Raw genomic sequence first — 57,492 nt, 5'->3', positions numbered from 1 at the left:
AGGCCGCCGCCGTACCAGGCGGTGTTGCCCACCGCGACGAGCGTGACCTCGTGCTCGGCGGGCACGCCGTCCAGGGTCAGCCGCACCCGGCGGGACCGCAGCCGGGCCAGCTCCACGGCGATCGCCAGGTCGTACCGGCGGGGACCCCGCGGCCAGCGGAGCCGGTTCACCCGGTCGCTGACCACCGAGTCGAACCCGCAACACAGCACGGTGGCCCACCACCGCTCCCCCGCCGCGCTGGTGCTGCGCGCCAGGTCGATCCGCCGCCCGCCGCCGGTCAGCAGGTCGTGCGCCGCGGCGTCGGCGGCGGCCAGCGGGTCGGCCGGGATGCCGAGGGCGAGCGCCAGGTCGTTGCCGGTGCCCGCGGGCAGCACGGCCAGCGGGGTGCCGCTGCCGGCCAGCCCCTGGACCGCGGCGTGCGCCACCCCGTCACCGCCCAGGGCCACCACGGCGTCGACGTCCTCCCGCACCGTGCGGACGGCGTCCTCAGCCGCCGTCCGGTCCGGGGCGACCAGCGGGTGGACCTGGACGCCGGCCGATGCCAACCGGGCGGTGACGGCGGCCGCGGCGGACCGGGCCCGCCCACGGCCGGCGGCCTCGTTGACCAGCAGTGCGACCTGCACGGATCAGAGGTCCGGGTCGTCCAGCGCCGACGGGCGGTCGTCCAGCGCGGACGGCCGGGCGTCCAGCGGGGACGCCGCGTCGTCGTCGAGCCCGGCGTACCCGGCCGTGCCGTCGCGGCGGGCCCGTCGCCTGTCCACCACCCGGGCGATCTGGATGGCCACCTCGAACAGCACGCACATCGGCAGGGCCATCAGCAGCATCGTGAACGGGTCCTGGGTGGGCGTGATGAACGCCGCGAACACGATGGTCAGGAAATAGATCCACCGGCGGGCCTTGGCCAGCGCGGCGTAGGAGAGCACCCCGACCAGGTTGAGCGCCACCGCCACCAGCGGGACCTCGAAGGAGACCCCGAAGGCCAGCAGGATCGAGATGACGAACCCGATGTAGTCCTGGGCGGTGAGGGCGATCGTGACGTTGTCCCCGGCCAGGCCCAGGAGCAGCGTGAGGCCCGCCTTGAGCGAGATGTAGGCCAGGGCGGACCCGAGGGCGAACAACAGGCTGGCGGCGACCACGAAGGTGACGCCGTACCGCTTCTCGTTCGACTTCAGACCCGGCGTCAGGAAGGCCCACACCTGCCACAGCCAGAACGGAGCCGACAGCACGACGCCGGCGATGAAGGCGATCTTCAGCCTGATCAGCGCGCCGCCGAAGACGTCGGTCACCAGCAGCGTGCAATCCGAGCCGGAGCCGGACTCCAGCCGGTTGTCGGCCGGGATCGAGCAGTACGGGGCCCGGATGAACTGGCCCAGGCCGTGGTCGTACCACCAGAAGGCGATGGCCGTGCCGATCAGCACGAACAGCAGCGCGATGCCGATCCGGTTGCGCAGCTCCTTGAGGTGACCGATCAGGCTCATCGTCGCCGCGTCGTCGCGCGGCGGTCGCTTCCGCCGCCGGACGCGCGGCCGGTCCGCCTCGGCGGTGCTCACGGTCGGGCGCCGGCGAGGATCAGCGGGTGCCGTCGAGCGGGGTGGTCCCCGTGCGACCGGCGTCGGCCCGGGCCCGCGCCTCGGCGGCCCGTGCCTCGGCCGCGCGCGCCTCGGCCTCGTAGTCCGGGGTCACCGGCTGGGACAGCTCACCGCGCGGGGTGGTGGTGGCGGGGTCCTTGGCACGGACGTCGTCGTCCTTCATGCCCTTCATCTCACCCTTGAAGATGCGCATCGACCGGCCCAGCGAGCGGGAGGCGTCGGGCAGCTTCTTGTAGCCGAACAGCAGCAGGATGGCCAGGATGATCAGGCCGATCTCGAGCGGGCCGAGGCTCATCGGGGTCCTCCGGGAGGGTCGGGCGGATTCGGGGTCGAGGCTACGCGTCCGGGGACTTCTGCCGGCTGGCCGCGGCGGCGGCCAGCGACGCCCGCAGCTGGGCGGCCACCGGGGCCACGTCGCGCTGCAGCGCCGCCATCTCGCGGGTCAGCCGGCCGGCCGCGCCCAGGAGCCCGAAGCCCAGGGCACCCAGGACGACGAGGGCCAGCACGACGACGACCCCGAGCACGATGAGCAGCAGCACGGCACGACCCTAGCCGGGGACACCGACGGAACGGCTGGGTGCGCCCTGTTCAGTCGCTGTAACGGGCCAGCGCGGCCCGTGCCGCGGCCGCGATCTCCTCGGCCAGCTCGGGCGGGTCCTCCACCCGGGCGGCGCCGCCGAGCGAGGCCACTAGGCGACGGGCCCACGCGGGGTCGGCGGTGCGCACGGAGACGGCGAGCCCGCCGGGCGGGTCGTCGACCGGGACGACCTCCTCGACCGGGAAGTAGTCGGCCACCCACCGGGCGCTGCGGTCGAGCCGGAGCCGGACCAGCGGCTGGTCGGCACCGGGCTGGTAGATGCCGTCGTCCAGGTCGCGCGGCCGGGCCTGCTCCGGCGGCGCCGAGGGCTCGTCGAGCACCGCGACGTCGTCCACCCGGTCCAGGCGGAACAGCCGGGTGTCCACGGCCTCGCGGCACCAGGCCTCCAGGTACCAGTGCCCGGCGACCAGGAGCAGCCGCATCGGGTCGACGGTCCGTTCGGTGTGCTGGTCCCGGCTGGGCACGTAGTAGTGCAGGTGCAGCGCGCGGCCGGCCTGCAGGGCCTCCCGGACGACGGCGAGGGTCTGCTCGCGGGCGTCGATGCTGACGGTCACCGCACCGGCCAGGTCGGCGGGCTGCCCGGCCGCGGCGGACACCTTGGCCAGGGCGCGGCTGACCGCGTCGGTCTCGGCCAGCCCGGGCACCTCCAGCAGCGCCCGCAGCGCCACCACCAGCGCGACCGCCTCGTCGGTGGCCAACCGCAGCGGTCGGACCAGCCCGGCGGTGTCGGTCACCCGGACCCGGTCGCCCTCGAAGGACAGGTCGACCAGGTCGCCGGGGCCGTGCCCGGGCAGCCCGCAGACCCACAGCAGCTCCAGGTCCTTGCGCAGCTGCGCCTCCGTCACGCCGAAGTCGCGGGCCGCGTCGGCCAGCAGCACCCCGCCGGGTCGGGCCTCGAGGTAGGGCAGCAGGGCCAGCAGCCGGGTCATCCGGTCCGTCGTCGGGGCGCTCATGCGCCCGCCGCCAGCCGGGTCAGCCGCTCGACGACGGCCGAGCGCAGCTCGGGCGGGGACTCCACCAGGACGTCGGCGCCGTGCGCGGCGATCTCGTCGGCCAGGGCCCAGAGCTCCGTGGTGCGCAGCTCCAGGCGGTCGTCGCCGGCGGCGTCCGGGCCGAGCGCGGCGGCCCGGCGGCGCAGGCCGACGGCGGTGCCCGGCCGCGCGGTGAGGACGACGACGTGCTCGGGCCGGCCGACCTGTCGGGCCACGACCGCGGCCAGGTCCAGCTCGCCCGGCGGGGTGAACGCGTCGACCGGGCCGCTCGCGCGCGGCGTGCCGGTGACCCGGGACAAGCGGAACACCCGGGTGCCCTCGCGGTCCAGGTCGTGGCCGACCAGGTACCAGCGGCCGTGCCAGGAGACGACGCCCCACGGCTGCACCCGACGGCGGACGCCGGTGTCCTCGTCCGGGCGGGTGTAGGTGAAGGTCAGCAGCCGCCGGTCGCGGGCGGCGGTGTAGCAGGCGTCGAAGGCGGGCTCGCCGCCGTCCAGCCGTGGCTGCAGCGGCAGCGCACCGGCGCCGTCCACGTCGACCCCGGCCGCGCGCAGCTTGACCAGCGCACCCTGCGCCGCCCCGCCCAGCTGCGCTGACTGCCACAGCCGCAGGGCCAGCCCGACCGCGGCGGCCTCGTCGCCGGTCAGGGTGATCTCGGGGAGCTCGTAGGCCGAGCGGGCGATCCGGTAGCCGTCGTCCAGGTCGAACGCGCTGGTGCGGCCGGTCTCCAGCGGGACGCCGAGCTCGCGCAGGTCGGCCTTGTCGCGCTCGAACATGCGCTTGAACGCCTCGTCGGCCCGCTCGGAACCGTCGGCGGGCTCGTACCCGGGCACGGTGCTGCGGATCTTCTCGGCGGTGACGAACTGCCGCGTGCCCAGCAGGGCGAAGACCAGGTTGACCAGTCTCTCCGCACGCTTGGCCGACACGGCTCCCAGGCTAGTGCGTCCCCTAGGTTGGGACCGGTGAGCAGCCCTCAGGTGCCCGAGTCCCGGATCCGCTGGCGGCGCGGGACGGTGACCGCGCTGGGCCGCACCTGGCGGGACTCCCTGGAGCTGCAGGTCGAGGTCCTCGGCGACGGGGAGCTGCGGGCGCTGGCCCACCCCTCGGTGGTCGGCACCCCGCAGGTCGGCGATGCGGTGCTGCTGAACACCACGGCCTGGGCACAGCGGCTGGGCACCGGTGGCTACGCGCTGGTCGTGGCCTTCCCGGGCCGGCTGCCGGCCGACCCGACCGGGCCCGGGCACCTGGTCAAGGGCCGGTACACCGGGCTGCAGGTGACCGTGCAGGGCGTCGACGAGCAGGAGACCCCGCACCACGCCGTCATCGCCGAGGCCGAGGACGTCGGCGGGATGCCGGTGGTGGTGGCCGACCTGCACTCCGCGCTGCCCGCCGTCCTCGCCGGCGTCCGGGCGACCGCGCCGGAGCTGCGGGTGGCCTACGTGATGACCGACGGCGGCGCGCTGCCCGCGGCCTTCTCCCGGACGCTGGACGGACTGGGTGCCTCGCTGGCCGGCGTGGTCACCGCGGGCCAGGCGTTCGGCGGCGACCTGGAGGCGGTCACCGTGCACACCGCCCTGCTGGCCGCCCGGCACGTGCTGGCCGCGGACGTCGCGGTCGTGGCGCAGGGCCCGGGCAACCTGGGCACCGGGACGCCCTGGGGCTTCTCCGGCGTCGCCGCCGGGGAGGCCTGCAACGCCGCGCACGTGCTGGGCGGCCGGTCGGTCGGTGCGCTGCGGATCTCCGACGCCGACCCGCGCCCCCGGCACCGCGGGGTGTCCCACCACTCGCTGACCGCGTTCGGCCGGGTGGCCCTGGCCGGGGTGACGCTGCCGGTGCCGGCCTCGGGTCTGTCACCCGAGCTGGCCCGCCAGGTCACCGAGGACCTGGCCGGGCAGCCCGACCGCAACCCTGTGGTCGAGGTCGAGGTCGAGGGTCTGGACGACGCGCTGCGCGCCTCCCCGGTCGGGCTGTCGACCATGGGGCGTGGCCTGGACGCCGACCACGCCTACTTCCTCGCTGCGGCCTGCGCCGGCCGGTACGCCGCCGGGCTGGTCGAACGTCCTGACCGCCTGACCGGGTCGATCGGGTGACCCGACCGACCCGCGTCACATCGAGTTGATGAGCTTCTCGACCCGCTCGTCGACGGACTTGAACGGGTCCTTGCACAGCACGGTGCGCTGGGCCTGGTCGTTGAGCTTGAGGTGCACCCAGTCGACGGTGAAGTCGCGTCGCTTGTCCTGCGCCTTGCGGATGAACTCACCGCGCAGCTTGGCCCGGGTGGTCTGCGGCGGCACGTTCTTCGCCTCGAAGACGCGGGGGTCGTGGGTGACCCGGTCGACCTGCCCGGCCCGCTCGAGCAGGTAGTAGAGGCCCCGACCGCGGCGGATGTCGTGGTAGGCCAGGTCGAGCTGAGCGATCCGCGGGGCGGACAGCGACATGTCGTGCTTGGCCCGGTACCGCTCGATGAGCGACTGCTTGATCGCCCAGTCGACCTCGCGGTCGATCAGGGAGTGGTCCCCGGTGTCGACGGCCTTGAGGGTGCGGCCCCACAGCTCGAGCATCTGCCGGTGCACCGGGCCGAGGCCCTCGCGGTCCACGTACTCGGCGGCCCGGTCGTGGTACTCGGTCTGGATCTCCAGGGCCGACATCTCGCGGCCGCTGGACAGCCGGACCTTGCGCCGGCCGGTGAGGTCGTGGCTGATCTCGCGGATCGCCCGGATCGGGTTCTCCAACGTCATGTCCCGGATCGGGACGCCGTCCTCGATCATCCGCAGCACCAGGTCGGTGATGGCCACCTTGAGCAGCGTGGTCGTCTCGCTCATGTTCGAGTCGCCGACGATGACGTGCAGCCGGCGGTAGCGCTCGGCGTCGGCGTGCGGCTCGTCGCGGGTGTTGATGATCGGCCGGGACCGGGTGGTCGCCGAGGAGACGCCCTCCCAGATGTGCTCGGCCCGCTGGCTGACGCAGTAGACCGCCCCGCGCGGGGTCTGCAGCACCTTGCCGGCGCCGCAGACGATCTGCCGGGTGACCAGGAACGGGATGAGCACGTCGGCCAGCCGGGAGAACTCGCCCTGCCGGCCGACCAGGTAGTTCTCGTGGCAGCCGTAGCTGTTGCCGGCGGAGTCGGTGTTGTTCTTGAACAGGTAGATGTCGCCGTTGACGCCCTCGTCGGCCAGCCGCTGCTCGGCGTCGATCAGCAGGCCCTCGAGGATCCGCTCACCGGCCTTGTCGTGGACCACGAGCTCGGTGAGGTCGTCGCACTCGGCGGTGGCGTACTCGGGGTGGCTGCCCACGTCGAGGTACAGCCGGGCGCCGTTGCGCAGGAACACGTTGGAGCTCCGGCCCCAGGACACCACCCGGCGGAAGAGGTAGCGCGCGACCTCGTCGGGCGACAGCCGGCGCTGGCCCTCGAAGGTGCACGTGACGCCGTACTCGGTCTCGATGCCGAAGATCCTGCGGTCCACGATCCGAGCCTAGGCCGATGTTCCGGGCGCCGCGTCGGGATCGCCGGCCGTCCCGCCCGCGGTGTCCGGTACATCGGCCTAGGCTCGGATCGTGGACCGCAGGATCTTCGGCATCGAGACCNCCGTCGCCCTCGGCGGCATCGGGGGTTGTCTCGGCTGCGGGCGCTGCGTCGTCGGCCAGGAGGGCGCGCAGGGCCGCGCCCGTGACCCGGCGGAACGTCCGCTTGGGCCGCACGCGGTCGAGGACGGCGACCTCCAGCTGCTCCGCCGGCAGCGTCGTGTGCGCGCCGCCGTTGGCCTGGGTGGAGGCGCTGACCGCCGACAGGGCAGCGACACCGACCGCCAGGGCCTCGCGCAGCGGCAGGCCGGACCGGAAGTTCTCCCGCAGGTGGGTGGTGACCGCCTCGGCCTGGCCGCCCATCACCACGAAGTCCGGCTCGTCGACCACGGAGCCGTCGAAGGTTAGCCGGTAGAGCTGGTCGGCCTCGGCGGTCGTGCCGACCTCGGCCACGCACAGCTCGACCTCGAAGGGCTTCATCTGCTCGGTGAAGATGGAGCCGAGGGTCTGGGCATAGGCGTTGGCCACCACCCGGCCGGTCACGTCGCGCCGGTTGTAGGAGTAGCCGCGGACGTCGGCCAGCCGGACGCCGGCCACCCGCAGGCTCTCGAACTCCGAGTACCGGCCGACGGCGGCGAAGCCGATCCGGTCGTAGATCTCGCCGACCTTGTGCAGCGTGGAGCTGGGGTTCTCGGCGATGAGCAGGACGCCGTCCGCGCAGGTGAGCACGGCGACGCTGCGACCGCGGGAGATGCCCTTGCGGGCGTACTCCGAGCGGTCGCGCATGACCTGCTCGGCGGAGGCGTAGTAGGGCATGGTCATGGCTCAGGCCTCCCGGTTCGCGGCGCCGGCGGACCGGTCGGCGGTGATGGAGGCGGCGATCTCGGCGACCTCGTCGTCGGTCAGCCGGACCGCGCCCTCGGCGTCGATCCGGTACAGGATCGGGTAGAGGCGGCGGACGCTGTCCGGTCCCCCGGTGGCGGAGTCGTCGTCGGCGGCGTCGTAGAGCGCCTCGACGAGGCTGCGGGTGGCGGCGTCGGCGGACAGCCCGGGCCGCCAGGTCTTCTTCAGCGAGCTGCGGGCGAACAGCGAGCCGGAGCCCACGGAGGCGTACCCGCGCTCCTCGTAGTTCCCGCCGGTGACGTCGTAGCTGAAGATGCGGCCAGGGCTGACGCCCTCGGCGGCGTCCAGGTCGTAGCCGGCGAACAGCGGGACCACGGCGAGGCCCTGCATGGCCGCGCCAAGGTTGCCGCGGATCATCGCGGCCAGCCGGTTGGCCTTGCCGTCGAGGGACAGCACCATCCCCTCGATCTTCTCGTAGTGCTCGAGCTCGACCTGGTACAGCCGGACCATCTCGATCGCGATGCCGGCCGCGCCGGCGATGCCGATGACCGACCAGGAGTCGGCGGCGTAGACCTTCTCGATGTCCCGGCTGGAGATCAGGTTGCCCATCGTGGCCCGCCGGTCACCGCCCATCAGGACGCCGCCGTCGAAGGTGGCCGCGACGATCGTGGTGCCGTGCGGGGCCATGTCGCCCATCGGGACCGCGGGCACCGGCCGGCGGCCGGGAAGCAGGTCGGGGGCCACGGTCCCGAGGAAGTCGGTGAACGATGACCCCACGCGGTCCAGGTAGGCGGGGGTGAACCCGCTCCGTCCGGCGATCTGATCGCTCACCCGTGCGCCTCCTCCGCCGGCCCGTGCGGGCCGGACCGATGCTCTGCGGCCTGCCCCGGTGCGGGGCGGTCCGTCCGTCGCCGACCGGGTCGTGGACCCCGTCGGTCTCGTCGCTCCGACCCTAGTCGCGGCGTCGTGGTGCAGCCCGCCGCCGGGGGCTGCTCCCCCGCGCCCGGACCGACCGCGTGCTTCTTCAGGTAGTCGACGGCGGCCAGCAGCACGGCCGGGTCGTCGCGGAACTGGCCGAGTCCGCCGTTGCAGTTGAAGCACAGCAGCTCGCGGACCGCGTTCGTGGCGTGGTCGTGGTCCACGTGCGCCGCCGGGGCCACGCGGCAGATCGCGCACAGCCCGCCCTGGGCCGCGAGCATCGCGTCGGCCTCGACCGCGGTGATCCCGTACCTGCGCTTCAGGTGGTAGGTGCGGGATCCTCCGACCTTGTCCAGGCTTGCCTGACCGCGAACACCGTGGCACGGCTTGCAGTACGAGTACCGCCCGGTCGTGGTCCGTGCCGATCGTGGGAACTCATCGAGGGGCTTCACCTCGCTGCAGTCAGGGCACCACTTGTGCCCGGCCGGTACGTCGACGCCGACTGCGTGACGGCGCCGAGGAGGTCCTTCTCTTGCCCGGCGGGCGGCCAGGTGCCGTTCCTGTGCATGCCGTCTGCAGTAGAACGCCAGCCCGTCCATCTGCGCCCTGTTCCGGGTGAACTCCGACGTCGGCCGCAGCTCACCGCAGTCCGGGCAATGCTTGGCGTCTGCCACCTTGACCCGCCGAGATGCGGAACGAAACCGTCTACTCCCCCCCTTTTTGTACGTACGAGCGAACAAATTCCTCGGCGTTGGACTCGAGGACGCCGTCGATCTCGTCGAGGATCGAGTCGACGTCCTCGCTCATCTGCTCGCGGCGCTCGGTGCCCTCCGCGTCGACGGAGGCCTCGACCTCGTCGGTCTCCTCGCGCGACCGGGTCGCCTTCTGCTGCCCGCCGGTGTCCCTGGTGGCCATCTGATCCTCCAGCTCGAGTGCGTCGTCGTGCCCTGCTGCGCAAGCTACCCGGACGGTATGACAGGAACCGCTCAGGCTTCCCAGCCGCCGAGGTGACCGGCGTGCGCGTCGGCGAGGGCGTGCAGCCCGGCGATCCGGGCGTCGAAGGCAGGGGACATCGGCGGCTCGACCACCCGGACGGTCACCTGCCACTGCACGTCGCCCACCCACCGGTCGGCGTCCGCGGGGACCGGCCCCTCGACCTCGTCGCCGGCCCGGCGCGCGGCACCCGCGGCGAACGCGTCGGCCTGCTCGCGGGTCGTGAAGCCCACCAGGTGCCGGGTCTCCCCGGACACCTCGGGCTGCGTCCCGCCCGACCGCAGCCGGCCGGCCAGGTCGTCCAGGGCCAGCAGCAGCTCGGCGGGGGTGGCCCCGGGCGCCAGCAGGCCCGCGGTGGCCAGGTGCCGGGACAGCGAGGTGGTCAGCTGCACCGGCAGGTCCCCCGACAGCAGGTGCACCTGCAGGGCCGAGAGCACCCGCACCAGGGCGCCGACGTCCTCGGGGCGGACCGTCCGCGTGCTGGCGCGCCGGGGCCGTCGCGGGACCGGGGCCTCCGGCGACGCCACCGTCAGCTCCCCGTAATGGTGTCGACCAGCTCCTGGGCGCTGCCGACCCGGTCGAACAGGGCACCGACGTGCTCCCGGGTCCCCCGCAGCGGCTCCATCGTGGGCACCCGCACCAGGTTCTCCCGGCCGAGGTCGAACACCACCGAGTCCCACGACGCGGCGGCCACCTGCGCGGGGTACCGGCGCAGGCACTCCCCGCGGAAGTAGGCGCGGGTGTCCGACGGCGGGGTGGTCATCGCCGCGGTCACCTCGTCCTCGGTGACCAGGCGCTGCATCGAGCCGCGGGCGACCAGGCGCTGGTACAGGCCCTTGTCGGGCCGGATGTCGGAGTACTGCAGGTCGACCAGGGCCAGCCGCGCGTCGCCCCACTCGAGCCCGTCGCGCTTCCGGTAGCCCTGCAGCAGTCGGAGCTTGGCCGGCCAGTCCAGGCGGTCGGCGCAGCGCATCGGGTCGATCGCCAGGTCGTCGAGCACCTCGCCCCACTTGGCCAGCACGTCGTGGGTCTGCGGGTCCTGGTCGCCGGTCCGGGCGACGTAGGCCCGGGCCTGGGCCAGGAAGTCCTGCTGCATCTCCAGCGCGGTGAGCCGCCGGCCGTCCCGCAGGCGCAGCCGGTGGGTCAGGGTCGCGTCGTGGCTGACCGCCTGCAGCTCGGCGACCGGCTCCTCGACGGCGAGGTCCGACGTCAGGGCCTTGGCCTCGATCATGGCCAGGACCAGCGACGTCGTCCCCACCTTCAGGTAGGTCGACCACTCGGCGAGGTTCGCGTCGCCGATGATCACGTGCAGCCGGCGGTACTCCTCCGGGGTGGCGTGCGGCTCGTCGCGGGTGTTGATGATCGGCCGCTTCAGCGTGGTCTCCAGACCCACCTCGACCTCGAAGAAGTCCGCGCGCTGGGACAGCTGGAAGCCCTGCGTCCGCCCGTCGGTGCCGATGCCGACCCGACCGGCGCCGGCGAACACCTGGCGGGTCACGAAGAAGGGCACCAAGCCCCGGATGATGTCCAGGAACGGCGTCCGGCGGTCCATCAGGTAGTTCTCGTGCGCCCCGTAGGACTGGCCCTTGCCGTCGGTGTTGTTCTTGTAGAGCTGGATCGGCACGCTGCCGGGCACACGGGCGGCCCGGATGGACGCCTCGGCCATCACCCGCTCCCCTGCCTTGTCCCACAGCACGATGTCGCGCGGGCTGGTGACCTCGGGCGTCGAGTACTCCGGGTGCGCGTGGTCCACGTACAGCCGCGCCCCGTTGGTGAGGACGACGTTGGCCATCCCCGGGTCCTCGTCGGGGTCGTTGTGGTCCAGCGCCCGGGCCGGCGACAGGTCGAACCCTCGGGCGTCGCGCAGCGGGTTCTCCTCCTCGAAGTCCCAGCGCGGACGACGACGCGCCGCGGCCTCGGCCGGTGCCCAGGCGTTCACCACCTGGCTGGACAAGGTGGTGGGGTTCGCCCCCGGCTGCCCCGGCACCGAGATGCCGTACTCCAACTCGGTGCCCATGACCCGCCGCACGCTCATGCGGCAACCATATGAGGACGCATCAATCCCGGAAGCTGGTGTCGGTCGTGCCGCCGGCCGCGGGCACCAGGACGCAGGTGGCGAAGGGGTAGCCCTCCCAGTCGTCGGCGTCCTCGGTGGTGATGTCCACGGCCACGTCGGCCGGCAGCGGCCCGTCCAGGTAGTCGACCGCGTTCGGCAGGCACTGCGCCGCGATCGGGGCCCGCGCGGCCTGGTCGGCCGGGAACGGGGTGCCCTCGGGGACGTCGGGCGAGCCGGAGATCTGCTCGGCCCAGTGCGGTTCGGAGCAGGCGACCACGTCGTTGTCCTGGGCATCGCCGGTCAGGCAGGCGCGGTAGGGCGCGGTCTCGCCGGACCGCAGGGCCCCGGCCATCCGCCCGGGTGCCGGCTCGGGCTCCAGGTACCCGTAGGTGACGTCGCAGGCCACCCAGCGCGCACCGAGGGCCCACTGCTCCTCGGTCGGCAGCACCTTCGTGTAGCTGGCGTACGCCTGGTCCCCGATCCGTCCCTGCAGGTAGTCCTGCACGGTGTCGTAGCTGCAGACCTCGTCCCAGACGTCGCCGAGGTAGCCGTCGTCGATGCCGTCCTCGGTCGGGTACTCCGCCTCCAGCGGCAGGCCCGTGTCCTGCACCAGTGCGGTCTCCCCGGTGTGCTCCTCGTCGCACCCGACGACCGGCGGGATCTCCAGCGGTGAGTAGGAGTTCTCGATGTCGTGGCAGGTGCCGACCGCCGGGGCGTCGACCAGGGGGTCGTCCCCCGGCGTCGGCGCGGCCACCGACGCCGGGCTGGCGGTGCCGTCGACGACCGACGTGCACCCCGCCAGCAGGAGGGCGGCCCCGACCGCCAGCACCGCCCTCCGCACCGGACTACAGGTACTGACCGGTGTTGGTCGCCGTGTCGATCGCCCGGCCCGACTCGCTGCCCTTGCCGCTGATGAGCGTGCGGATGTAGACGATCCGCTCGCCCTTCTTGCCCGAGATCCGGGCCCAGTCGTCGGGGTTGGTCGTGTTCGGGAGGTCCTCGTTCTCCTTGAACTCGTCCACGCAGGCCGCCATGAGGTGCCCGACCCGCAGCCCGTGCCCACCGGTCTCCAGGTGGTCCTTGATGGCCATCTTCTTGGCGCGGTCGACGATGTTCTGCAGCATGGCGCCGGAGTTGAAGTCCTTGAAGTACAGGACCTCCTTGTCCCCGTTGGCGTAGGTCACCTCGAGGAAGCGGTTCTCCTCGGTCTCGGTGTACATCCGCTCGACGGTGGACTGGATCATCCCGGCGATGGTCGCCTCGCGGCTGCCGCCGTGCTCGGCCAGGTCGTCGCTGTGGATGGGCAGCGTCGTGGTCAGGTACTTGGTGAAGATGTCCCGCGCGGCCTCGGCGTCCGGCCGCTCGATCTTGATCTTCACGTCGAGCCGGCCCGGCCGCAGGATCGCCGGGTCGATCATGTCCTCGCGGTTGGAGGCGCCGATGACGATGACGTTCTCCAGGCCCTCGACGCCGTCGATCTCGCTGAGCAGCTGCGGGACGATCGTGGACTCCACGTCGGAGCTCACCCCGGTGCCGCGGGTGCGGAAGATCGAGTCCATCTCGTCGAAGAACACGATGACGGGAGCGCCCTCGCTGGCCTTCTCGCGGGCCCGCTGGAAGACCAGCCGGATGTGCCGCTCGGTCTCCCCCACGTACTTGTTCAGCAGCTCGGGGCCCTTGATGTTGAGGAAGTAGGACCGCGCGCGGGTCGCCTCCTCGGCACCGTGGGCGACGGCGATCTGCTTGGCCAGGGAGTTGGCGACCGCCTTGGCGATCAGCGTCTTGCCGCACCCGGGCGGGCCGTACAGCAGGATGCCCTTGGGGGGGCGCAGCTCGTAGGTCTTGAACAGGTCCTTGTGCAGGAACGGCATCTCGACGGCGTCCCGGATCTGCTCGATCTGCCGGGACAGGCCACCGATGTCGCCGTAGTCGATGTCGGGGACCTCCTCGAGGATGAGCTCCTCGACCTCGCTCTTCGGGATCCGCTCGTAGACGAAGCCCGACCGGGGCTCCAGCAGCAGCGAGTCACCGCTGCGCAGCTTCTGGTCGGTCAGGGAGTCCGCGAGCTGGACGATGCGCTCCTCGTCGGTGTGCCCGACGACCAGCGCGCGGTGCGGCTGGCCCTCGATCGGCTCCAGCAGCTCCTTCAGGGTCACCACGTCGCCGGACCGCTCGAAGCCGCGGGCCTCCACGACGTTCATCGCCTCGTTGAGCATGAGCTCCTGGCCGTACTGCAGCGACTCGCCGTCGACCGCCGGGGAGACCGACACCCGCAGCTTGCGGCCACCGGTGAACACGTCGACCGTGCCGTCCTCGAAGCGGCCGAGGAACACGCCGTAGCCCGACGGGGGCTGGCCGAGCCGGTCGATCTCCTCCTTGAGCTGGACGAGCTGGTCACGGGCACCCCGCAGGGTGTCGGTCAGCTTGTCGTTGCGCTCGGAGAGGAAGGCCACCCGGCCCTCGGCCTCCGCCACCCGCTCCTCCAGCGCCCGCACCTGGCGGGGGCTGTCGGACACCTTGCGCCGCAGGAGGCCGATCTCCTCCTCGAGGTAGCTGATCTGGCTCACCAGCGAGGCGACGTCACGCTCACGTCGCGCTCGGAACTCGTCAGGGCCGAGAGAACCCACCACGCACCTCCGCACACGTCAGGGGGCTTCCGTCGCGCCACTGTATCCACGCCGTACGACAGCGCGCCGCGCTCGCGGGGGCCGGGCGTGACGAGTGCGCGACGCCCCGCCCCACCCGTCCCGCCGGCCGCTCAGATGCGGCGGGCCTTCCGGGCCCGCAGCGGGGCGACCGTGCCCTCGGCCAGCCGCCGGCAGGTGACCAGGAACGCGGTGTGGGCGACCATGCGGTGCTCGGGGCGCACCGCCAGGCCGACGGCGTGCCACGGGCGCAGGAGCGACTCCCACGAGTACGGCTCGGTCCAGACCGCCTGCTCGCGGAGGGCCTCGACGTAGGTCGACAGCTGGGTGACCGTGGCCACGTAGCCCACCAGCACGCCGCCGGGGCGCAGCGCGGCGGCCACCGTGGGGAGCACCGCCCAGGGCTCCAGCATGTCCAGCACCACCCGGTCGACGGTCTCGGTGGCCGGGTGCTGGTCGAGGTCGCCCAGCCGCAGCGACCAGTTCTCCGGCACCTCCTTGAGGAAGGTCTGCACGTTGGCCCGGGCGACGTCGGCGAAGTCCTCGCGGCGCTCGTAGCTGGTGAGCGTGCCGGTGGTGCCGATCGCCCGGAGCAGCGAGCAGGACAGCGCGCCCGACCCGGCGCCGGCCTCGAGCACCCGCATCCCGGGGCCGATGTCGCCGAAGCCGACGATCTGCGCGGCGTCCTTGGGGTAGATGACCTGGGCACCGCGCGGCATCGACAGCACGAAGTCCGCCAGCAGCGGCCGGAACGCCAGGTAGCCGGTGTTGTTGGTCGAGTGCACGACCGACCCCTCGGGGGCCCCGATGAGGCTGTCGTGCTCGATGGCACCGCGGTGGGTGTGGAACTGCTTGCCCGGCTCCAGGACGACGGTGTGCATGTTGCCCTTGGGGTCGGTCAACTGGACCCGGTCGCCGACGACGAAGGCACCGTCGACCGGAGTGCCGACCGGAGTGCCGACCGGGGCGTCGGCAGGGGCCTCCGCAGGCGCGTCGACAGCAGCCTCGACAGGGCCGTCGACGGGGCCGTCCGGGGTGCCGGGGGTCGTCGGGTTCTCGGGGACGGCATCGCCGGGCTGGGGTTCCACGGGCGCCGAGCCTACGGAGACGGTTCTGTCGGACCCCGCACCTACCGTGGCGGGCATGACGACGACGGACCTCGCGCTGGACGTCACGGACCCGGCGGCCGACCCGGCCGACCAGCGGACGACGGCCGGCGACACCACGCCGCGCCGGCCCTCCCTGTCCCCCTCGCGCGCCGCGGACTTCAAGACCTGCCCGCTGCTCTACCGCTTCCGCACCATCGACCGGCTGCCGGAGAAGAAGTCCCGGGCCGCGGTGCGGGGCACCCTCGTGCACACCGTGCTGGAGAAGCTCTACGACCTGCCGCCGGCCGAGCGCACCGTGGCCGCCGCCCGCGACCTGGTCGACCCGGCCTGGGCCGAGCTGCGCGAGGAGCCGGGCGTGGCCGACCTGTTCGAGGCCGCCGAGGCGGGCGAGACCGAGCTGGCCGGCTGGCTGGACTCCGCCGGCGCACTGGTCGAGACGTACTTCCGGCTGGAGGACCCCACCCGGATCCAGCCCGAGGGCCGTGAGGAGCTGGTCGAGGTCACCCTGCCCGACGGCCTGCTGCTGCGCGGGTTCGTCGACCGGCTCGACGTCGCCCGCAACGGCGCCCTGCGGGTGGTGGACTACAAGACCGGCGGCATGCCGCGGGAGGCCTTCGAATCCAAGGCGCTGTTCCAGATGAAGTTCTACGCCCTGGTGCTGTGGCGCACCCGCGGCGTGGTGGCCGCCCAGCTCAAGCTGATCTACCTCAAGGACGGCGACGTCCTCACCTACGCCCCCGACGAGCCCGAGCTGCTGCGCTTCGAGCGCACCCTGCAGGCGATCTGGGCCGCCATCGCCAAGGCGGTCGAGACCGGCGACTTCCGGCCCAACCGCAGCCGGCTGTGCAGCTGGTGCGACCACCAGGCGTTCTGCCCGTCCTTCGGCGGCACCCCGCCGCGGTTCCCGGCCGAGGCCGCCGCTGCCGCCGGCTGGCGCACCACGGTCCCGGTGACGGCGGTCTGACCGGTCGGGTCAGGCCCGGACCGGGTACGGCAGCGCGGCGAGGGCGGCCGGGGTGATCCCCACCAGGGTCGAGCCGACGGTCAGGCCGGGCTCGGCCGGGAGCACCTGCCCCGCGGGCACCCCGAGCACCCGGCACCCGGCGTCCAGGCCGGCCCGGCTGCCGGTGAGCGAGTCCTCCACGACCACGCAGTCCGCCGGACCCAGGCCCAAGGCAGCCATGGCCTGCAGGTACGGCGCCGGGTCGGGCTTGCGGGCTGGCACCTCGTCGCCGCACACCACGACCTCGAACGGCTCGGTGCCCAGGTCGGGCCGCAGGTGCCCGAGCACGTGGGTGACCAGCGCCCGGGGCGTGGTGGTCACCAGCGCGGTCCGGACGCCCTCGGCCAGGCAGGCCAGCAGCAGCTCCCGCGCGCCCGGCTGCCAGCTCACCGACCCCGCCATCAGCTCCTCGACCCGGCCCACCACCCACGCGTGGTCGGCGGCGGACTGCTCCGGGGTGCGGGTGACCCCGACGGCGGCCCGGACGATGGCCATGGCGCCGTCCAGGTCCACCCCGGCGGTGGCGGCGAGCGCCTCGGGACCCACGGTCGTGCCCCAGCCGGCGCCCAGCTCGACGAGCGCCTCGTCCCAGTACTGCTCGGTCGCCAGCAGGGTCCCGTCCATGTCGAACAGGACGGCGGTCAGCTCACTCATCCTCGGTCCGGTACCCCAGGTTGGGCGAGAGCCACTTCTCGGCCTCGGCGACGGTCCAGCCCTTGCGGGCGGCGTAGTCGCTGACCTGGTCGCGGCCGACCCGGCCGAGCACGAAGTACTGCGACTGCGGGTGGGAGAAGTACAGCCCGCTCACCGCGGCGCCGGGCCACATCGCCATCGACTCGGTCAGCTCGATGCCGACCGTGGCTTCGACGTCCAGCAGCTGCCAGATCGTCTGCTTCTCGGTGTGCTCGGGGCAGGCGGGATAGCCCGGAGCCGGCCGGATGCCGCGGTACTTCTCGGCGAGCAGGGCGTCGCCGTCCAGGTCCTCGTCGGGGGCGTAGCCCCAGAACTCGGTGCGCACCCGCTCGTGCAGCCGCTCGGCGAAGGCCTCGGCCAGCCGGTCGGCCAGCGACTCCAGCATGATCGCGGAGTAGTCGTCCAGGTCGGCCTTGAACTGGGCCACCCTCTCCTGCGAGCCCAGCCCGGCGGTCACCGCGAAGGCGCCCACGTGGTCGCGCAGCCCGGTCGACGCCGGGGCGACGAAGTCGGCGAGGGACTTGCGGGCGGACCCGTCGCGGCCCTCGCCCTGCTGGCGCAGGTGGTGGAAGGTCGCGGCGACCTCGGTGCGGGCGTCGTCGGCGTAGACGGTGATGTCCTCGACGCCGTCCACCCGGGACGCCGGGAAGAGCCCGAACACCCCGGCGGCCCGCAGCCACTTCTCCTCGACGACCCGGTCGAGCATGGCGTTGGCGTCCTCGTAGAGCCGGCGGGCCGCCTCGCCGGTGGCCGGGTTGTTGAGGATGTCGGGGAACCGGCCGCGCATCTCCCAGGCGTTGAAGAAGGGCTGCCAGTCGATGTAGTCGCGCAGCTCGGCCAGCGGGTAGTCGGTGAACACCGAGGTGTTCTGGGTGACGTGCCCGGCGCGGTGGTCGCAGGAGGGACCGGCGCAGGCGTCGTGGGCCTGCCGGGCCAGCAGCCGCGGGCGGGGCGGGCGGTAGTCGGTCCAGTCCAGCGCCGGGGCGGCGGCCCGGGCGGCGGCCAGCGGCAGCAGCGAGCGGGTGTCCTCCCGGGCGGCGTGCCGCTCGCGCAGCGCGTCGTAGTCGGCCTCGGTGGTCTCCAGCAGCTTGGGCCGCTGCTCGTCGGACAGCAGGGCGGCGACCACCGGCACGGACCGGGATGCGTCCTTCACCCAGATGACCGGGCCGTGGTACCGCTGGTCCACCTTCACCGCGGTGTGCGCCCGGGAGGTGGTGGCGCCGCCGATCATCAGCGGGATGTCCAGGCCCTGCCGCTCCATCTCGGCGGCGAAGTTCACCATCTCGTCCAGCGACGGGGTGATCAGGCCGGACAGCCCGATCACGTCGGCACCGTGCTCCTTGGCGGCGTCCAGGATCTTCTGGGCCGGCACCATGACGCCGAGGTCGACGACGTCGTAGTTGTTGCACTGCAGGACGACGCCGACGATGTTCTTGCCGATGTCGTGCACGTCGCCCTTCACGGTGGCCATGACGACCGTGCCGTTGCTGCGCTCGACGTCCCCGGGCTGCTTCTCCGCCTCGATGTACGGGATGAGGTGGGCGACGGCCTTCTTCATGACCCGGGCGCTCTTGACCACCTGGGGCAGGAACATCTTGCCGGCGCCGAAGAGGTCGCCGACCACGTTCATGCCGGCCATCAGCGGACCCTCGATGACCTCGATCGGCCGACCGCCGCGGGCCGAGATCTCCTGGCGCAGCTCCTCGGTGTCGGACTCGGCGAACTCGTCGATGCCCTTGACCAGCGCGTGGGTGATCCGCTCCCCCACCGGCAGCGAGCGCCACTCCTCGGTGGCGACCTCGCGGACGCTGCCGTCGCCGGCGAAGTCCCCGGCGATCTCCAGCAGCCGCTCGGTGGAGTCCGGCCGCCGGTTGAGGACGACGTCCTCGATCCGCTCGCGCAGCAGCTCGGGCACCTCGTCGTAGACCTCCAGGGCCCCGGCGTTGACGATGCCCATGTCCATGCCGGCCCGGATGGCGTGGAAGAGGAAGACGGCGTGGATGGCCTCGCGGACCTTGTTGTTGCCGCGGAAGCTGAAGGAGACGTTCGAGACCCCGCCGGACACCAGCGCCCCGGGCAGGTTCTGCTTGATCCAGCGGGTGGCCTCGATGAAGTCCTGGCCGTAGGTGGCGTGCTCCTCGATGCCGGTGGCCACGGCGAAGACGTTCGGGTCGAAGATGATGTCCTCGGCCGGGAAGCCGACCCGGTCGACCAGGATGTCGTAGGCCCGGCGGCAGATCTGCTTGCGCCGCTCCAGGTTGTCGGCCTGGCCGTCCTCGTCGAAGGCCATGACCACGACGGCGGCCCCGTGCATCCGGCACAGCCGCGCCTGCTTCACGAACTCCTCCTCGCCGTTCTTCAGCGAGATGGAGTTGACGATCGACTTGCCCTGCACGCACTTGAGCCCGGCCTCGATGACCTCCCACTTGGAGGAGTCGACCATCGTGGGCACCCGGCTGATGTCGGGCTCGGCGGCGATGAGCTTGACGAAGCGGTCCATGGCCGCGACGCCGTCGATCATCCCCTCGTCCATGTTCACGTCGATGACCTGCGCGCCGGCCTCCACCTGCTGGCGGGCGACGGCGAGGGCCGCCGGGTAGTCCCCGGCCTTGATCAGGTTCCGGAAGCGGGCCGACCCGGTGATGTTGGTCCGCTCGCCCACGTTCACGAACAACGACTCGGGGACGACGGTCAGCGGCTCGAGCCCCGACAGCCGCAGCGCGGGGGCCACCACGGGCGGCGTGCGCGGTGCCCGGTCGGCCACCACCCCGGCGATGGCGGCGATGTGGGCGGGGGTGGTGCCGCAGCAGCCGCCGACCAGGTTGACGAACCCGGCCTCGGCGAACTCCTGCAGCACCGCCGCGGTCTCGTGCGGGGCCTCGTCGTACTCGCCGAACGCGTTGGGCAGCCCGGCGTTGGGGTAGCAGGAGACGAAGGTGTCGGCGACGCGGGCCAGCTCGGCGATGTAGGGCCGCATCTCGGCCGCGCCGAGGGCGCAGTTGAGCCCGACCAGCAACGGCCGCACGTGCCGCACCGAGTTCCAGAACGCCTCGGTGACCTGGCCGGACAGCGTGCGGCCGGACGCGTCGGTGATGGTCCCGGAGATCATCACCGGCCACCGGCGGCCGCGGTCCTCGAACAGCGTCTCCAGCGCGAAGATCGCCGCCTTGGCGTTGAGCGTGTCGAAGATGGTCTCGACCAGCAGGACGTCGGACCCGCCGTCCACGAGACCGCGCGCCTGCTCCAGGTAGGCCTCGACCAGCTCGTCGTAGCTGACGTTGCGGGCGCCCGGGTCGTTGACATCGGGGCTGATGGACGCCGTCCGGCTGGTCGGGCCGATCGCGCCGACGACGAACCGCGGCTTGTCCGGGGTGCTCACCGCGTCGGCTGCCTCGCGCGCGAGCCGGGCGCTGGCCAGGTTGAGCTCGTAGGCCAGGTCGGACATGCCGTAGTCGCCCAGCGAGATCGACGTGGCGTTGAAGGTGTTGGTCTCCAGCAAGTCCGCGCCGGCGGCCAGGTACTCCTCGTGGATGCCCCGGATGATGTCCGGTGCGGTGATGCTGAGCAGGTCGTTGTTGCCCTGGACGTCGCTGGGCCAGTCGGCGAAGCGCTCGCCGCGGTAGCCGGCCTCGTCGGGGCGGTCGCGCTGGATGGCGGTGCCCATCGCGCCGTCGAGCACGAGGATCCGCTGCGCCAGCAGGGCGCGCAGCTGGTCGGTGGCGTCGGGGCGGGGCTGGGGCGTCTCGAGCACGGTGACCTCACGGGGGGACAACGGGAGCGGCTCGCCCGAGGGCGAGTCGGCTGCGTTGCGGGGCTCCACGGTGCGACCGGTTCGCGCCCATTGTGCACGTCGGCCGTCGGGGACCGGGGTGCACCGCGCGGGCGACGTAGGCTCGGTCAGGTGATCGACCCGACCCCCTCCGACCTGCCCCGGCTCACCGACCCCGTCGTCGTGGTGGCCTTCGAGGGCTGGAACGACGCCGGGGACGCCGCGACCGGCGCGCTGGAGCACCTGGAGCTGATCTGGGACGCCGAGCCGCTGGCCGCGCTGGACCCCGAGGACTACTACGACTTCCAGGTCAACCGCCCGCAGGTCTCGCTCAAGGACGGCGTCAGCCGCAAGGTCGAGTGGCCGACCACCCGGATCTCGGTGGCCCGCAAGCCCGCCGGCGGCGACCGCGACGTCGTCCTGGTGCGCGGGATCGAGCCCAACATGCGCTGGCGCGGGTTCTGCGCCGAGCTGATCGCCATCCTGCAGGAGCTCGAGGTGTCCACCGTGGTGGCGCTGGGCGCGCTGCTGGCCGACACCCCGCACACCCGGCCCACCCCGGTCTCCGGCTCGGCCTACGACAGCGAGTCGGCGCAGAAGTGGGGCCTGGAGACCTCGACGTACGAGGGCCCCACCGGCATCCTCGGCGTCTTCCAGGACGCCTGCGTCCAGGCCGGGCTGCCCGCGGTGAGCTTCTGGGCCGCCGTCCCGCACTACGTGTCGCAGCCGCCCTCCCCCCGCGCCACGGTCGCGCTGCTGCACCGGGTGGAGGAGGTCCTCGAGCTGGCCGTGCCGCTGGGCGGGCTGCCCGAGCAGGCCGAGCAGTGGGTGCGGACCGTCGACGAGATGGCCGCCGACGACGACGAGGTCGTGGAGTACGTGCGCTCCCTGGAGGAGCGGGCCACCGAGAGCGACCTGTCCCAGGCCGACGGCGACCAGATCGCGAGAGAGTTCGAGCGCTACCTGAAGCGCCGCGAGAAGTAGCCCTCAGCCGGCCACCTCACGGGGAGCCGAGCAGCGGGGTCATCCTCGCCGTGGCGTCGGCGTCGAAGAGGCGGTCGTGGGTGGTCAGCGCATAGCGGTCGGTCATGCCGGTGACGTGGTCGACGACCTGGGTCATCGTGTCGGCGGCCGGGTCGCGGTAGCTGGCCGGGATCTGGTCGGGGTGGGCCAGGTAGTGCTCGACCAGCCGGCGGATGACGCCGACCGCCACGTGCTTCTGGCCAGCGGCCACCTCGGAGCCGTAGACCCGCTCGAACATGAACGCCCGCAGCTCGTGCATGGCCTCCAGCGCGTCGGGCTCCATGACCACGGCGCCGCCGTCGGCGAGGCTGCCGGTCACCACCGCGTCGATCATCGCGCCGACCATCTGGCTGCCGGGCTCGCCGAACACCGCCCGGGCGCGGGCCGGCAGGTCACCGGGAGCCAGCACGCCGGCCCGGACGGCGTCCAGCGCGTCGTGGGACAGATAGCCGATCCGGTCGGCGTACCGCACGCACTCGGCCTCGCGGGTGGTCGGCGGCGGGTCGATCTTCCAGCTGTGCGCCCGCACCCCGTCGCGGACCTCCCAGGTCAGGTTGAGGTCCTCGAGCACCTCGACGATCCGCACCCCCTGCGCCGCGTGGTGCCAGCCGCCGGGGACGTAGGGCTCCAGCGCGTCCTCGCCGATGTGGCCGAACGGCGAGTGACCGACGTCGTGGCCCAGCGCGATCGCCTCGGCCAGCGTCTCGTTGAGACCCAGCGCAGCAGCCAGCGACCGCGCCACCTGGGTGACCTGAAGCGTGTGGGTCAGCCGGGTGACGAAGTGGTCGCCGTCGGGGTGCAGGAACACCTGTGTCTTGTGCTTGAGCCGGCGGAACGCCTTGGCGTGCAGGATCCGGTCCCGGTCGCGCTCGTAGGCCGTGCGCAGCGGGTCCTCCGGCTCGGGCCGGACCCGTCCCCGGGACGACGTCGACCGGGCGGCCGCGGGCGCCAGCAGCTGCTCGGCCTGCTCGCGGGCGACCCGGTCGGTGAGCCGGAACGGGGTGCTCACGGGAGCTACAGCGCCACGCCGAGCAGTGCGTCGACGGCGTCGCGGACGACGTCCGGTGCGCCCTCGTCCTGCTCGGCGACGTCGCCGCCGCCGAGGGTGGCCGCGGCCCAGGCGTCGACGGCGGCGATGGCAGCCGGGGAGTCCAGGTCGTCGGACAGCCGCTCGCGGACGGCGGTGAGCACCTCCGCGGCGCACGCCCCCGACCGGCGGGTCACGGCCTCGCGCCAGGTGGCCAGCCGGCGCTCGGCGTCGGAGAGCAAGTCGGGGGTCCAGGCGCGGTCGGTGCGGTAGTGCCCGGACAGCAGCGCCAGCCGGATGGCCATGGGGTCGACGCCGTCGCCGCGCAGCCGGGAGACGAAGACCAGGTTGCCCCGGCTCTTGCTCATCTTCTCGCCGTCCAGGCCGATCATCGCCGCGTGCACGTAGGCCTGGGCGAAGGGCTTGCTGCCGGTGAGCGCCTCGGCGTGCACGGCGGAGAACTCGTGGTGCGGGAAGACCAGGTCGCTGCCGCCGGCCTGGACGTCGAAGCCCATGCCGATGGTGCCCAGCGCGATGGAGGCGCACTCCACGTGCCAGCCCGGTCGCCCGGCCACGCCCTGCGGCCCGGCCCAGGACGGCTCGCCCTCGCGGGCCCCGCGCCACAGCAGCGGGTCCAGCCGGTTGCGCTTGCCCGGACGATCGGGGTCTCCCCCGCGCTCGGCGGACAGCCGCAGCATGGTGGCCTCGTCGTAGCCGCTCTCGCCGCCGAAACCCGGCGCCTGGGCGACGTCGTGGTAGACGTCGCCGGTGCCGTCCTCGAGGGTGTAGGCCAGGCCCGCGGCCTGCAGCTCCTCGACGTGGGCGACGATCTGCGGGATCGCCTCGACGGCGCCGACGTAGTCCTCGGGCGGCAGCACGCGCAGCGCGGTCATGTCCTCGCGGAACAGCGCGGTCTCCCGCATGCCCAGCACGATCCAGTCCTCGCCGTCGCGGTTGGCCCGCTCGAAGAGCGGGTCGTCGACGTCGGTCACGTTCTGCACGTAGTGCACGGCGTGCCCGAGGTCGCGCCACACCCGGTTGACCAGGTCGAAGGCCAGGTAGGTGGCCGCGTGGCCCAGGTGCGTGGCGTCGTAGGGGGTGATCCCGCAGACGTACATCCGCGCGGTGGGACCCGGGCTGGTGGCCACGACCTCGCTGCGCGCGGTGTCGTGCAACCGCAGGGCGGGGCCGTTCCCGGGCAGGGAGGGCANATTGGAAGCGGATAGTAAACTCACGCGGCAGTTGCGAACGAGCCAAATTATTCATTTATAACTGAAACTTGAAAGCTGAGAACCAGGTCAAACAGGCGAGGCTATTTTTTTTTTTCAAGCAGAAGACGGCATACGAGATCCTCTCTGGTCTCGTGGGCTCGGGGTGCCGGCCGCTGCGCAGCAGGTCGGCGACCCGCTGCTGGGTGCGGCGGACCTCGGTGCGGGTCAGGTGCTCGTGCAGCTGCTCCCCCAGGTCACCGCGCAGCTGGTCCTGCAGCCGGTCCAGCACCTCGACCGCCTCGTCGGTGAGCGGCTGACCGGCCCACCGCCACAGCAGGGTGCGCAGCTTGGGGTCGGCGGAGAAGCAGATGCCGTGGTCCACGCCGTACACGTGGCCGCCGGCGACCGGGATCATGTGCCCGCCCTTGCGGTCGGCGTTGTTGACCACCGCGTCGAACACCGCCATCCGGCGCAGCTCGGGGATGTCCCGCCGCACGAAGGTGGTCATCTCCACCGTCGGGTCGATGTGCTGCCACAGCTGGACCATGCCGCTGCCGAAGGGCCCGTCGCGCAGCACCGTGGGGGGCACGACCCGCCAGCCGGTGGCCTCGGAGACCAGGTAGGCGCTGATCTCCCGGCCGGCCAGCGTGCCGTCGGGGAAGTCCCACAGCGGGCGCTCGCCGCGCACCGGCTTGTAGACGCACTCCCCGGCCAGGGTGTCGGTGCGGATGGCCCCGATCAGGGTGACGTTGGAGGCGTCGAGCAGCCGGCCCTCGAGGTCCAGCTCGCCGTCGAGCAGCAGCGTGCGCGACTCGGCGTCGTCGGCGGGCGAGCGCCGGTCGCCGTGGTCGAAGGCCAGGCCCTCGACCTCGCGGGTCTCGCCGTCCTCGTCGTCCTCGAACTCGTCGTCCTCGTCGGGCTCGTCCGCGAGGTCGTCGAGCTCGCCGCCCAGGAAGGCGTCCACGAGCTCGTCGCCCGTGCCGCCCTGGCGCTCGGTCAGCGCCGGTACCCGTTCTGCCGCGGGCAGACGTGGCCGGCCGGGTCCAGCGGCATCGAGCACAACGGGCAGGCCGGCCGCCCGGCCGAGACCACCCGGCGGGCGCGGGCCACGAAGCCGCGGGCCGCCGCCGGGGGGATGACCACCCGCAGCGCGTCGGGGCCCTCGTCGGCGTCGGAGAGGATCGCGTCCTCGTCGATCGGCTCCTCGCCCGCGGCCACGGCCTCCACGACGACGGCCCGGGCCCCGCCGTCCCAGGCCAGGCCCATGGCCGCGACGCGGAACTCCTCGTCGACGGGGGCGGTCAACGGGTCGAGGTCGTCGACGTCGGCGTCCGGGGGGACGACGGTGGTGGCCCGGGTGGCGACCTCGTCGAGCAGCTCGCTCATCCGCTCGGCGAGCACCTCGACCTGAGACTTCTCCAGGGCGACGCTGACCACCCGACCGGCCTGGTCGGCGGCCTGCAGGTAGAAGGTGCGGTCGCCGGGCTGCCCGACGGTGCCGGCGACGAAGCGGACGGGGCGTTCGAAGAGGAAGACCTGGCGTGGCACGGCGACGAGGTTACGCGCCGGCCGGGCCGGCGCCCCCGCCGACGACGGCGTCCGAGGAGGCCTTCCGCGAGCGGCGGGCCTTCTTCTTCGGCGGGATCAGCCCGCTGACGTCGCCGCCGGAGTCGTTGACCCGGAGCACGAACGGGCGGGTCTCGGTGTAGCTGACGACCGAGATCGAGGCGGGGTCGGCGACGATCCGCTGGAAGGAGTCCAGGTGCATGCCGTAGGCGTCGGCCAGGATCGCCTTGATCACGTCGCCGTGGGTGCAGGCCAGCCAGACGGCGTCCGGGCCCAGCTTCGCGTTCCACTCCCGGACGGCGGCGACGGCGCGGGCCTGGGTCTGCGCCAGCCCCTCGCCCTCGGGGCCGGGGAAGACCGCGGCGGAGGGGTGCTGCTGCACGACCTTCCACAGCGGCTCCTTGAGCAGGTCCTTGATCGGCTTGCCGGTCCAGTCGCCGTAGCGGCACTCCCCCAGCCGGTCGTCGGTCTGCAGCTCGAGCTCGCGGCCGGCCAGGACGGCGCCGGCGGTCTGCTGGCAGCGCTCCAGCGGGCTGGACACGATCGCGGCCAGCGGGACCGGGGCGAGCCGGGCGCCCACGGCGGCCACCTGCTCCTCGCCCTTCTCGTCCAGCCGGACCCCGGGGGTCCAGCCGGCGAGCAGGCCGGACGCGTTCGCCGTCGTCCGGCCGTGGCGGAGCAGGATCACCGTGGTCATGGTCCGAGGTTAGGGCGTCAGCACGCCCGCGCCGACCAGGGCGAGCAGGGCGAGGCCCAGCACGATCCGGTAGACCACGAACGGGGTGAAGGTGCCGCGCTCCAGGTAGCGCAGCAGCCAGGCGATCACGGCGAAGCCGACGCCGAAGGCGATCACCGTGGCCACGATCGTCGGGCCCCACTCGATGCCGGTGTCCAGCGACTCGTAGGCCTGGAACAGGCCCGAGCCGAGGACGGCGGGGATGGCCAGCAGGAACGAGTAGCGCGCCGCGGCCGCCCGGGAGTAGCCGAGGAACAGGCCCATCGTGATCGTGCCGCCCGACCGCGACACGCCGGGGATCAGCGCCGCCGCCTGGGCCAGCCCGTAGAGCACGCCGTGGCCGACGGTCAGGTCCGACAGCTGGCGCTGCTTGCTGCCGATCCGGTCGGCGAAGAAGAGCACCAGGGAGAACACGACCAGGGCGATGGCGATGATCCGCAGGTCGCGGAACGTCGTCTCGATCTTGTCCTGCAGCAGGAGCCCCAGGACGACGATCGGGATCGACCCGATGATGATCAGCCAGCCCATCCGGGCGTCGGGCTCCGAGCGCAGCGACTTGTCCCGCAGCGAGAGCACCCAGGTCCGGATGATGTTCCAGATGTCGTGCCGGAAGTAGATGAGGACGGCGATCTCGGTGCCGATCTGGGTGATCGCGGTGAACGCCGCACCCGGGTCGTCCCAGCCGAAGAGGGCGCCGACCACCCGGAGGTGCGCGCTGGAGGAGATGGGCAGGAACTCCGTGAGTCCCTGCACCAGCCCGAGGACGACTGCTTCTACCCAACCCACGGGGCGGCAGCCTACGGTCCGGGCCTGGCAGGTCCCGGTAGGTTGACCCCTCGTGGAACAGCGGGCGTTGGGGCGCAGCGGCCTGGTGGTCTCCCGGCTCGCGCTGGGCACGATGACCTGGGGCGGGGACACCGACGAGGACGAGGCTGCGATGCAGCTGACCGCCTTCGTCGACGCCGGCGGCACGCTGGTGGACACCGCGGACGTCTACGTCGACGGGGAGTCCGAGCGGACGCTGGGCCGGCTGCTGTCCGACGTCGTCCCGCGGGAGGACGTGCTGGTCGCGACCAAGGCCGGCGGCCGCACCCGCACCGGGGCCATGGGCCGCGGCGGCTCGCGCGGCCACCTCCTGGCCGCCCTGGACGCCTCGCTCGAGCGCCTCGGCCTGGACCACGTCGACCTCTGGCAGCTGCACGCCTGGGACGACCACACCCCCCTGGACGAGACCCTGGCTGCCCTGGACACCGCGGTGAGCAGCGGCCGCGCCCGCTACGTCGGCGTGAGCAACCTCACCGGCTGGCAGACCGCGCAGGCCGCCACCCACCAGCGCAGCTGGCCCGGGCGCGCCCCGATCGTCAGCAGCCAGATGGAGTACTCGCTGCTGCAGCGCGGCGTCGAGCGCGAGGTCGTGCCGGCCGTGGAGTCCCTGGGCATCGGGCTGCTGCCCTGGTCGCCGCTGGGCCGCGGCCTGCTGACCGGCAAGTACCGGCACACCACCCCCAGCGACAGCCGCGGTGCCTCCCCGCAGTGGTCCGGCTTCGTCGACGACCTGCGCTCCAAGGACGCCGACCGGGTCGTCGAGGCCGTCTGCACCGCCGCCCAGGGCCTGCACACCGTCCCGCTGGCCGTGGCGCTGGCCTGGCTGCGCGACCGGCCCGGCGTCGTCGCCCCGGTCGTCGGCGCGCGCACCGCCGCCCAGCTGCAGGTCAGCCTGGACGCCGAGGAGGTCAGCCTGCCCGCGGCGATCCGGTTCGCCCTGGACGAGGTCTCCGCCCCGCACACCTCGTACCCCGACCGCCGCCCCGGATGACCGACCCCGTCTTCGCCGCCTTCACCGCCGCCGGGCTCTGGCCCGGGCTCGGCAAGCGCGCGGCCGCCGAGCTGCCCGGCGCCGGCATCACCGCCCCCGACCACGTCAGCGCCGACAACCTGGTCAAGCTGCCGCGGGTGGGCCGGCAGCGCGCCGAGCGGCTGTTCTCCTCCTTCCTGTCGGCGGCCCCGGCCTACGAGGTCGTCGAGCTGCTGGTCGGTGCCGGCCTGGCCGCCAAGCTCGCCGCCGGGGTCAGCGAGGTGCTGGGCCCGGACGCCGGACGGCGCCTGCGGGACGACCCGTGGCGGTTGCTGCTGCTCAACCAGGTGTCCCTCGCCGACGCCGACCGGCTCGCGATCGCCGTCCTCAAGGGGGCCGACCGGCAGGACAGCCGGCGCGGCCGGGCCCTGGTCGCGCTCACCCTGCGCACCGCCACCCGCGACGGGCACACCGTGCTGCCGGTGGACCAGGTGCTCACCGCGCTGCGCGCCGAGGGCGTGGACGACGTCGCCGCCGCGGTGCTGGCCGCCGTGGAGAGCGGGGACGTGCTGGAGCACGAGCCCCCGTTCGACGAGGAGTCCGACGAGGAGCCGGACCCGTCGCTGCGGACGCTGAGCCTGGCCCGCTACGGCATGGCCGAGGACGCCGTGGCCGAGAACATCGCCCGGCTGGCGGCCACCGCCGAGCCGATCGCCCCGGCGTCCGCGGTGAAGGCGGTGGCGCAGGGGCTGGACCCGGCGCAGAAGGACGCGGTGACCCAGGTCCTCGCCGCCGGGGTCTCGCTGCTGACCGGTGGACCCGGTACCGGCAAGAGCCGCACCGTCGCCAGCGTCGTCAAGCTGCTGGAGTCGAAGGGCGTCGAGCTCGCGCTGGCCGCACCGACCGGCCGGGCGGCCAAGCGGCTGGAGGAGCTCACCGACCACCCGGCGACCACCGTGCACCGGCTGCTGGGCGCGCAGGGCATGACGGGCGGGTTCGCCCGCAACGAGGAGTGGCCGCTGGACGCCGACGTGGTCGTCGTCGACGAGGCCTCGATGCTGGACGTCGAGCTGACCGCCGCCCTGCTCGAGGCGTGCGGCGACGGCACGCACCTGCTGCTGGTCGGCGACCCGGCGCAGCTGCCCTCGATCGGTCCGGGCCACGTGCTGGGCGACCTGATCGACTCCGGCGTCGTGCCGGTGACCGAGCTGACGATCCTGCACCGGCAGGCCGCCGGTGGCGCCATCGCGAAACTGGCGACCGGCGTGCGCGGCGGCGAGCTGGTGCAGGTGGACTCCCCCGACCGCGAGGTGGTCATCGTGCCGGCGCAGGGCAGCGCCGAGGCCGCCCGCCGGGTGGTCCAGCTGGTCACCGACTCCATCCCGCGGGCGCTGTCGATCGACCCGTCCACCGTGCAGGTGGTGACGCCGGTGCACCGCGGACCGGCCGGCACGATCGAGCTGAACAAGGCGCTGAAGGCCCGGCTCAACCCCGGCGACGGCACCGTCTGGGGCTTCGACGTCGGCGACCGGGTGGTCGCCACCGCCAACCACCTGGACCTGGACCCGGTCGGCTTCGCCAACGGCGAGGTCGGCGTGGTCACCGGCACCGGCGACGGCACGCTGTCGGTCGACTTCAGCTCCGGGCCGTGCACCGTGCCCACCTCGGCGCTGGGCGACCTCAAGCACGGCTGGGCGATCACCGTGCACCGCGCGCAGGGCTCGGAGTGGCCCGGCGTGGTCGTCGTCCTGCCGCCGGAGGCCGGCGGGATGCTGTCCCGGCCGCTGGTCTACACCGCGCTGACCCGGGCTCAGCGCCACCTGTCGATCGTGCACGCGTCCGGTGCCGCGCTGGCGAGGGCGGTCCGCGAGGTCGACGTGAAGCCCCGGCGGACGAGGCTGGCCGCGCTCCTCCGCGACCACCTGGGCTGACCCGCCCGGCCGAGGCAAGGGATCCCTTCCGCACCTGCCGGGCGCCCTGCATTCGGCAGGGGCTCCCTTGCCTGGGCGGCCCGGGGTGGAAAAGCGGGTGCGCGCGGGCGACGGGGTGGGCAGACTGCCCCCGTGCGCTGACGACCTCGCCCCCGCCCTCTCCCCCGGCGTCCCCCCGCGAGGTCCTCCCGTGCCCATCACGCTGAACTCCCTGTCCTTCGCCTGGCCCGACGGCACGCCCGTGCTCGACGGCGTCACCGCCACGATCGGGCCCGGCCGCACCGGCCTGGTCGCGCCCAACGGCGGCGGCAAGACCACCCTGCTGCGGCTGGTCACCGGTGAGCTGTCGCCCACCGCCGGGTCGGTGACCGTCGACGGCGTGGTCGGGTACCTGCCGCAGGCGCTGCCGACCACCGCCGCGGGCACGGTCGCCGACGTCCTCGGGGTCGCCCCGGTGCTGGCGGCGATCCGCGCCGTGGAGTCCGGCGACGTCGACCCCGCCCGCCTCGACACCGTCGGCACCGACTGGGACGTCGAGGAGCGCGCCTCCGCCCAGCTCGACCGGCTGGGCCTGGGCGGCATCGGCCTGGACCGGGAGCTGGCCACCCTCAGCGGCGGCCAGGTGGTGGTGCTCGGGCTGGCCGGGCAGCTGCTCCGCCGTCCCGACGTCCTGCTGCTCGACGAGCCGACCAACAACCTCGACGCCCGCGAGCGGGCCCGGCTGCACGACGTCGTGGCCGGCGCCGGCGGCACGGTGCTGGTGGTCAGCCACGACCGCGACCTGCTCGACCGCATGGACCAGATCGCCGAGCTCGACCGGGGCCGGCTGCGGTTGGTCGCCGGTGGGTACACGGAGTGGACGTCGGTGGTGGCCACCGAGCAGGCCGCCGCCGAGCGCGACGTCCGGGGCGCCGAGCAGGCGCTGCGGCGGGAGAAGCGGGAGAAGCAGGAGGCCCGGGAGCGGGCCGAGCGCCGGGCCGGCTCCGCCGCCCGGAAGGCGCCGGACGCCGGGATCCCGAAGATCCTGCTCGGCGCCCGCAAGCGCCGGGCCGAGGAGTCCGCTGGTCGCGCCGACGGCACGCACGGCTCCCGGGTGGACGACGCCCGGGCCCGCCTGGACCGTGCGGAGGCCGCCCTGCGGACCGACGACGAGATCGCCCTGGAGCTGCCCGACACCCGGGTGCCGGCCGGGCGCACCGTGCTGGAGGCGCGCGGCGTCGGCGTCCGCGACCCGTTCCCGGCCGGGGTGGACCTGGTGCTGCGCGGGCCGGAACGGGTGGCCCTGACCGGCGCCAACGGCTCGGGCAAGACCACCCTGCTGCAGGTGCTGACCGGCGCGCTGGTCCCCGACCGGGGCACGGTCACCCGGGCCGAGGGAAGGGTCGCCCACCTGTCGCAGCGGCTGGACCTGCTCGACCCCGGGACGACGGTCGCCGACGCCCTGGCCGCCGCGGCACCGGACCGGCCGGCGTCGGAGCGGCTGACCCTGCTGGCCCGGTTCCTCTTCCGCGGGTCGCGGGCGCACCTGCCGGTCGGGGCGCTGTCCGGCGGCGAGCGGCTGCGCGCCGTGCTGGCCTGCGTGCTGTTCGCCGACCCGGCACCGCAGCTGCTGGTGCTCGACGAGCCGACCAACAACCTGGACCTGGCCAGCGTGCGGCACCTGGTGCAGGCGCTGGCGGCCTACCGGGGCGCCCTGCTGGTCGTCAGCCACGACGAGCGGTTCCTCGCCGACCTCGGGCTGGACCGCCGGCTGGTGCTGACCGGCGGCGCGCTCAGTCCTGCGCCCGGCAGCAGCGCCGGGCCGCGCACATGAGCCGGTGCACCGCGGGACCGAGATCGGCCTCGGAGGTCACCGGGACGTCGAAGGGGACCCGGACGTCGCGGTGGCCGCGGGCGGACTCGATGCGGAGCCGGAAGCCCGAGCGGTCCAGGCCCAGCGGCCGCACGACGTCGGTGTCGGTCACCCAGACGCCCGGGATGCGCGAGCGGAGCAGGGCCAGCTCCTCGGGGTGGTCGGCGTCCAGGTGCTGCAGGGCCGCGGTCTCCACGCCCACCAGCGGGTCGGGCTCGGCGTCGGCGTAGTCCTCCGGGGTGAGCTCGACGGTCGTGCCGCCCTCGCCCAGCACCACCTCGGCCAGGTCCAGGCGCAGCAGCACGGCGGTTGAGCCGACGTCGAGCAGGGCCCCCGCGGGCTGGACGTCGGCGAAGGCCAGGGCGACCTCGCGCTGATCCTCCGGGCGCACCGGTGTCAGCCACCCGGACAGCCACAGCTGGGCCCGGACCTGGTCCCGCAGCGGGACCGGCGCGTGGTCGGTGACCATCAGCAGCGCCGGCAGGTCGCCCTCGGGGGCGGTGCGGACGGCGGCGGCGAGCTCGCCGTCCTCGGCCACGACGAGGAACACCTGGCCGGCCCGGGTGGTGGCGTGGGCGAGCACGCGGGACCCGGACACGCCCGCGGCGCACACGGCGGCCGAGGGGCGGCAGGCCACGCTGCGGGCGCGCTCGGCGGCGGTGGGTCGGACGGCGGGCGGGGTGGTCGACGTCATCGCGGGGTCCTCGTCTTCGGTGTGAGTAAGGTGAGGCTAACCGAACGAGGAGGCCCCGTGAACACCCCCCGACCGAAGGTGCGCCTGTCCCGCGCACTGGGCATGCCGCTGACGCCCAAGTGCGTGAAGTACTTCGAGCGCCGCCCCTACCCGCCCGGCGAGCACGGCCGCAAGCGGAAGAACACCAGCGACTACAAGACCCGGTTGCTGGAGAAGCAGCGGCTGCGCGCGCAGTACGACGTGAGCGAGACCCAGCTGCGGCTGGCCTTCGACCGGGCCCGCAAGCAGGGCCGCAACACCGGCGCGAAGACCGGCGAGGCGCTGCTGCTGGACCTGGAGTCGCGGCTGGACGCCACGGTGCTGCGCGCCGGCTTCGCCCGGACCATCTACCAGGCCCGGCAGAACGTCACCCACCACCACGTGACGGTCAACGGCCGCCGGGTGGACCGGCCCAGCTACCGGGTCGAGCCCGGTGACGTGGTCGCCATCGCCGAGCGCAGCAAGCCCAAGCAGCCCTTCCAGGTGGCCGCGTCCGGCGCGCACGCCGAGGCGCCGAAGTACCTCGACGTCCGGCTGGCCGAGCTGACCTGCTTCGTCGCCCGCCGTCCGCAGCGCAGCGAGATCCCGGTGCAGTGCGAGGAGCAGCTGGTCGTGGAGCACTACTCCCGCTGACCCCGGCCGGCTCGGCACGGTTCCTGTGCATCCCAGCTGCGGAATGCGCATCGACCGTGCCGAGCGTCAGTCGGTGTTCCGGCGGATCGCCAGCCGAGGGCCGTTCCCCACCCCGACGAGCCCGGCGACCAGGAGGACGGTCCACGGCACGTCGTCCCACCGTCCCTGCACGGTCGCCCACACAGCGCCGGCGACCGCCACGACCAGGTAGGCGACCGCGCCCACCACCACGACCGTGGCCCACCGGCCGGACGGCGGGCGCGGAAGGCTCGCCCGGGCCAGGTCCACGACGGCCGCGCGCTCGCGCGGGTCGTCGACCCGCTTCCCCCACAGGACGGCGTCCTCGACCCGGGCGATCGCCGCGGGTCCTAGACCGTGGCGGCGCACGACCTCCCCGAGCACGTCGCGGTCGCGCCCCGGCCGCAGCCGGGCCCAGAACCGCCGGCGGCTCCACCAGACAGCACCCAGCGGCAGCCCCACGAGGAGCACCACCACCACGACGATCGGCCAGGTCACAGCGGCATGATCACCTGCTCGCCGGTCCGCCGCACGGCGTCCACCCGACGGCCACGGGGCCGTCGCAGGAGAGCCGGATCGTGCCGGGCGTGCGCATCGTCCTCGTGGCCAACCTGCACCACCCCACCTCCGGCGGACTGCGGACGGCGGTGGACCGGCTCGCCCTGGGCTATGCGCACCGGGGGCACGCGGTGGCCGTCGTCGTCCCGGGGGCGCGGACCGACGGCGCCCCGGCCGACGTCGCGGCGGGCACCGTCACCCGGCTGACCCTGGCCGCACCGCGGGTGCCCGGCACCGGCGGCTACCGGGTGATGGACCCGTGGCGCGTGCGCCGACTGCTGGAGCAGCTGCACCCCGACCGGATCGAGGTCTCGGACCGGACGACGCTGCGGGGCCTGGGCCGGTGGGCCGCCGAGCGCGACGTCCCCGCGCTGGTCCTCGCCCACGAGCGGTTGGACCGGCTGCTCACCCAGTGGCTGCTCCCCCCGGGTGCCGCGCGCCGGGTGGCCGACGCGGCGAACCGCCGGACGGTGGCCGGGCACGACCTGGTGGTCTGCAGCACCGACTTCGCCGCCGAGGAGTTCGCCCGACTCGGCATGCCGGTGGCCCAGGTGCCGCTGGGCGTCGACCTGCGCACCTTCGCCCCGGACCGGTTCGACGTCCGGCTGCGCGCGGAGCTGCTGGACCGCTCCGACGTCCTGCTGGTCCACTGCGGCCGGCTGTCGGCGGAGAAGCACCCGCAGCGGTCGCTGGACACGCTGGCCGAGCTCCGGCGGCGCGGGGTCCGGGCCACGCTCGTGGTGGTGGGCGACGGTCCGCTCGCCGCGCGCCTGCAGACCGGGTCCGTCGGTCTGCCCGTGCGCTGGCTCGGCCATGTCGCCGACCGCGGGCGTCTCGCCGCCCTGCTGGCCAGCGCGGACGTCGCGCTGGCGCCCGGCCCGCACGAGACCTTCGGGCTGGCGGGCCTGGAGTCCCTCGCCTGCGGCACCCCGGTGGTGGCCTCGGCCAGCTCCGCCCTGCGCGAGCTGGTGGCCGGCGGTCGGCACGGGGCCGCGGTGGCCGACGACGCCGGGTCCTTCGCCGACGGCGTGCAGCAGGTGCTGGCCCTCCCGGTCGACGAGCGCCGGCGGGCGGCGCGGGCCCGGGCCGCCGACTTCCCGTGGTCGGCCGCCGTCGACCGCATGCTCGAGCTGCTCCCGGCCGCGTGACCCCCGGTCAGCGCCGGCACCCCGGAACCCGCAGGGTGGAGCGATGCACCGCACCGCCGCCCTCCTGCTCCCCCTCGCCCTCGTGCTCGGCGCCTGCTCGTCCGGGTCGGACGACGCCCCCGCCGCGGAGCCGGTGAAGGCCGCCGAGCCGGCCGACTCCCCCGAGCTCACCGCCGACCCGGCCGGGACGGTGGTCGACCTGGACCCCGATGCCGAGGGCATGGTGTTCGACCCGGTCACCGGGCTGCTCGCCGTCGCCGTCCGGGACCCGAACCGGCTGGTGCTCACCGACGCCCAGGGCGTGACCCAGGCCGAGATCCCGCTGCCCGGCCACGCCCGGCACCTGCAGCTGGCCGCACCGGGCGGTCCGGTGCTCGTGCCGGCCGAGGACTCCAACATGCTCGTCGAGGTCGCGCTACCCGGCGGCGAGGTCACCGAGACGATGGTCGGGGACTACCCGCACGACGCCGCCCGGGTGGCCAGCGGCCAGATCCTGGTGGGCGACGAGATGGGCGGCACCCTCTCGGTGGTCACCGACGGCGAGGTCACCCAGACCTTCGACTCCCAGACCCAACCCGGCGGTGTGGCCACCGTGGGCGACGTCGCCGGGGTCGTGGACGTCGGCGCCTTCAGCATCACCACCTACGACGTCGCGGCCGGCGAGCTGCAGACCGTGCTGGACGCGGGGGACGGGCCCACCCACATCGTCACGGACGGCCAGGGCCGGTTCCTGGTCGCCGACACCCGCGGCGACGCGATGCTGGTCTACGGCTCGGACCCACTCGAGCTCGACTCGACCTACCCCCTCGAGGGCACGCCGTACGGCCTCGCCTACGACAGCACCGACCAGGTCGTCTGGGTGACCCTGACGGCCACCAACGAGGTGGTCGGGCTGTCCACCGCCGGCGACGAGCTCACCGAGGTGGCCCGGTTCCCGACCGTCCGCCAGCCCAACACCGTCGCGGTCGACCCGACGACCGGGCGGGTCTTCGTCGGCAGCCGGGAGACCGGGCAGCTGCAGCTGATCGACGCGCGGGGCTGATCAGCGGGGCGCGTCGTCCTCGTCCAGCGGGACGGCGCGCCGCTGGTCCACGGCGTCCGCGGGGTCCGCGTCGGCCGGGACCGGGGTGCCCGGGCCCACCTCCTCGGTGATCGCCTGCTGCTGCTCGAGGCGGTCGGCGTCGTCCACGGGGTCGGTCATCGCGGTCCTCCAGCGGTCCGGGTCGGGTGGGTCCCGGGAGGGCTGCCCGGCCCGGCCGGCCGTGACACGTCCGACGTCCGGGTGACCGGGAGGCGAACGGCTGGCACCATCGGGGGCGTGTCGATCACCGGAGAGTGGGAGTACGCCCCGCTGCGCATCCCGTCCGGCACCGGCCGGTCCGCCGCGGCGCAGATGATGAGCCTGCAGTCCGACGTGGGCGGCTGGGAGCTCGCGAAGCTGCAGATGTTCGCCGACGGCACCCGCCGGGTGGTCATGCGCCGCCGCGCCCGCCTGAGCTACCTGCCGCGCCCCGCCGTGTAGCCCCGGCAAAGGAACCGCTGCACCCCCTCATCGGCCGACGAGGGGGTGCAGAGGTTCCTCTGCCCGACGGGGCCTACGGCGTGAGGACGACCTTGCCGACCGTGCCGCGGTCGCCGAGGGAGGCCAGCGCCGTCGGCGCCTGGTCCATCGGCAGGGTCTGGCCGATCAGCGGGTCGATCTTGCCCTCGGCGAACAGGTCGCACAGCGCCTGGTGCACGTCGGCGATCCGGCCCGGGTCCTTGCTGCGGTACAGCCCCCAGTGCAGGCCGAGCACCGAGTAGTTCTTCACCAGCAGGTGGTTGGCCTTCGCGGCCGGGATCCGGCCGGAGGTGAACCCGACGACGACGATCCGGCCCTCGAACGCGATGCACTTGGTCGACCCGTCGAAGACGTCGCCGCCCACCGGGTCGTAGACCACGTCGGCGCCGTGGCCGCCGGTGATCTCCTTGACCCGGGCGACGAAGTCCTCGCTCAGGTAGTCGATGACGTGGTCGGCGCCCAGCTCGGTGCAGACTGCGGTCTTCTTCGGCCCGCCGGCCGTGGCGATGACCTGTGCGCCGGCGGCCTTGCCCAGCTGGATGGCCGCCGTCCCGACGCCGCCGGCGCCGGCGTGCACGAGCAGCCACTCCCCCGGCTGCAGGGCGGCCCGGCGGTGCAGGCCGACGTAGCCGGTCTGGTAGGTGATGTAGAGCGCGGCGGCCTGCGCGTCGCCCATGCCGTCGGGCACCGGCCAGGCGGCGTCGGCGTCCATCAGCGCGTACTCGGCCAGCGCACCCGGCCCGCCGGACGGCGAACCGAGCACTCGGCTGCCGTCGGGCAGCTGGCCGCACAGCTCCAGGCCCGGGGTGAACGGCAGCGGGGGCTTCTCCTGGTAGGTGCCCTGCGCCATCAGTATGTCCGGGAAGTTCAGCGCCGCGGCCAGCACCTTGACCTTGACCTGGCCGGGGCCGGGCTCCGGCTCAGGCACCTCGTCGAGGGTCATCACGTCTGCGGGGTCGCCGAGGGAGTGGACACGCCATGCACGCATGACCGCGACCTTGCCAGACGCGGTCACAGCGGGCCCATCAGCTGGGTGGGGATCCGGGCGGACTCCCCCGCCGTGGTCTTCGCCGCGGGCACGCCCTTGAACCGGTAGGGCACCGCACCGACGCCGGGCTGGACGACGTAGGCCGCGCCGGGGTCGGCCGACGTCCAGGCCTGGGCCATGGCCGCGGCCACCTCGTCGGCGGTGAGCACCGGGAAGTCGGCGGCCGCGAAGTGCTCGCGCAGCGGGTCGATGATCGCGGTGTCGGCGAACCCGGGGCAGATCGCGGAGATGGTGATGCCCTCGGCGTGCAGCACCGGGGCGATCGACCGGACGAAGGCCACCGCGCCGGCCTTGGCCACCGAGTAGGCCTGGTCGGTCGGCATCGGGGACAGCCCGGCCAGCGACGCGGTGACCACGACCGAGCCGCCGCCGGCCCGGCGCAGCGCCGGCCGGGCGGCGTCGGTGCCGTAGACGACGCCGTGCAGGTCGATCGCGACGACCCGGAGGTACTCCTCGACGTCCAGGGCGTCGGTCGTGCCCGAGCCGGCGATGCCGGCGTTGAGGAACGCGGCGTCCAGCCGGCCGTGCTCGGCCTCGACCGCGGCGACGACGGCCTGGTTGGCCGCGTGGTCGGTCACGTCCAGGACGGCGAAGCCGACCCCCAGCTCCTCGGCCACGGCCCGGTTGCGCGGGGAGTCCAGGTCGGCCAGGACCACCCGGACGTCGGCGTCGCGCAGCCGGGCGGCCAGAGCGCGGCCGAAGCCACCGCTCCCGCCGGTGACCAGTGCGACGGATCCGGGCCGGGGGGTGTGCTCGCTCATGCCGGCATCGAAGCACGGGAGCGACCTGGGTCACCCGCAGGGGTGGGACCGGTGGAGCCGGCCGCCGGACCGGCCGATGGGTCCTCGTGACCACTCCCTCCCGCCCGGACGCCACCGGCCTGCTCCGCACCGCCGCGTTCGCGCTGCTGTTCGCCGGGGCCGCGGTGGTCGGCCGCCTCACGGTGGTCGAGGGCACCGGGGTCAACCTGGTCTGGCCGGCCGCCGGCGTCGGTGCGCTGTGGCTGCTGCTCCAGCGCGGCCGCGCCACCTTCGTCCTGGACTGCGCCCTCCTGGTCGCGGTGGTGCTGGCCACCGACCTGCTCACCGGGGAGGACCTGCTCGTCTCCGGCGGGCTGGCCGCGGTCAACCTGGGCCAGGCCGGCCTCGTCGTCCTGCTCTACCGCCGACTCGCCGGCTCCACGGGCGCCGCGGGTCCGCTGCTGCTGGACATGCGTGACCTGGGCGGCCTCCTGCTGGCCACCGGCATCGCGACGACGGCCGGCGCCGCGGTGGGCACCGTCGTCCTGGCCGTGGCCGACGGCAGCTGGTCGGTGCTCGGCCTGGTCGTCTGGCAGGCCCGCAACGGCGCCGCTGTCCTCGTCGTCGTCGCCCTCGGGCTGCGGGTCCGGCAGCTGCTGCTGACCCGGCGCGGCCCCGTCGTCGACGGGATGCTGCCTTTCCGCGCACCGGGCGGGTGGCGTGCGGTCGAGCTCGTGCTCGCCGTCGCCGCCTCCGTGCTCGGCAACGTGGCGGTCTTCCACTGGATGCCCGAGTACCCGATCGCGTTCCCGCTCTTCGCGCTCACCGCCTGGGTGGCGCTGCGGTTCGACACCGGGCTGACGGTGCTGCGCACCGCGGCGGTCAGCGTGGTGGCGGTGGTCTACACGCTGCAGGGCGAGGGCCCCTTCGCCGCGGTGGACGACGTCCTGGTCCGGGCCGGCATCGTGCAGGCCTACGTCGCCCTCGGGGCCGCGCTGGGCCTGGCCCTGGCGCTCAACCGGGACGAGCGGCTGGTCCTGGTGGTCCGCCTGCGGGACGCGGTCGACTACTCCGAGGAGCGGCACCGCCAGGTCGAGGTCATGGCCCGCGCGTCGCGGACCGTGCTGCTGGCCGAGGACCCGCGCGCCGCGATCTGCGCCGCCGTGCGGGAGGCCGTCGGCGCGGACGGCGCCTACCTGCTCGAGCCCGACGGCGAGGGCCACCTGGTGTCCACCGCCGTCGACGGCCTCGACCTGCCGCCGCTCCGCTTCAGCACCGACCCGTCCGCCTCGCTGACCGCCCGGGTCTTCGAGGAGGGCACCCCCTACTTCGCCAGCCACGTCGCCGACGAGGAGGGCGTCAGCAGCGACCTCGTCGAGCACCTCGGGGTGGCGTCGGCGGCATGGCAGCCCGCGGTCCTGGGCGAGGACAAGGTCGTGGCCCTCATCGGGATCCTGTGGCGGCAGCCGGTCGACGTCTTCTGCGCCACCACCCGCGGCGTGCTGCAGGTGCTGGGCAACGAGGCCGCGCGAGCCATCGAGCGCGGCAACCACCTCGCCGAGCTGGCCCGTGCCGCCGACCGCGACCAGCTCACCGGGCTGGCCAACCGCCGGCGCTGGGACGAGATGTCGACGATCGAGGTCGCCCGGGCCCAGCGCAGCCGCCTGCCGCTGACCCTGCTGCTGCTGGACCTGGACCACTTCAAGGCCTACAACGACACCTTCGGCCACGCCGCCGGCGACGTCCTCCTGCACGACTTCGCCGCCGCGGCCACCGAGTGCCTGCGCGACGGCGACCTGATCGCCCGCTGGGGCGGCGAGGAGTTCGTCGTCGCCCTGCCCGACTGCACCGACGAGGAGGCCCGCCCGGTGGCCGAGCGGATCATCGCGGCGGTGCCGTTCGGGCAGAGCGCCACGGTCGGCATCGCGCAGTGGTGCCGCGGGGAGACCGCGCAGGACACGCTGGCCCGCGCCGACGCGGCGCTCTACGCCGGCAAGGACGCCGGCCGGGCCCGCGCCGTGCTGGCGGCTCAGCCCGCGGTCGTCGTGGGCTGAGACCCCCCGGCCCGGACGGCGGCGACGAACGCCGCGGTGGTGGCCTCGTCGTCCACCACGGTGAACCGCAGCGTGTTGCCGTCCACCCAGGCCGACAGCTCGCGCCGGGCGCCGGTGATCCGCCGGACCTGCCGGACGTCGACCCCGGTGACCTTGGCCAGCGGGACGCTGGCCAGGGTGGGCTGGCCGAAGAGCTGGGCGTGGGCCAGCCACAGCCGCTTGCCGCCCACCGCCAGGGCTTGCGCTGAGCCCCGGGCGGGCACCCGGCCCTGGGTGACCCGCAGGACCGTCACGGGCACGAACCCATCGGTGGTCAGCTGGCCCACGAGGAAGGCGGCGAGCGGGTCCACTAGCTGGCCTTCAAGAACCTGTCCAGCACGCGGATGCCGAACTGCAGGCTCTCCACCGGGACGCGCTCGTCGATGCCGTGGAAGAGGCCGGCGAAGTCCAGGTCGGCGGGCAGCCGCAGCGGGGAGAACCCGAAGCAGCGCATGCCGAGGGTCTCGAAGCTCTTGGCGTCGGTGCCGCCGCTCACGGTGAACGGGACCGGGCGGGCGCCGTCGTCCTCGGCCTTGAGGGCGGCGACCATCTGCTCGACCAGCGGGCCGTCGAACGTCGTCTCCACGGCCTGGTCGTGGTGGATGTAGTCGCGGGTGACGCCCTCGCCGAGCAGCTCGTCGATCTGGGCCTCGAAGGCCTCCTCCTGGCCGTAGAGGAAGCGGCCGTCGATGGTGGCGCTGGCGGTGCCGGGGATGACGTTGGCCTTGTAGCCGGCGTCGAGCATCGTGGGGTTGACCGTGTTGCGCAGGGCGGCGCCGATCATGCGGCTGATGGAGCCCAGGCGGCTCAGTGCCTCGTCGGGCGAGTCCGGGTCGATCTCGATGCCGTAGGCGTCGGAGACCTCCTCGATGAACTGCTTCATCGGCGGGGTGAGCACGGTGGGCAGCCGGGTGGAGCCGATCCGGGCGACGGCGGCGGACAGCCGGGTGACGGCGTTGTCGTCGTGGACGAACGAGCCGTGCCCGGGGCGGCCGGCGGCGGTGAGCCTCATCCAGGCCAGGCCCTTCTCGGCGGTCTGGATCAGGTAGAGCCGCAGGTCGTCGCGGACGGTGAGGCTGAAGCCGCCGACCTCGCTGATCGCCTCGGAGACGTTCTCGAACAGGTCGGCGTGGTGGTCGACGAGGTAGTGGGCGCCGTACTTCCCGCCGGCCTCCTCGTCGGCGACGAAGGCCAGCACGATGTCGCGCGGGGGGACGACGCCGGTGCGGGCCCAGTCGCGGACCAGCGCGAGGGTCATGCAGTCCATGTCCTTCATGTCGACCGCGCCGCGGCCCCAGACGTAGCCGTCGCGCTGCTCGCCGGAGAACGGGTCGACGGTCCACTCGCTCGCGTCGGCGGGGACGACGTCGAGGTGGCCGTGCACCAGAAGCCCGGGGCGCTCGCGGTCCTGGCCCGGGATGCGGGCGACGAGGCTGGCGCGGCCCTTCTCGGACTCGTGGATGACCGAGTCGATGCCGACCTCGTCGAGCTTGCCGGCGACCCACTCGGCAGCCTGGCGCTCGCCCTTGCTCGTCGTGGTGTCGCCGGTGTTGGTGGAGTCGATCCGGATGAGCTCGCTCAGCAGGTCCGCGACCTCGGCCTGGGCGCGGGCGAGCGGTTCGGGTGCAGTCGTCTCGGCCATGCGCCCGATCGTGCCACCGCCCCCGCTCCCCCACCCGGCGGCGTCCGGTCACCCTGCAGGCATCCGGTCGGCGTGCACGGTGACCGGATCCCTGGGCGGTGACCGGCTGCGCGGCTCGCCGGTGCCGAGGGGGCGTGCGGACGGCGGTCCGGGCTCCCGTATGCTTCACCACGGCCGCGCCGCAGAGCGCTGGTCCACCTGTCCGGGTGGCGGAATGGCAGACGCGCTAGCTTGAGGTGCTAGTGCCCTTTATCGGGCGTGGGGGTTCAAGTCCCCCCTCGGACACAGCTTCACCCCGGTGTTCCTGCAGTTCAGGAGCCCGGGGTGTCTGCGTTTTCGGACCGCAGACCGGCGGTGATCCCAATTTGATCCCAATCACTCCGCGGGTCGTCCCTCAGACGCTTCGTCGAGCAAAGTCGCGAACCGAGTGGCTGCCTGCTTGCCCATCCCGGGGTGCACGTGTTGATAGACGGTCAAGGTGATAGTCGCGCTCGCGTGCCCCAACCGTTCGGAGACGACCTTCACCGGTTCACCGTCCGCCAGGAGAAGCGTGGCGTGTGTGTGCCTCAGGTCGTGCAGCCTGATCGTCGGGACCCTGTCGTCGCCCAGGGCGCGCTGCGCCCGCTTGAGGTGACCGAGGAAACGCCGAGAGAACCGCTCAGGGTGACGGTGGTTGCCTTCGAGGTCACCGAGCACGACAGCAGTGCCGCGGATCAGTTCCGGGGAGAGAGCGCCTCGTACCGCCCGATGTCTACGCAGGCGTTCCACGGTGCCGGCGTCGAGGTCGACGACCCGAGCTTGGCCAGTCTTGGTCGGACCTTCCACCAGCTCCTCGCCCTCCCCTTTGTGCTTCACCAAGCCCACGCTGCGCCGCACGGCGATGCGGGCGGCCTCTAGATCGACGTCACGCCAGCGCAGAGCCAGAGCCTCACCCCGCCGCATGCCGGTGAAAGCGAGCAGGTGCCATGCGACGGCCATGTCCGAGTCGTACTTCTCCGCCCAGCCGAGGAACCGTGCGAGCTCTGCAGCCGTCCATGCCTGCATCTCGGGGGGCCGTGCCTGCGACGCCGTCGGGGGTGTTGAGCGGTCGGTCGGGTTGACGGCGAGGTGTCCATGCTTCACCGCATCCGCCAATGCGGATCTCAGGATGGTGAAGACGTATCGCACCGTCCGCGCTGACAACCCGCCGGCTCCGTCTGCTCGCCCAGACCTCTCAAGCTTGCGCATCCACCCATCGATCGCAAGGCCCGTCAGACGGTCAAGCGGGGTCTTGCCGATGTGGCGATCGATGTGCAGGCGAACATTTTTCTGGTAGCTGGACAGGGTGGAAGGGGCCAGCCGTTGTCCGTCCAGCCACTCAGCCAGGTAGGCACTGAGCGACTGCTTCGAAACATCGACCCACTGGCCGGTCTCGAGGTTCCGGAGTTCGGCCCGCAGCGCTGAGGCGGCCTCACGCCGGTTGACGAATCCACGCTTCAGGACCGCAGAGCGCGTCCCATCGGGCCGCAGGGCCATGTACTTGATGTAGTACCGAGGACCAGCTTTGGTGCGGTACTCGCTGATACCTCCCTCCCCGTATTGACGCTTCTTGCTCATCCCCAACGTCACTCCGATCTCCCCCGTTGCGGCAAGGCCCGCGCCAGAGACTTAGGCAATCAGCGACCTTGAGCCCTTGGCGGGCATCGGGATCAGCCTGTGGACGGGCCATGGCCATCGCCGCTTATCCACAGGGGGCAGGTGCTGAGAGCAAGCCGCGTCTGACGGGCGACATCAGCCATCCGTCCGACCGGTTTCTTCGGCTGGCGCCGTCGCAAGGGTGATACCGCGAACTGACATGAGTCGCGTGCGCTGGCACCTGGTGGGAGTGCTGATCGCGATTGTCATCGGGCTAAGGCATGGTGACCGTCGCCCAATCCACCCGGTCGGACGAGGAAAGGATGACTCGTGGACCTCAACGAGTTGCGGAGCAGCACCAGTGCAGTGGTGACGATCGCCGACGCCGCCCGTGTGCTCGGGGTCGATGTCCGAACTGTCTCCCGCGCTATGCAGAACGGGGACCTGCCCGCTCTGCGCGTAGGCCGACGGTTCCTCCTGCCCCGGCTGCCACTCTTGGCCAGGCTTGGCGTCGAGGCTGCAGACACGGCTTCCGGCGCCCCCGCCGCCGACCCGCGATAGGTCACTGCAGCCACCGATGGTGCTTGGTGCTCGGGCCGGTTCTGGGTAGCTGCGAACGGCCGCGAAGATCTGGCCGCGGGCGCCGACCGGGGCTCGGGTGCGGTCCAGACCTCGGTGACGGGTGGGCTGCCGGCGACGTTGAAGCGGGACGACACCGCCCGGACCTTGTCAACACCCGTACCTGCGTAAATACCGGCAGTCGCCACGGGAGGCGCCTACCGGTACACGTCGATTACACGGTCCCGAGCGCCACCAGCGCGAACTAAGCACGCAGCAGGTCGGGGAGGTCACCAGCGGCGACCGGGAGGCAAGCGACCGGCATAAGGAGGCCCGGGTCTCCGAGGTCGTCGCCGAGATCGTCGGCGGCTGACTGGTTGACACGGGCCAGGTGGGATCAGCCGATCTCGCCTGGCCTGTCGTCGGCGGTCGGCGGGAGGAACACCAGCCGGGCGAGCGGGGTGACGATCTCCGACTGGTCGGAGAAGCGGACCCGGAAGCCGTACCTGACCTCGCCGTCTGCGGGGAGCAACGTCCGGGTCAGGGTCTGGAGTTCATCGAACCCGACCAGGTAGGTCGCTGAGTTGTGCGCCAGGGTCGCGGGCAGGGAAGGGCCGGTCGATGCGACCGACTGCGACGTCATGACCGACTCTCGACCGGCTGCGTCGCTGCGTAGGACGACGTCAATGTGGTTCACGTCAACCGGCCGTTCGCCCACGTTATGCAGTACGACAGCCAGGCCGCCCCAGTAGACGGGCGCCCCGGCAGGAGTCCACTGGTGGTACTTAATCGGTGAGATCTCACCGTCGCCGATCTTAGGGCTGACGTTCTTCTCGATCGGGTCCCAGTGCCCCACGGTCGCCACCACGTGGGAGGGGCGCCCGGCGATCTCGCCTTCCCGCCTCTGATCCTCACGCGCCGCATAGGTGTTCTGCCGGTGGATGCCGTACCCGGCCACCACCAGCGCCAGGATGGCCACGATCAGCGCCCAGGCGTCTGTCCCCATGCCGGGACGGTAGGGCCGTCAGGACCGAGCTGGTGAAACTTTCAGCCCCATTCGTCCACCAGCTCGGCCTCCACGGCTTGCCCACGGTCTCCACGGCCGAGGCCTGGCCGACCACCCCCCGGGTGCTCGGCCCTCGCGGCGCCGACTGCGCGCAGTCGCTCCCGCACGATGTCGGCCCCCGATCGGACCGTTGCACCATCCTCGCCCATGTGGAACGCCACCGTGGCTCCCTTGCGTGCCAGGCGCTCCAGTACGACCTGGGCGGCCCCCGCAGCGCGCAGCGCCACCGCCTCGTCCTTGCTCGCCAGCGCCCGCTCCAAGGCCTCCATGGCCGGGTCCACCAGCCCTGCCACTCCGAGCCGCGCCGCCAGGACCCGGTCGGCGTAGGACTGCTGCACAGCTGGGCGGCTCGCTCCGTGCATCGGACACCGGTCCCCACCGCGCACCGCCCACCGGCCTCACTGCCCGGTGCCGTCGGTCCGGTCGGCACCGTATCGCTGGGCCGGTGGCTGCCGACGACCGTGCCGGCCAGCCGGTCGAGGTTGCGGGACAGCCCGGCGAAACGGGCCAGCAGACGCTCGGCGCCGACGACCACCAATGGGGCAGGGTGGAGGGCCAGGTGGGCCCCGAGCGCGCTGTCCACGGAGCGCAACCACGCCGTCCGGGCAGCATCGCCGCCGTCGCCGTTGCGCTCGACCCGGCCGCCGCGCCCGTGCCGGCCGGCTCGCCCGTGCGAGGACGGGCGGGGCTCCCTGTCCATCGGGAACCGGGACACCGCCGGCAGGAGGCTGTCACCGAGGCCGTCGAACAGGCGGGCCTGCCGGTCGGTCAGCACCAGCACGACGTGGCGCGGGGTGCGGTGCAGGGACCGGACCAGGTCGCGTGTGGCGAAGGTGGGGTCGACGACCGCCCGGTCGACGACCTCGACCGACAGCGACCAAGATGACGAGGCCCGGTCGCTGACGAACAACGCCACCGCCAGCCGGGTGGCCCGCCCGACGGCATCGGTGACCAGCTCGTCCAACCGCTCGACCAGCGGCTCGGCCGCCACGGACCCGAGCTCGGCGGTCACCCGGCTGCGTGCAGCTGCGGCCAGCGCACGCAGCCGGGCGGCGTCCTCGCCGGTCATCCGCGGCCCGGGGACGGTCGTGCACAGCACGGACACGGCCGGTTGCGCACGGAGCGCCTGCAGCGCCACCACCTCCGGCGGGGTGGGGAGCGGCAGAGGGGTGGTGTGCGACGGGATCGGCGCCGGGGCGAGCGTGCTGGTCATGACAGGCCTCCTCGAGGTCGGTGGGATCAGTTCCGGTGGGCAGGATCGGTCTGGGGACGGTCGGCACGGGTCACCCACAGGCTCGCGGCGATGCTGACCACCAGCGTGGTGACGATGACCCCGAGGGTGAGGGGGATGGGGAGCTTGCCCACGGGGGTCTCGGAGAGGATGAGCTTGATCCCGGCGAAGACGAGCAGCAGCGCGAGGCCGTAGTGCAGCAGGACGAAGCGGCTGAGGAGCCCGGCCAGGCAGAAGTACAGCGCGCGGAGTCCCAGGACGGCGAAGGCGTTGGCGGTCCACACCAGGAACGTGTTGGTGGTGATGGCCAGGACGGCGGCCACGGAGTCCACGGCGAACACCAGGTCGGTGGCCTCCACGGCGACCAGCACGACGAACAGCAGCGTGGCCGTCCGCCGACCGTCGATGCGGACGAAGAAGCGGCTGCCGTGGAACTCCGTCGTCGTCGGGACGACGCGCCGGACCAGGCGGACGAGGAGGTCGCGGTCGGGGTCGAGCTGCTGCCCGTGGCGGAAGGCCGTCGCCCAGCCGGTGTACAGCAGCAGTCCCCCGAGCAGGAACGCCGTCCACGACAGGGTCTCCAGCAGGCTGGCACCGGCGAAGATGAAGACCAGCCGGAAGGCGAGCGCCCCGATGACGCCCCAGAACAGCACCTTGTGCTGGTATGCCGCCGGGACGTGGAAGGCGGCGAAGACCATCGCGAAGATGAACACGTTGTCGATCGACAGCGCCTTCTCGATCAGGTAGCCCGAGTAGTAGGCCCCGGCGACGTCCCCGCCCTGCCAGATCCACATCAGGACGCCGAAGCCCAGACCGACCGCGATCCACACCGCACTCCACGTCGCGGCCTCGCGGAAGCCGATCTCGTGGTCGTCCCGGTGCAGGAACAGGTCGATGGCCAGCATGGCGGCGATGCCGACCGTCAGGGCGACCCAGGCCCAGGCGGGCACGGCGAAGTCGAGCACGTCCACGGGGCAGACCTCCGACCATGTCGAAGGTCTCCCCCGCCCGGCTCAGCGCCGGACCGGTCGCGCCGGACTCGCTGTCGAGTCGTGGTGACGACGCGCCGTCGTGGGGTACTCCCCTTGCTGTCCCTGATGACATAGGACATCCATGTCGGGTGTCAAGGGGCCGGGAACGCCGCCTCCACCGGGGACGGGGTCAGCACGCGGAGGATCTCCCCGATGGCGTGGTCGCGCTCCAAGGGGTGACGGAGCGGGAGATCGGGATCGAGCCGGTAGACGTTGCGCCGGCCCTCCTTCTCCCGCCTGAGGTAACCGGCCTCCGCGAGCTCGGTGACGATGCGCTGCGTCGCCCGCTCGGTGATGCCGACGGCCTCGGCGATGTCGCGCAGCCGCACCCCCCGGTCCCGCGCGACGCACAGCAGCACGTGGGCATGGTTGGTCAGGAACGTCCACGCCGCCATGCCCGGAGACTAGGACCGGACAGCTGGACCGCGTGACGACGGGCGACCCGCAACCTGGTCCGCGACCGCCGCAGCAGAGGGCCAGCGCACGGTGTCGACGGGGCAGTCCGGTCCCCGATGACCTCGGGCCACCCGGGGTGGGGACCACCGGCCCTGGTCGGGCGGGCAGAGGCGGGCGAGGGTCGGTGCCCGACCCGCCGGCCACGGCGGCAGACCACCTGGAGACCCCGGTGCCCGGCACTGCACTGCACCCCGACGACGTCCTGCAGCTCGTCGATCTCGCCCAGCGAGCCCCCTCCGTGCACAACACCCAGCCCTGGCGGTGGCGGCTGGACCCGGCCGGCCTGCAGCTGTTCGCCGACCTGGACCGGGCCCTCCCGGCCACCGACCCCTCCGGTCGTGAACTGCTGCTGAGCTGCGGGGCGGTGCTCCAGCACCTGGTGGTCGTCGCCCGGGCCGCAGGATGGTCCGCGCAGGTCCGGCGGTTCCCCGACCCGGCCGATCCCCACCACCTGGCCACGGTCGACCTCACCCCCGCCGTACCCGCGCCGGGCGACACCGCGCTCGCCGCTGCGGTCGCCCACCGGCAGACCGATCGGCGGGCATTCGCCGATGAACCCGTGCCCGAGGGATGGTGGCACCAGCTGGCTGCCACCGCCGCGGTCCACCGGGCCCACCTGGTCCTCGTCGAACCGGCCGCCCACCGGGTCGTGGGCCAGCTGGCGGAGGCCGCAGCCGCCCGGATCGCGGCCGACCCGCGGGTGGCTGCCGAGACCCGCGCCTGGTCCGGGCGACCTGCGGGTTCCCCGGACGGGGTCCCGGGCGCCGACGTCCCGGCCGGTCCGGACCCGGGTGACGTCCCGGCGCGTCGGTTCGCGACCGCCGAGTTGTCCGTCGGCGTCTCACCGCTCCCCTTGCGGGACGGCGCTCGGCTGGCAGTCCTGGCCACCACGGGGGATCGACCGCTGGACCAGGTGGAGGCGGGCGAGGCCCTCGCCGCCGTCCTGCTGCACGCAACTGCTGCCGGCCTGGCCAGCCACGTGGTCAGCGAGCTCGTGGAGGTGCCCGATGTGCGCGACCGGCTCGCGGTGGAGGTCCTCCCGCCGGGCCTGGTCCCGCAGGTGCTGGTGCGCCTGGGCAGGCTCCCGCTGCACAGCGCACCGCTCCCGCGCACCGGCCGCCGCCCGGCCGGGTCGACGATCGACCGGACCGCCACAGCGGGCACCACACCGGGATCGGGGACATACCCCGTACGTGGTGGCTGACCCCGGACCCGCCGTCCCCCCTGCGCCCGCGGACACACCGGCACCCTCGGGCGGGGTCCAGCACCGAGACCCGCTGACATCACGACGGCCCTGCCCGGAGGTGTTGGGTGCAGGGCCCACCCCCGCCAGGGGTCGGAGGTCCCTGGCCCGGCGCGTGCGACTCCGCGATCGTCGGTGCACCGTCCCGTCCGGACCGGCCTCGCAGCGGAGGTGCACGTGAACGGATCGACGCAGGGCCGCCGGCGACCGATCGTCGCCTCGGCCGGCTCGGGGCCTGCACTGGACCCCCGTAGGTGCGTGGCTCGCCACGTGACCATCGCCGCCCGCCGGTGGTGTCGGTGACGACCGTCGCCGGTCCCGCGCGTCAGCACCTCCGCGCCCTGCGCCGTGGCGTCGACCGGGCACGCTGCGCCTCCTGGACCACGGATCGGCAACCGTGTTGGTGGCTGTTGCTGCCCGATCGGCTCGAGGTCCGGCTGGACCGGGCACGCTGCGCCGGAGGAGACCCCCGGGGGCACGCCGCGTCGCTCAGCGCCGGCGCCGCGGTCTGCGCAGCCGAGATCGGAGCCGCCGCCGCCGGGCTGGCCGTCGACGTGGAGCTGCGCCCCGATCCTGCCGACGACCTCCTCGTCGCCGTCCTGCGGCCTGCGGACCGGTTGCCCGATCCCCGGCTGGCCGCGCTGGACCTGCTGGTGGGTCTCCGGCAGTGCTACCGGGCGGGCTCCGACGACGAGCAGTTGGCGGGCGACCTCGCGGCCGACCTGGCGACGGCCGCCACCCGTGCAGTGGAGGTGCTGGCCCTGAGCCCCGAGCAGGTCTGCCGGAGCACCCGGTGGGTGCTCGACGCCGCGGACCGAGGGAGGTCGCGACGGGTCGCCCCCCAGAACCTGACGTGCGCACCGGCCAGGGTCGCGCTGGCCACGGCGGGCGACACCGTGACGGAGCGGGTGCGGGCCGGCCGTGCCCTGCAGCTCGTCCTGCTGCAGATCTCCCGGCACGGCGGCGCGGGGGGCCTGGTCACCGGATCGGTCGAGGTCGCAGCGGTACGGGCGATCGCGGAGCGGCAGGTCTGCCCGGGCCGACGGCTACAGGCGCTGGTGCACATCGGTCGTGGTGCCCCCGGCACGCGTCCGGGGCCGAGACGACCGCTGGCCGAGATCCTCTACGAGCACTCGGCGACCTGGCCACCCCCTCCCCCGTCGCCCGACGACCACGACGGCTGATCCGGCCGGGAGCCCCGGCGGGGACGGCAGAGGGTCGGAGAAGAGCTCCCCCGCCGACCACCGGCCTGGGTCGTCGACCCCGGGACCGACGACCCTGGTCGTCCGCCCGGTCCCTCGGGACGATGGTCCGGCCCGCACGGACGGCTCGCGCACCACCGGGAGGACAGATGACCGCCGCCGACCAGGCCCCCGCCACCGCCGTCGAGGTCGCGCTGTCCCAGCTGGTGAACGACGCCCACCGCCGCCGGTCGTCGATGCACGAGGTGACCTCCGGGCGCCGGCGACGCCTGGCCCTGGACCGCCACACCGGGCGCGACCAGGCGGTCCCCGGCTGCCGTCGCGGAGGGCAGGACCCGCTCACCCGGTCCTGACCTGGCCCCGGGTTGACCGGCCGTCGGGGCCTGCTGATCGCGGGTCCGGCCGGCAACCCTGCCTCAGCGGAGCCGGCGGACCAGCAGGACCAGGCTCGCCGGCACCAGCGCCGGCCCCACCGCGGCCAGGGTCTGCAGCGCGGTCAACGGTTCGGTGCCCATCAGGTCCGACAACGCGGGCAGCAGGACCGCGGCGGCCAGCAGCACCAGGTTCACCGCCACGGCGACCGGGAGCCACGGGACGCCGGCCCGGTGCCGCGACCAGGCGCCGGCCGGTCGAAGGGCGAGCGCCAGGGCCAGCTGGGCGACCGCGAGGCTGATGAACAGCTGGGTCTGCCACGGGCCGTCCGCCGCCCGCGAGATCCCCGCCACGGCCAGGCAGACCACCGTCACCGCGAGCCCGTTGGCCACCAGCTGGGTGACCAGGGACCGGTCCAGCACACCGGCCCCCGGGTCCCGGGGCCGCCGCGCCAGCACGTCGGGTGCGGCGGGCTCCCCGCCCATCGCGACCCCGACCGGGCCATGGGTCAGCAGGTTGACCCAGAGCACCTGGGCCGGCAACAAGGGCAACGCTAGGCCCACCGCCGGCCCGGCGAGCATGACCAGCACCTCAGCGAGTCCGCCGGCCAGGCCGTACCCGACGAACCGACGGACGTTGTCGAAGACCCGACGTCCCTCGGCCACCGCCGCGGTCACCGTGGCGAGGCTGTCGTCGACCAGCACCAGGTCGGCGGCCTCCTTGGCCACCTCGGTCCCCCGCCGGCCCATGGCGACCCCGATGTCGGCGGCCCGCAGCGCCGGGGCGTCGTTGACGCCGTCCCCGGTCATCGCCACGACGTGCCCCGCGGCCTGCCACCCGGTGACCAGGTCGAGTTTCCCGGCCGGCTCGACCCGGGCGTGGACCCTGGCCCCCGGCTCCTCCCCCGCCCCGAGGACGCCGACCTGCCGGGCCACGGCGGCCGCGGTGCCCGCGTGGTCACCGGTGACCACCACGACGACGATCCCGGCCCGGTGCAGGGCGGCCACCGCTGCGGCGGCCTCCGGGCGGACCGGGTCGGCCATCGACACCAGCCCCAGCAGGACGCCGTCCGCGGTCACCGCCAGCACCCGACCCCCGTCGGCCGCCCACCGGTCGGCGACCGCGGTGGCCGGGCCACCCCCGGCCAGGAGCACCTCCGGTGCCCCCTTCACCAGGGTGCGCGCGCCGCCGTCCGGCTCGCGGTGCACCGTCGTCATCCGGCGGACCACCGCGTCGAAGGGCACCTCCGCCGTCCGGGGGTGCGCCGCGCGCAGCGCCGCCACGTCGCAGCCGGCGGCCCGGGCAGCGCGCACCAGGGCGGTCTCGGTGTCCGCGGTGCCCCGGTCGCCACCGGGGCCGGCGCCGCTGGCGTCGGCGTCGTTGCACAGCGCCGCCGCCTCCAGCAGTGCACGCACCCCGGGGGTGTCCGCGGGCAGGTCCACCTCGCCTTCGGCCGGCGTCCAGACCCGGTCGACGACCATCGCGCCCCGGGTGAGGGTGCCGGTCTTGTCGGTGGCCAGCAGGGTGACCGAGCCGAGGGTCTCGACCGCGGGCAGGGAGCGCACCACGGCACCGCGGCGGCCCATCCGTCCCGCCCCGGCTGACAGCGCCAGTGCCACGACGGCGGGCAGGGACTCCGGCACGGCCGCGACGGCGAGGGCGACCGCGGCCACCACGGTGGTCTCCCACGGTTGGCCGCGCAGCAGACCGGAGGCCACGAAGAGCAGGCACGCCGCGGCCACGGCCAGTGAGATCTGCCGGCCCAGGACGGCGAGCCGCCGCTGCAGCGGCGTCTGCGGTGATCGGTGCGCGGCGACCAGGACCGCGACCTGGCCGATCGCCGTGGCCGGGCCGGTCGCCACCACCACCGCCGTGCCCGACCCGCGCAGCACCGTGCTGCCGGCGTGCACCATCCCGGCCCGGTCCGCGGCGGGGGCGTCGGCGTCGGCCAGGTGACCGGCGTCCCGTTCGCTGGGCTGCGACTCCCCGGTCAGCAGCGCCTCGTCCACCTGCAACCGGACGGCGGCCAGCAGGCGGGCGTCGGCACCGACCACGTCACCGGCGGCGAGGGCGAGCAGGTCCCCGGCCACCAGCTCACGGGTGGGCACCCAGTGGGCGGTGCCGTCGCGGGTCACCCGGGCGGTGGGGGCCACGAGGTCGTCCAGTGCCTGGACCTCCCGCAGCGCGCGGCGCTCCTGGGCGACCCCGAGGACGGTGTTGACGGCCACGACCAGGCCGATGACGGCGGTGTCGACCAGGTCGCCGGTGATCGCGGTCAGCACAGCCGCGGCCAGCAGCACCAGGACCAGGACGTCGCTGAGCTGCCCGAGCACCGAGCGCCACAGCGGCGGCGAGGGGTGCACCGCCACCTCGTTGGGACCGTCCCGAGCCAACCGCCGGGCTGCCTCGGCCCCGGTCAGCCCGGTACCGGGATCGGTGCCCTGGTCGTGCGCCACCTCGGCGCCCGGCCGCGTCCAGGCCGGTTCGCCCCGGGCCGCCAAGGCGGTCACGACCCGGCCACGGCGGCGGTCACGTCAGCGCCCGTGTCGGTGCCCCACACCCGCACCGCGCAGTCGCGGCTGCCGCCGTACCGCGCCCGGACCCTCCTGCGCGGTGGTCGTGGGGCCGTCCGCACCAGGCGTGCTGGGGGTGGGGCGATCGTGGTCATGGGCTGCTCCCGGGTGGTCGGACGGCGAGCCTCACGCCGGAGGCCGGGGTCGGCGGGTGGTCGAGGAGAACCGGGCAGCCCGGCGGCGCAGGTGCCGGTGGGGATCCCGCGGACGGACCGGGCTCGACCGGCGGGCGGTGGCGTAGAAGGCGAGCTTGCCGACCTCGATGAGCACCAGGTAGCCGACGACGAACCCCACCAGGACCAGGTGGTAGAGGACCGGCAGCGGGGTGAACCCGAGCGAGCGGGCCAGCGGCGTGGCCGGGAGCACCGCCCCGACGGCGACGACGCCGACGGCGGCGAGCACCAGCGGCAGCGAGGGACGACTGCGCCAGAACGGGACCCGGCGGGTGCGGATGGCCAGGACGACCAGGGTCTGGGTGGCGAGGGACTCCACGAACCAGCCGGTGCGGAACTCCGGCGGTCCGGCGTGCAGCACGGTCAGCAGGACGACGAAGGTCAGCGCGTCGAACAGCGAGCTCAACGGGCCGAAGACCAGCATGAAGCGGCGGATGAAGGCGATGTCCCAGTGCGCCGGACGGCGGACCTGCTCCTCGTCGGCGTGGTCGGTCGGGATGGCCAGCTGACTGGTGTCGTAGAGCAGGTTGTTCAGCAGGATCTGGCTGGGCAGCATCGGCAAGAAGCCCAGGAACAGCGACGCACCGGCCGCCGAGGCCATGTTGCCGACGTTGCTCGAGGTGCCCATCAGCACGTACTTGATGGTGTTGGCGAAGATCCGCCGGCCCTCGACGACGCCGTCGGCCAGCACACCCAGGTCCTTCTCGAGGAGGATGACGTCGGCGGCGTCCTGGGCCACGTCGGTGGCGGTGGCCACCGAGATGCCGACGTCCGCGCCGTGCAGGGCCAGCGCGTCGTTGACGCCGTCCCCGAGGAAGGCCACCCCGCCGCCGGTGCGCCGCTGCGCAGCGACGATCCGCGCCTTGTCCCGCGGGCTCACCCGGGCGAAGACGTCGGTCCCGGGCAGCGCCGCGGCCAGCGCGTCGTCGTCGAGCAGCTCGAGGTCGGTGCCGGTGAGCACCACGCCGCCGAGCCCCAGCTGCCGGCAGACGTGCACGGCGACGGGAGCGGCATCTCCGGTGACGACCTTGACCGTGATGCCCAGGTCGGCCAGCCGGGCCAGCGAGGCAGCCGCGTCGTCCTTGGGCGGGTCGGTGGCGACCAGCAGCCCGCGCAGCCGCAGGCCGTGCTCGTCGGCCAGGCCCAACGGGTGGCCGACCGGCACCTCCCGCGTCGCGACGGCGACCACCCGGTTGCCGGCCGCGAACTCCGCGGCCAACGCCTCGGCGACACCGGCGGGCACCTGGCTGCAGCGGGCGAGCACCACCTCCGGCGCGCCCTTGGTGACCACCGTGCACGCGCCGTCGGAGGTGCGCACCAGGGCCGACCCCAGCTGCCGGTCGTGGTCGAAGGGCAGCTGCCCCAGCCGGACGGCGTCGTCCTCGGAGCCGGTGCGGGCCGCCCAGAGTGCCCGGTCCAGTGCGTTGCCGCCGGTGCCGTCGCCCTCGGTGGCCCGCAGCCCCCAGCGCAGCACATCGCCGGGGCCATCGGCACCGGGGACGTCGTCCGCGGCGGGGACGGCGCGCAGGAACACCGGGCGGCCCTCGGTGAGGGTGCCGGTCTTGTCGGTGAGCAGGACGTCGACGTCGCCGAGGTCCTCGATGCACACCAGCCGCTTGACCAGCACGTGCCGCCGGGTGAGCCGACGCGACCCGGCGGCCAAGCTGCTGGAGACCACGGCCGGGAGCAGCTGCGGGGTGATGCCGACGGCGATCGCCAAGGAGAACAGGACGGCGTCCAGCAACGGTCTCCCGAGCGCGGTGTTCAGCACTAGCACGGCCGAGGTGAGAACCACGGCGACCCAGGCCAGCAGTGCCGAGAAGCTGCGCAGGCCGACCTGGAACCGCGTGTCCAGCGGGTGGGTGCCCAGCCCGACGGCGACCCCGCCGAACTCGGTGCGGGCACCGGTGGCGACCACCACGCCGTGCCCGCGGCCGGCGGCGACGACGGTGCCCATCAGGGCGCAGGCGGTGAGCTCGGCGAGCGGCGTGCCGGCGGGTACCGGGTCGGTCCCCTTCACCGCTGGCACCGACTCCCCGGTCAGCACCGACTCGTCGCACTCCAGGCCGGTCACGGTCAGCAGCCGCAGGTCAGCCGGGACGACGTCGCCCAACCCGACGTCGACGAGGTCGCCGGGCACCAACGTGACGACGTCGACCTCCTGCCGGCGGCCCTCCCGCAGCACGACGGTGGTGTGGCGCACCTGGTCGTGCAGCGCCTCGGCGGCCTTCTCGGCCCGGTACTCGTTGCCGAAGCCCAGGCCGACCGACAGCACGACGACCACCGCGATCGTCGCCGCCCCGCCGCGCTCGCCCACCACGGCCGACACCACCGCGGCCAGCAGCAGCAGGCCCAGCAGCGGCGAGGCGAGCTGGTGACCGAGCGCGGGCAGCAGCCGGGCGCGGTGCGAGCACACCGCATTGGGTCCCGAGCGCGTCTGCCGCGCGGCCAGCTCGTCGTCGAGGAGTCCGGTGTCCGCGTCGACGTGCATCCCCTTCAGGGTGTCGGCGGTGGTCCACGTGGCCGCGTCGGCGACCGCGGTCGCCGGACGGTGCGGCGACGCCGGGGCGAGGGTGGTCATCGGTGCTCCTCGGGTCGGGCGGGGCGGATGACCGAGACCCAGCGTGCCCAGCCCGGGCCGGGATGGACAGGGTCGTCGGACCCCTCGGGCCCGTGGTCACCCCACGTGCTGCAGGTGGCTGTCGGGCCCCCCGTCGAGCAGTGCCGTCCCGGCGGGGAGGAAGGCGGGGACCACCGGGGCCGCCGCGGGGCCGGCGGCCGCGGCGGACTCCCTCGCCAGGAAGGTGCCCAGCTCGGCGATGGTCGCCATCAGCGGGGCCGGGAAGACGACCGTGGTGTTCTTGTCCACGCCCAGCTCCACCAGGCTCTGCAGCGTGCGCAGCTGGAGGGCCAACGGGTGGGCCATCATCGTGTCCGAGGCCTCGCCCAGGGCAGCCGCGGCCTGCGACTCGCCCTCAGCGTTGATGATCTTGGCGCGCTTCTCCCGCTCGGCCTCGGCCTGGCGGGCCATCGCCCGCTCCATGCTGTCGGGCAGCTGGATGTCCTTGAGCTCCACGAGGGTGACCTGCACGCCCCACTCCAGGGTGGCGACGTCGAGGATCTCCTGGATGTCGAGGTTGATCCGGTCGGTCTCGGACAGCGTCTCGTCCAGGGTGTGCTGGCCCACGACCTTGCGCAGCGTCGTCTGGGCGATCTGGTCGATGGCCGCCCGCACGTCCTCGATGGCCACCACGGACTTCACCGGGTCGACGACCCGGTAGTAGGCCACCGCCGACACGTCGACGCTCACGTTGTCCCGGGTGATGATCCCCTGGGACTGGATCGGCATCGTGACGATCCGCAGCGACACCCGGTGCAGCACGTCCACGACCGGGACGATCAGCAAGAACCCGGGCTTGCGGGTGCCGCGCACCCGACCCAGCCGGAAGAGCACCCCCTCCTCGTACTGCTTGAGCACGCGGACCGAGCCCCCGATCAGCAGCCCGCCGAGCACGAGGAGGACAGCCAGGACGGTGACGACGGTGCTCATGCTCCCGACGCTAGGCAGACGGGTCGGTCCCGACAGCGGTCGCAGGTCCCCGACGACCAGGGCCCTCCGCCACCGTCGTGAGGGTGGCCAGCGCGGCCCCACCGACCCCACCGATCCCGACCTGCTCGCTGTCGTGGAGACGGCCCAGGTTCGGGCCCCGGCCCCGACGCGGCCGACCTGGCGCTCCTGCGAGCCGCTCCGTGGCCGGTCGTCCCGCGGCAACCGCGGACCGGTGACCGCCGGCCCGGCGGGGCGGGGCCCGCCTCTTATACACATCCGACGCAGCCGACGAAACCCCCTGAGGTTACCTCGGTGGGCGCCGCTGCGGATAAAAAAACAGATACGGACAACTAGCAGCGCGACCACCGACGGCGTGAG

The 57,492-nt window shown here is 73.7% G+C and carries 52 protein-coding genes, 1 tRNA gene and 2 pseudogenes (1 of these 55 running past the window's edge); 16 read left to right on the top strand and 39 right to left on the bottom strand.

The genetic code is table 11. The annotated features are described in order from the left end of the window. The 6 genes in view from LFA75_RS22210 to LFA75_RS22185 are tightly spaced (at most 49 nt apart) and all read right to left on the bottom strand, a layout consistent with a single transcriptional unit that may run on beyond the window. Positions 1-623, bottom strand: partial view of a diacylglycerol kinase family protein gene (locus LFA75_RS22210; RefSeq protein WP_225235753.1) — the 5' portion only. The gene continues 289 nt to the left of window position 1, outside the view; only the first 623 of its 912 coding nucleotides appear in the window; it begins with the start codon at positions 621-623; the stop codon falls past the left edge of the window. A 3-nt stretch (positions 624-626) separates the two neighbouring features. Beyond that, positions 627-1,550 carry a twin-arginine translocase subunit TatC gene (gene tatC / locus LFA75_RS22205; protein WP_225235752.1) on the bottom strand — a complete coding sequence of 308 codons (924 nt, stop codon included), beginning with the start codon at positions 1,548-1,550 and terminating at the stop codon, positions 627-629. Between the two features lie 19 nt (positions 1,551-1,569). Beyond that, the gene (tatA, locus tag LFA75_RS22200; protein ID WP_225235751.1) at positions 1,570-1,884 is read right to left on the bottom strand and encodes a Sec-independent protein translocase subunit TatA; all 315 of its coding nucleotides are present in this window, start codon (positions 1,882-1,884) and stop codon (positions 1,570-1,572) included. 40 nt (positions 1,885-1,924) lie between these two features. After that, positions 1,925-2,128 (bottom strand): hypothetical protein, encoded by a 204-nt coding sequence (locus tag LFA75_RS22195; RefSeq protein WP_225235750.1) that lies wholly within the window; start codon positions 2,126-2,128, stop codon positions 1,925-1,927. A 49-nt stretch (positions 2,129-2,177) separates the two neighbouring features. Next, positions 2,178-3,140, bottom strand: a complete 963-nt coding sequence (locus LFA75_RS22190) for a helix-turn-helix transcriptional regulator (protein ID WP_225235749.1) — start codon at positions 3,138-3,140, stop codon at positions 2,178-2,180. Further along, positions 3,137-4,105, bottom strand: a complete 969-nt coding sequence (locus LFA75_RS22185) for a helix-turn-helix transcriptional regulator (RefSeq protein ID WP_225235748.1) — start codon at positions 4,103-4,105, stop codon at positions 3,137-3,139. Before LFA75_RS22185 ends, LFA75_RS22190 begins: the two co-directional genes overlap by 4 nt. A gap of 36 nt (positions 4,106-4,141) precedes the next feature. Here LFA75_RS22185 and LFA75_RS22180 point away from each other — a divergent pair, with 36 nt between their 5' ends. After that, positions 4,142-5,269 carry a DUF3866 family protein gene (locus LFA75_RS22180; RefSeq protein ID WP_225235747.1) on the top strand — a complete coding sequence of 376 codons (1,128 nt, stop codon included), beginning with the start codon at positions 4,142-4,144 and terminating at the stop codon, positions 5,267-5,269. Positions 5,270-5,284: 15 nt separating this feature from the next. Here the strand turns inward: LFA75_RS22180 and pafA are convergent, their stop codons facing one another. From pafA to LFA75_RS22130, 10 genes and pseudogenes are all read right to left on the bottom strand, one after another. Next, positions 5,285-6,643, bottom strand: a complete 1,359-nt coding sequence (gene pafA / locus LFA75_RS22175; protein WP_225235746.1) for a Pup--protein ligase — start codon at positions 6,641-6,643, stop codon at positions 5,285-5,287. Positions 6,644-6,881: 238 nt separating this feature from the next. Then, positions 6,882-7,487: pseudogene (prcA, locus tag LFA75_RS22170) on the bottom strand (proteasome subunit alpha); the annotation flags it as partial. Positions 7,488-7,526: 39 nt separating this feature from the next. After that, entirely contained in the window at positions 7,527-8,375 is an 849-nt protein-coding gene (gene prcB, locus LFA75_RS22165) for a proteasome subunit beta (protein WP_225235745.1), read from the bottom strand. Then, a complete protein-coding gene (locus LFA75_RS22160) occupies positions 8,372-9,061 on the bottom strand; it encodes an endonuclease VII domain-containing protein (protein WP_225235744.1) in 690 nt (229 codons plus the stop codon). Before LFA75_RS22160 ends, prcB begins: the two co-directional genes overlap by 4 nt. Positions 9,062-9,167: 106 nt before the next feature. Beyond that, entirely contained in the window at positions 9,168-9,377 is a 210-nt protein-coding gene (locus LFA75_RS22155; RefSeq protein WP_225235743.1) for a ubiquitin-like protein Pup, read from the bottom strand. 71 nt (positions 9,378-9,448) lie between these two features. Continuing rightward, positions 9,449-9,982 carry a ribonuclease E inhibitor RraB gene (locus LFA75_RS22150; RefSeq protein WP_225235742.1) on the bottom strand — a complete coding sequence of 178 codons (534 nt, stop codon included), beginning with the start codon at positions 9,980-9,982 and terminating at the stop codon, positions 9,449-9,451. 2 nt (positions 9,983-9,984) lie between these two features. Beyond that, entirely contained in the window at positions 9,985-11,490 is a 1,506-nt protein-coding gene (gene dop, locus LFA75_RS22145; RefSeq protein WP_318250054.1) for a depupylase/deamidase Dop, read from the bottom strand. Positions 11,491-11,512: 22 nt separating this feature from the next. Continuing rightward, on the bottom strand, positions 11,513-12,340 hold the full coding sequence (locus LFA75_RS22140; protein WP_263639410.1) for a septum formation family protein: 828 nt from the start codon (positions 12,338-12,340) through the stop codon (positions 11,513-11,515). A 16-nt stretch (positions 12,341-12,356) separates the two neighbouring features. Continuing rightward, the gene (gene arc, locus LFA75_RS22135) at positions 12,357-14,078 is read right to left on the bottom strand and encodes a proteasome ATPase (RefSeq protein ID WP_225235741.1); all 1,722 of its coding nucleotides are present in this window, start codon (positions 14,076-14,078) and stop codon (positions 12,357-12,359) included. Between the two features lie 191 nt (positions 14,079-14,269). Then, the gene (locus LFA75_RS22130; protein ID WP_225235740.1) at positions 14,270-15,244 is read right to left on the bottom strand and encodes a tRNA (adenine-N1)-methyltransferase; all 975 of its coding nucleotides are present in this window, start codon (positions 15,242-15,244) and stop codon (positions 14,270-14,272) included. A 55-nt stretch (positions 15,245-15,299) separates the two neighbouring features. Between LFA75_RS22130 and LFA75_RS22125 the strand changes: the two genes are divergently transcribed. Continuing rightward, on the top strand, positions 15,300-16,229 hold the full coding sequence (locus LFA75_RS22125) for a RecB family exonuclease (protein ID WP_225235739.1): 930 nt from the start codon (positions 15,300-15,302) through the stop codon (positions 16,227-16,229). Between the two features lie 9 nt (positions 16,230-16,238). Here the strand turns inward: LFA75_RS22125 and LFA75_RS22120 are convergent, their stop codons facing one another. Together LFA75_RS22120 and metH are read right to left on the bottom strand one after the other, a co-directional pair. Further along, positions 16,239-16,922 (bottom strand): HAD family hydrolase, encoded by a 684-nt coding sequence (locus LFA75_RS22120; protein WP_225235738.1) that lies wholly within the window; start codon positions 16,920-16,922, stop codon positions 16,239-16,241. After that, on the bottom strand, positions 16,915-20,712 hold the full coding sequence (gene metH / locus LFA75_RS22115) for a methionine synthase (RefSeq protein WP_225235737.1): 3,798 nt from the start codon (positions 20,710-20,712) through the stop codon (positions 16,915-16,917). Before metH ends, LFA75_RS22120 begins: the two co-directional genes overlap by 8 nt. A 150-nt stretch (positions 20,713-20,862) precedes the next feature. Between metH and LFA75_RS22110 the strand changes: the two genes are divergently transcribed. Further along, positions 20,863-21,714, top strand: a complete 852-nt coding sequence (locus LFA75_RS22110) for a PAC2 family protein (protein WP_225235736.1) — start codon at positions 20,863-20,865, stop codon at positions 21,712-21,714. Positions 21,715-21,730: 16 nt separating this feature from the next. Here the strand turns inward: LFA75_RS22110 and LFA75_RS22105 are convergent, their stop codons facing one another. The 5 genes from LFA75_RS22105 to LFA75_RS22080 all read right to left on the bottom strand — a co-directional run bounded on the left by LFA75_RS22105 (position 21,731) and on the right by LFA75_RS22080 (position 27,079). Continuing rightward, complete coding sequence (locus tag LFA75_RS22105; protein ID WP_225235735.1) at positions 21,731-22,762, bottom strand: HD domain-containing protein; 1,032 nt, start codon at positions 22,760-22,762, stop codon at positions 21,731-21,733. 5 nt (positions 22,763-22,767) lie between these two features. Then, a complete protein-coding gene (gene mshC / locus LFA75_RS22100; RefSeq protein WP_225235734.1) occupies positions 22,768-24,015 on the bottom strand; it encodes a cysteine--1-D-myo-inosityl 2-amino-2-deoxy-alpha-D-glucopyranoside ligase in 1,248 nt (415 codons plus the stop codon). Positions 24,016-24,987: 972 nt separating this feature from the next. After that, complete coding sequence (locus LFA75_RS22090) at positions 24,988-25,539, bottom strand: DUF3090 family protein (protein ID WP_225235732.1); 552 nt, start codon at positions 25,537-25,539, stop codon at positions 24,988-24,990. A 10-nt stretch (positions 25,540-25,549) separates the two neighbouring features. Then, the gene (locus tag LFA75_RS22085) at positions 25,550-26,254 is read right to left on the bottom strand and encodes a histidine phosphatase family protein (RefSeq protein WP_225235731.1); all 705 of its coding nucleotides are present in this window, start codon (positions 26,252-26,254) and stop codon (positions 25,550-25,552) included. Between the two features lie 9 nt (positions 26,255-26,263). Continuing rightward, the gene (locus LFA75_RS22080; RefSeq protein WP_225235730.1) at positions 26,264-27,079 is read right to left on the bottom strand and encodes an undecaprenyl-diphosphate phosphatase; all 816 of its coding nucleotides are present in this window, start codon (positions 27,077-27,079) and stop codon (positions 26,264-26,266) included. Between the two features lie 52 nt (positions 27,080-27,131). Between LFA75_RS22080 and LFA75_RS22075 the strand changes: the two genes are divergently transcribed. The 3 genes from LFA75_RS22075 (at position 27,132) to LFA75_RS22065 (ending at position 31,832) form a co-directional block, all read left to right on the top strand. Continuing rightward, positions 27,132-28,109, top strand: a complete 978-nt coding sequence (locus LFA75_RS22075) for an aldo/keto reductase (protein WP_225235729.1) — start codon at positions 27,132-27,134, stop codon at positions 28,107-28,109. Next, entirely contained in the window at positions 28,106-30,019 is a 1,914-nt protein-coding gene (locus LFA75_RS22070; RefSeq protein WP_225235728.1) for an AAA family ATPase, read from the top strand. Before LFA75_RS22075 ends, LFA75_RS22070 begins: the two co-directional genes overlap by 4 nt. Before the next feature lie 190 nt (positions 30,020-30,209). Continuing rightward, positions 30,210-31,832 (top strand): ABC-F family ATP-binding cassette domain-containing protein, encoded by a 1,623-nt coding sequence (locus LFA75_RS22065; RefSeq protein ID WP_225235727.1) that lies wholly within the window; start codon positions 30,210-30,212, stop codon positions 31,830-31,832. Here the strand turns inward: LFA75_RS22065 and LFA75_RS22060 are convergent. Next, a complete protein-coding gene (locus LFA75_RS22060) occupies positions 31,792-32,565 on the bottom strand; it encodes a DUF2470 domain-containing protein (RefSeq protein WP_225235726.1) in 774 nt (257 codons plus the stop codon). The genes LFA75_RS22065 and LFA75_RS22060 overlap by 41 nt on opposite strands. 57 nt (positions 32,566-32,622) lie before the next feature. Between LFA75_RS22060 and rpsD the strand changes: the two genes are divergently transcribed. After that, positions 32,623-33,237, top strand: a complete 615-nt coding sequence (gene rpsD, locus LFA75_RS22055) for a 30S ribosomal protein S4 (RefSeq protein ID WP_225235725.1) — start codon at positions 32,623-32,625, stop codon at positions 33,235-33,237. A 66-nt stretch (positions 33,238-33,303) separates the two neighbouring features. Here rpsD and LFA75_RS22050 read toward each other — a convergent pair whose 3' ends face one another. After that, entirely contained in the window at positions 33,304-33,753 is a 450-nt protein-coding gene (locus LFA75_RS22050) for a hypothetical protein (RefSeq protein WP_225235724.1), read from the bottom strand. An 89-nt stretch (positions 33,754-33,842) separates the two neighbouring features. Here LFA75_RS22050 and LFA75_RS22045 point away from each other — a divergent pair, with 89 nt between their 5' ends. Continuing rightward, positions 33,843-34,961, top strand: a complete 1,119-nt coding sequence (locus LFA75_RS22045) for a glycosyltransferase (protein ID WP_225235723.1) — start codon at positions 33,843-33,845, stop codon at positions 34,959-34,961. Positions 34,962-35,004: 43 nt separating this feature from the next. Further along, entirely contained in the window at positions 35,005-36,003 is a 999-nt protein-coding gene (locus tag LFA75_RS22040) for an NHL repeat-containing protein (RefSeq protein ID WP_225235722.1), read from the top strand. On the opposite strand, the gene LFA75_RS22035 is transcribed toward LFA75_RS22040, so the two are convergent. Beyond that, positions 36,004-36,162 (bottom strand): hypothetical protein, encoded by a 159-nt coding sequence (locus LFA75_RS22035; protein WP_225235721.1) that lies wholly within the window; start codon positions 36,160-36,162, stop codon positions 36,004-36,006. Between the two features lie 117 nt (positions 36,163-36,279). Between LFA75_RS22035 and LFA75_RS22030 the strand changes: the two genes are divergently transcribed. After that, entirely contained in the window at positions 36,280-36,483 is a 204-nt protein-coding gene (locus tag LFA75_RS22030; protein WP_225235720.1) for a DUF5703 family protein, read from the top strand. 73 nt (positions 36,484-36,556) lie between these two features. Here the strand turns inward: LFA75_RS22030 and LFA75_RS22025 are convergent, their stop codons facing one another. Both LFA75_RS22025 and LFA75_RS22020 read right to left on the bottom strand, forming a co-directional pair. Next, entirely contained in the window at positions 36,557-37,510 is a 954-nt protein-coding gene (locus LFA75_RS22025; protein ID WP_225235719.1) for an NADPH:quinone oxidoreductase family protein, read from the bottom strand. Between the two features lie 23 nt (positions 37,511-37,533). Next, positions 37,534-38,331, bottom strand: a complete 798-nt coding sequence (locus tag LFA75_RS22020) for an SDR family oxidoreductase (protein ID WP_225235718.1) — start codon at positions 38,329-38,331, stop codon at positions 37,534-37,536. Positions 38,332-38,417: 86 nt separating this feature from the next. Between LFA75_RS22020 and LFA75_RS22015 the strand changes: the two genes are divergently transcribed. Continuing rightward, complete coding sequence (locus LFA75_RS22015) at positions 38,418-40,364, top strand: sensor domain-containing diguanylate cyclase (protein WP_225235717.1); 1,947 nt, start codon at positions 38,418-38,420, stop codon at positions 40,362-40,364. On the opposite strand, the gene LFA75_RS22010 is transcribed toward LFA75_RS22015, so the two are convergent. Together LFA75_RS22010 and LFA75_RS22005 are read right to left on the bottom strand one after the other, a co-directional pair. After that, the gene (locus LFA75_RS22010) at positions 40,340-40,714 is read right to left on the bottom strand and encodes a hypothetical protein (RefSeq protein ID WP_225235716.1); all 375 of its coding nucleotides are present in this window, start codon (positions 40,712-40,714) and stop codon (positions 40,340-40,342) included. The two genes, LFA75_RS22015 and LFA75_RS22010, sit on opposite strands and share 25 nt — an antisense overlap. Further along, positions 40,714-42,045 (bottom strand): M20/M25/M40 family metallo-hydrolase, encoded by a 1,332-nt coding sequence (locus LFA75_RS22005; RefSeq protein WP_225235715.1) that lies wholly within the window; start codon positions 42,043-42,045, stop codon positions 40,714-40,716. The genes LFA75_RS22010 and LFA75_RS22005 overlap by 1 nt, the downstream gene beginning before the upstream one ends. A 200-nt stretch (positions 42,046-42,245) precedes the next feature. Between LFA75_RS22005 and LFA75_RS22000 the strand changes: the two genes are divergently transcribed. Continuing rightward, positions 42,246-42,330, top strand: a tRNA-Leu gene (locus LFA75_RS22000). 90 nt (positions 42,331-42,420) lie between these two features. Here LFA75_RS22000 and LFA75_RS21995 read toward each other — a convergent pair. Next, positions 42,421-43,641, bottom strand: a complete 1,221-nt coding sequence (locus LFA75_RS21995; protein ID WP_225235714.1) for a tyrosine-type recombinase/integrase — start codon at positions 43,639-43,641, stop codon at positions 42,421-42,423. Positions 43,642-43,989: 348 nt separating this feature from the next. Here LFA75_RS21995 and LFA75_RS24205 point away from each other — a divergent pair, with 348 nt between their 5' ends. Beyond that, positions 43,990-44,220 (top strand): helix-turn-helix domain-containing protein, encoded by a 231-nt coding sequence (locus LFA75_RS24205; protein WP_404820960.1) that lies wholly within the window; start codon positions 43,990-43,992, stop codon positions 44,218-44,220. 394 nt (positions 44,221-44,614) lie between these two features. Here LFA75_RS24205 and LFA75_RS21985 read toward each other — a convergent pair whose 3' ends face one another. The 5 genes and pseudogenes from LFA75_RS21985 to LFA75_RS21965 all read right to left on the bottom strand — a co-directional run bounded on the left by LFA75_RS21985 (position 44,615) and on the right by LFA75_RS21965 (position 47,940). Continuing rightward, complete coding sequence (locus LFA75_RS21985; protein ID WP_225235713.1) at positions 44,615-45,223, bottom strand: hypothetical protein; 609 nt, start codon at positions 45,221-45,223, stop codon at positions 44,615-44,617. A gap of 41 nt (positions 45,224-45,264) precedes the next feature. Next, positions 45,265-45,621, bottom strand: a complete 357-nt coding sequence (locus LFA75_RS23950; protein WP_263639409.1) for a hypothetical protein — start codon at positions 45,619-45,621, stop codon at positions 45,265-45,267. A 167-nt stretch (positions 45,622-45,788) separates the two neighbouring features. Then, positions 45,789-46,352, bottom strand: a pseudogene (locus LFA75_RS24200) (baeRF3 domain-containing protein); the annotation flags it as partial. A 170-nt stretch (positions 46,353-46,522) separates the two neighbouring features. Next, the gene (locus LFA75_RS21970) at positions 46,523-47,485 is read right to left on the bottom strand and encodes a TerC/Alx family metal homeostasis membrane protein (RefSeq protein WP_225235712.1); all 963 of its coding nucleotides are present in this window, start codon (positions 47,483-47,485) and stop codon (positions 46,523-46,525) included. 152 nt (positions 47,486-47,637) lie between these two features. Next, complete coding sequence (locus LFA75_RS21965) at positions 47,638-47,940, bottom strand: helix-turn-helix transcriptional regulator (protein ID WP_225235711.1); 303 nt, start codon at positions 47,938-47,940, stop codon at positions 47,638-47,640. A gap of 185 nt (positions 47,941-48,125) precedes the next feature. Here LFA75_RS21965 and LFA75_RS21960 point away from each other — a divergent pair, with 185 nt between their 5' ends. From LFA75_RS21960 to LFA75_RS21950, 3 genes are all read left to right on the top strand, one after another. After that, positions 48,126-49,205 carry an Acg family FMN-binding oxidoreductase gene (locus LFA75_RS21960; protein WP_225235710.1) on the top strand — a complete coding sequence of 360 codons (1,080 nt, stop codon included), beginning with the start codon at positions 48,126-48,128 and terminating at the stop codon, positions 49,203-49,205. A 449-nt stretch (positions 49,206-49,654) separates the two neighbouring features. Then, positions 49,655-50,428 (top strand): hypothetical protein, encoded by a 774-nt coding sequence (locus LFA75_RS21955; protein ID WP_225235709.1) that lies wholly within the window; start codon positions 49,655-49,657, stop codon positions 50,426-50,428. Between the two features lie 167 nt (positions 50,429-50,595). Then, positions 50,596-50,799: a hypothetical protein gene (locus LFA75_RS21950; protein WP_225235708.1), complete on the top strand. Its 204-nt coding sequence runs from the start codon at positions 50,596-50,598 to the stop codon at positions 50,797-50,799. Between the two features lie 63 nt (positions 50,800-50,862). Here LFA75_RS21950 and LFA75_RS21945 read toward each other — a convergent pair whose 3' ends face one another. The 3 genes from LFA75_RS21945 to LFA75_RS21935 all read right to left on the bottom strand — a co-directional run bounded on the left by LFA75_RS21945 (position 50,863) and on the right by LFA75_RS21935 (position 57,114). Beyond that, positions 50,863-53,328, bottom strand: coding sequence for a cation-translocating P-type ATPase (locus LFA75_RS21945; protein WP_225235707.1), 2,466 nt, complete (start codon positions 53,326-53,328; stop codon positions 50,863-50,865). Between the two features lie 189 nt (positions 53,329-53,517). Next, the gene (gene mgtA / locus LFA75_RS21940) at positions 53,518-56,145 is read right to left on the bottom strand and encodes a magnesium-translocating P-type ATPase (RefSeq protein ID WP_225235706.1); all 2,628 of its coding nucleotides are present in this window, start codon (positions 56,143-56,145) and stop codon (positions 53,518-53,520) included. Between the two features lie 96 nt (positions 56,146-56,241). Continuing rightward, on the bottom strand, positions 56,242-57,114 hold the full coding sequence (locus LFA75_RS21935; protein WP_225235705.1) for a slipin family protein: 873 nt from the start codon (positions 57,112-57,114) through the stop codon (positions 56,242-56,244). Positions 57,115-57,492: the final 378 nt, after the last annotated feature.

This window comes from Klenkia terrae, assembly GCF_900491935.1.
Lineage (GTDB): Bacteria > Actinomycetota > Actinomycetes > Mycobacteriales > Geodermatophilaceae > Klenkia > Klenkia terrae.
The sequence above is the reverse complement of the archived record's forward strand: the minus strand, read 5'-3'. Positions and strand labels throughout refer to the sequence as shown.

Coding starts and splice junctions, on each gene's coding strand:
- LFA75_RS21950 (WP_225235708.1), top strand. CDS start 50,596: ATGACCGCCGCCGACCAGGCCCCCGCCACCGCCGTCGAGGTCGCGCTG.
- mgtA (WP_225235706.1), bottom strand. CDS start 56,145: ATGACCACCCTCGCCCCGGCGTCGCCGCACCGTCCGGCGACCGCGGTC.
- tatA (WP_225235751.1), bottom strand. CDS start 1,884: ATGAGCCTCGGCCCGCTCGAGATCGGCCTGATCATCCTGGCCATCCTG.
- LFA75_RS22190 (WP_225235749.1), bottom strand. CDS start 3,140: ATGAGCGCCCCGACGACGGACCGGATGACCCGGCTGCTGGCCCTGCTG.
- LFA75_RS22125 (WP_225235739.1), top strand. CDS start 15,300: ATGACGACGACGGACCTCGCGCTGGACGTCACGGACCCGGCGGCCGAC.
- LFA75_RS22035 (WP_225235721.1), bottom strand. CDS start 36,162: ATGACCGACCCCGTGGACGACGCCGACCGCCTCGAGCAGCAGCAGGCG.
- LFA75_RS22040 (WP_225235722.1), top strand. CDS start 35,005: ATGCACCGCACCGCCGCCCTCCTGCTCCCCCTCGCCCTCGTGCTCGGC.
- LFA75_RS22070 (WP_225235728.1), top strand. CDS start 28,106: ATGACCGACCCCGTCTTCGCCGCCTTCACCGCCGCCGGGCTCTGGCCC.
- LFA75_RS21995 (WP_225235714.1), bottom strand. CDS start 43,641: ATGAGCAAGAAGCGTCAATACGGGGAGGGAGGTATCAGCGAGTACCGC.
- LFA75_RS22120 (WP_225235738.1), bottom strand. CDS start 16,922: ATGAGTGAGCTGACCGCCGTCCTGTTCGACATGGACGGGACCCTGCTG.
- LFA75_RS21965 (WP_225235711.1), bottom strand. CDS start 47,940: ATGGCGGCGTGGACGTTCCTGACCAACCATGCCCACGTGCTGCTGTGC.
- LFA75_RS21985 (WP_225235713.1), bottom strand. CDS start 45,223: ATGGGGACAGACGCCTGGGCGCTGATCGTGGCCATCCTGGCGCTGGTG.
- LFA75_RS22160 (WP_225235744.1), bottom strand. CDS start 9,061: ATGGACGGGCTGGCGTTCTACTGCAGACGGCATGCACAGGAACGGCAC.
- LFA75_RS22005 (WP_225235715.1), bottom strand. CDS start 42,045: ATGGCCGAGACGACTGCACCCGAACCGCTCGCCCGCGCCCAGGCCGAG.
- dop (WP_318250054.1), bottom strand. CDS start 11,490: ATGAGCGTGCGGCGGGTCATGGGCACCGAGTTGGAGTACGGCATCTCG.
- LFA75_RS22060 (WP_225235726.1), bottom strand. CDS start 32,565: ATGACGTCGACCACCCCGCCCGCCGTCCGACCCACCGCCGCCGAGCGC.
- LFA75_RS21935 (WP_225235705.1), bottom strand. CDS start 57,114: ATGAGCACCGTCGTCACCGTCCTGGCTGTCCTCCTCGTGCTCGGCGGG.
- LFA75_RS22020 (WP_225235718.1), bottom strand. CDS start 38,331: ATGAGCGAGCACACCCCCCGGCCCGGATCCGTCGCACTGGTCACCGGC.
- LFA75_RS22025 (WP_225235719.1), bottom strand. CDS start 37,510: ATGCGTGCATGGCGTGTCCACTCCCTCGGCGACCCCGCAGACGTGATG.
- LFA75_RS22085 (WP_225235731.1), bottom strand. CDS start 26,254: ATGACCACGGTGATCCTGCTCCGCCACGGCCGGACGACGGCGAACGCG.
- LFA75_RS22155 (WP_225235743.1), bottom strand. CDS start 9,377: ATGGCCACCAGGGACACCGGCGGGCAGCAGAAGGCGACCCGGTCGCGC.